The sequence below is a fragment of the Streptomyces yerevanensis genome (genome assembly GCF_000716805.1).
Classification (GTDB): domain Bacteria; phylum Actinomycetota; class Actinomycetes; order Streptomycetales; family Streptomycetaceae; genus Streptomyces; species Streptomyces flaveus.
Genome location: NZ_JNWJ01000017.1, coordinates 57,672 through 111,884 on the forward strand (window position 1 = coordinate 57,672; position 54,213 = coordinate 111,884).

57 protein-coding genes (2 of these 57 running past the window's edge) are annotated in these 54,213 nt (G+C 71.8%); 22 read left to right on the plus strand and 35 right to left on the minus strand.

The window, feature by feature from the left end; translation table 11 throughout:
• Together OP79_RS19605 and OP79_RS19610 are read left to right on the plus strand one after the other, a co-directional pair.
• Nucleotides 1-1,039: the end of a family 78 glycoside hydrolase catalytic domain gene (locus OP79_RS19605; RefSeq protein WP_051744753.1), read on the plus strand. It extends 1,649 nt beyond the left edge of the window; 1,039 of the gene's 2,688 nt are visible here — the last part of the coding sequence; the start codon falls outside the window, past its left edge; it ends in the stop codon at nt 1,037-1,039.
• A 72-nt stretch (nt 1,040-1,111) separates the two neighbouring features.
• On the plus strand, nt 1,112-1,918 hold the full coding sequence (locus OP79_RS19610) for an SDR family NAD(P)-dependent oxidoreductase (RefSeq protein WP_033321552.1): 807 nt from the start codon (nt 1,112-1,114) through the stop codon (nt 1,916-1,918).
• Between the two features lie 9 nt (nt 1,919-1,927).
• Here the strand turns inward: OP79_RS19610 and OP79_RS19615 are convergent, their stop codons facing one another.
• Nucleotides 1,928-2,488: a TetR/AcrR family transcriptional regulator gene (locus OP79_RS19615; RefSeq protein ID WP_033321553.1), complete on the minus strand. Its 561-nt coding sequence runs from the start codon at nt 2,486-2,488 to the stop codon at nt 1,928-1,930.
• Nucleotides 2,489-2,614: 126 nt separating this feature from the next.
• Between OP79_RS19615 and OP79_RS19620 the strand changes: the two genes are divergently transcribed.
• Complete coding sequence (locus tag OP79_RS19620; protein ID WP_033321554.1) at nt 2,615-3,880, plus strand: MFS transporter; 1,266 nt, start codon at nt 2,615-2,617, stop codon at nt 3,878-3,880.
• Nucleotides 3,881-3,931: 51 nt separating this feature from the next.
• Here OP79_RS19620 and OP79_RS19625 read toward each other — a convergent pair whose 3' ends face one another.
• Genes OP79_RS19625 through OP79_RS19650 form a run of 6 tightly spaced genes read right to left on the minus strand, consistent with a single transcriptional unit; the run spans nt 3,932 to nt 9,567 of the window.
• Nucleotides 3,932-5,233 (minus strand): amidohydrolase family protein, encoded by a 1,302-nt coding sequence (locus OP79_RS19625; RefSeq protein ID WP_033321555.1) that lies wholly within the window; start codon nt 5,231-5,233, stop codon nt 3,932-3,934.
• A gap of 42 nt (nt 5,234-5,275) precedes the next feature.
• On the minus strand, nt 5,276-5,590 hold the full coding sequence (locus OP79_RS19630) for a hypothetical protein (protein WP_033321556.1): 315 nt from the start codon (nt 5,588-5,590) through the stop codon (nt 5,276-5,278).
• Entirely contained in the window at nt 5,562-6,026 is a 465-nt protein-coding gene (locus OP79_RS19635; protein WP_051744754.1) for a hypothetical protein, read from the minus strand. Before OP79_RS19635 ends, OP79_RS19630 begins: the two co-directional genes overlap by 29 nt.
• The gene (locus tag OP79_RS19640; RefSeq protein WP_033321557.1) at nt 6,023-6,757 is read right to left on the minus strand and encodes an ABC transporter ATP-binding protein; all 735 of its coding nucleotides are present in this window, start codon (nt 6,755-6,757) and stop codon (nt 6,023-6,025) included. The genes OP79_RS19635 and OP79_RS19640 overlap by 4 nt, the downstream gene beginning before the upstream one ends.
• Before the next feature lie 4 nt (nt 6,758-6,761).
• Complete coding sequence (locus OP79_RS19645; protein WP_033321558.1) at nt 6,762-7,472, minus strand: ABC transporter ATP-binding protein; 711 nt, start codon at nt 7,470-7,472, stop codon at nt 6,762-6,764.
• Nucleotides 7,453-9,567 carry a branched-chain amino acid ABC transporter permease gene (locus OP79_RS19650; RefSeq protein WP_033321559.1) on the minus strand — a complete coding sequence of 705 codons (2,115 nt, stop codon included), beginning with the start codon at nt 9,565-9,567 and terminating at the stop codon, nt 7,453-7,455. The genes OP79_RS19645 and OP79_RS19650 overlap by 20 nt, the downstream gene beginning before the upstream one ends.
• Nucleotides 9,568-9,677: 110 nt before the next feature.
• On the opposite strand from OP79_RS19650, the gene OP79_RS19655 reads away from it, so the two are divergent.
• The 5 genes from OP79_RS19655 to OP79_RS19675 are packed head-to-tail and all read left to right on the plus strand — an operon-like array spanning nt 9,678 to nt 13,392.
• Nucleotides 9,678-10,139, plus strand: coding sequence for a pyridoxamine 5'-phosphate oxidase family protein (locus tag OP79_RS19655; RefSeq protein WP_033321560.1), 462 nt, complete (start codon nt 9,678-9,680; stop codon nt 10,137-10,139).
• Between the two features lie 45 nt (nt 10,140-10,184).
• A complete protein-coding gene (locus tag OP79_RS19660; RefSeq protein ID WP_033321561.1) occupies nt 10,185-10,628 on the plus strand; it encodes a nuclear transport factor 2 family protein in 444 nt (147 codons plus the stop codon).
• 17 nt (nt 10,629-10,645) lie between these two features.
• Nucleotides 10,646-11,764, plus strand: a complete 1,119-nt coding sequence (locus OP79_RS19665; RefSeq protein ID WP_033321562.1) for an acyl-CoA dehydrogenase family protein — start codon at nt 10,646-10,648, stop codon at nt 11,762-11,764.
• Between the two features lie 4 nt (nt 11,765-11,768).
• Nucleotides 11,769-12,557 carry an acyl-CoA dehydrogenase family protein gene (locus OP79_RS19670; RefSeq protein WP_033321563.1) on the plus strand — a complete coding sequence of 263 codons (789 nt, stop codon included), beginning with the start codon at nt 11,769-11,771 and terminating at the stop codon, nt 12,555-12,557.
• A 37-nt stretch (nt 12,558-12,594) separates the two neighbouring features.
• On the plus strand, nt 12,595-13,392 hold the full coding sequence (locus tag OP79_RS19675) for an acyl-CoA thioesterase (RefSeq protein ID WP_033321644.1): 798 nt from the start codon (nt 12,595-12,597) through the stop codon (nt 13,390-13,392).
• A gap of 487 nt (nt 13,393-13,879) precedes the next feature.
• Here the strand turns inward: OP79_RS19675 and OP79_RS19680 are convergent, their stop codons facing one another.
• A complete protein-coding gene (locus OP79_RS19680; protein ID WP_033321564.1) occupies nt 13,880-15,025 on the minus strand; it encodes a thiolase family protein in 1,146 nt (381 codons plus the stop codon).
• On the minus strand, nt 15,018-16,472 hold the full coding sequence (locus OP79_RS19685; protein WP_033321565.1) for a class I adenylate-forming enzyme family protein: 1,455 nt from the start codon (nt 16,470-16,472) through the stop codon (nt 15,018-15,020). Before OP79_RS19685 ends, OP79_RS19680 begins: the two co-directional genes overlap by 8 nt.
• Nucleotides 16,473-16,525: 53 nt before the next feature.
• On the opposite strand from OP79_RS19685, the gene OP79_RS19690 reads away from it, so the two are divergent.
• Complete coding sequence (locus OP79_RS19690; protein ID WP_033321566.1) at nt 16,526-17,296, plus strand: SDR family oxidoreductase; 771 nt, start codon at nt 16,526-16,528, stop codon at nt 17,294-17,296.
• Nucleotides 17,297-17,339: 43 nt separating this feature from the next.
• On the opposite strand, the gene OP79_RS19695 is transcribed toward OP79_RS19690, so the two are convergent.
• The 4 genes from OP79_RS19695 to OP79_RS19710 form a co-directional block, all read right to left on the minus strand.
• Complete coding sequence (locus OP79_RS19695) at nt 17,340-18,188, minus strand: SDR family NAD(P)-dependent oxidoreductase (RefSeq protein ID WP_051744755.1); 849 nt, start codon at nt 18,186-18,188, stop codon at nt 17,340-17,342.
• Nucleotides 18,189-18,203: 15 nt separating this feature from the next.
• Nucleotides 18,204-19,238 (minus strand): phosphotransferase family protein, encoded by a 1,035-nt coding sequence (locus OP79_RS19700; RefSeq protein ID WP_051744756.1) that lies wholly within the window; start codon nt 19,236-19,238, stop codon nt 18,204-18,206.
• A complete protein-coding gene (locus tag OP79_RS19705) occupies nt 19,235-20,563 on the minus strand; it encodes an acyl-CoA dehydrogenase family protein (RefSeq protein WP_033321567.1) in 1,329 nt (442 codons plus the stop codon). Before OP79_RS19705 ends, OP79_RS19700 begins: the two co-directional genes overlap by 4 nt.
• A 98-nt stretch (nt 20,564-20,661) precedes the next feature.
• On the minus strand, nt 20,662-21,300 hold the full coding sequence (locus tag OP79_RS19710) for a TetR/AcrR family transcriptional regulator (protein ID WP_051744757.1): 639 nt from the start codon (nt 21,298-21,300) through the stop codon (nt 20,662-20,664).
• 43 nt (nt 21,301-21,343) lie between these two features.
• Between OP79_RS19710 and OP79_RS19715 the strand changes: the two genes are divergently transcribed.
• Genes OP79_RS19715 through OP79_RS19730 form a run of 4 tightly spaced genes read left to right on the plus strand, consistent with a single transcriptional unit; the run spans nt 21,344 to nt 24,212 of the window.
• Nucleotides 21,344-22,159 (plus strand): SDR family NAD(P)-dependent oxidoreductase, encoded by an 816-nt coding sequence (locus OP79_RS19715; protein WP_245685385.1) that lies wholly within the window; start codon nt 21,344-21,346, stop codon nt 22,157-22,159.
• A gap of 15 nt (nt 22,160-22,174) precedes the next feature.
• Complete coding sequence (locus OP79_RS19720) at nt 22,175-22,714, plus strand: hypothetical protein (protein WP_033321569.1); 540 nt, start codon at nt 22,175-22,177, stop codon at nt 22,712-22,714.
• Nucleotides 22,711-23,301: a nuclear transport factor 2 family protein gene (locus OP79_RS19725; protein ID WP_033321570.1), complete on the plus strand. Its 591-nt coding sequence runs from the start codon at nt 22,711-22,713 to the stop codon at nt 23,299-23,301. The genes OP79_RS19720 and OP79_RS19725 overlap by 4 nt, the downstream gene beginning before the upstream one ends.
• Complete coding sequence (locus OP79_RS19730) at nt 23,286-24,212, plus strand: TIGR03564 family F420-dependent LLM class oxidoreductase (RefSeq protein WP_033321571.1); 927 nt, start codon at nt 23,286-23,288, stop codon at nt 24,210-24,212. Before OP79_RS19725 ends, OP79_RS19730 begins: the two co-directional genes overlap by 16 nt.
• Nucleotides 24,213-24,285: 73 nt before the next feature.
• Here OP79_RS19730 and OP79_RS19735 read toward each other — a convergent pair whose 3' ends face one another.
• The 9 genes from OP79_RS19735 to OP79_RS19775 are packed head-to-tail and all read right to left on the minus strand — an operon-like array spanning nt 24,286 to nt 33,384.
• The gene (locus OP79_RS19735; protein ID WP_033321572.1) at nt 24,286-25,317 is read right to left on the minus strand and encodes an NAD(P)H-dependent amine dehydrogenase family protein; all 1,032 of its coding nucleotides are present in this window, start codon (nt 25,315-25,317) and stop codon (nt 24,286-24,288) included.
• Complete coding sequence (locus OP79_RS19740; RefSeq protein WP_245685386.1) at nt 25,314-26,432, minus strand: CaiB/BaiF CoA transferase family protein; 1,119 nt, start codon at nt 26,430-26,432, stop codon at nt 25,314-25,316. The genes OP79_RS19735 and OP79_RS19740 overlap by 4 nt, the downstream gene beginning before the upstream one ends.
• Nucleotides 26,429-27,385, minus strand: a complete 957-nt coding sequence (locus OP79_RS19745; RefSeq protein WP_033321573.1) for a TIGR03564 family F420-dependent LLM class oxidoreductase — start codon at nt 27,383-27,385, stop codon at nt 26,429-26,431. Before OP79_RS19745 ends, OP79_RS19740 begins: the two co-directional genes overlap by 4 nt.
• Nucleotides 27,386-27,398: 13 nt before the next feature.
• A complete protein-coding gene (locus tag OP79_RS19750; protein WP_033321574.1) occupies nt 27,399-27,800 on the minus strand; it encodes a cobalamin B12-binding domain-containing protein in 402 nt (133 codons plus the stop codon).
• Nucleotides 27,800-29,386 (minus strand): methylmalonyl-CoA mutase family protein, encoded by a 1,587-nt coding sequence (locus tag OP79_RS19755; RefSeq protein WP_033321575.1) that lies wholly within the window; start codon nt 29,384-29,386, stop codon nt 27,800-27,802. The genes OP79_RS19750 and OP79_RS19755 overlap by 1 nt, the downstream gene beginning before the upstream one ends.
• Nucleotides 29,383-30,846 (minus strand): FadD3 family acyl-CoA ligase, encoded by a 1,464-nt coding sequence (locus OP79_RS19760; protein ID WP_033321576.1) that lies wholly within the window; start codon nt 30,844-30,846, stop codon nt 29,383-29,385. Before OP79_RS19760 ends, OP79_RS19755 begins: the two co-directional genes overlap by 4 nt.
• Nucleotides 30,843-32,024: an amidohydrolase family protein gene (locus OP79_RS19765; protein ID WP_033321577.1), complete on the minus strand. Its 1,182-nt coding sequence runs from the start codon at nt 32,022-32,024 to the stop codon at nt 30,843-30,845. Before OP79_RS19765 ends, OP79_RS19760 begins: the two co-directional genes overlap by 4 nt.
• 38 nt (nt 32,025-32,062) lie before the next feature.
• Complete coding sequence (locus OP79_RS19770) at nt 32,063-32,962, minus strand: NAD(P)-dependent oxidoreductase (protein ID WP_211270830.1); 900 nt, start codon at nt 32,960-32,962, stop codon at nt 32,063-32,065.
• Nucleotides 32,963-32,964: 2 nt separating this feature from the next.
• On the minus strand, nt 32,965-33,384 hold the full coding sequence (locus tag OP79_RS19775; RefSeq protein ID WP_063741952.1) for a carboxymuconolactone decarboxylase family protein: 420 nt from the start codon (nt 33,382-33,384) through the stop codon (nt 32,965-32,967).
• Between the two features lie 105 nt (nt 33,385-33,489).
• Here OP79_RS19775 and OP79_RS19780 point away from each other — a divergent pair, with 105 nt between their 5' ends.
• A complete protein-coding gene (locus tag OP79_RS19780) occupies nt 33,490-34,308 on the plus strand; it encodes an NAD(P)-dependent oxidoreductase (RefSeq protein WP_033321578.1) in 819 nt (272 codons plus the stop codon).
• Here OP79_RS19780 and OP79_RS19785 read toward each other — a convergent pair.
• Nucleotides 34,286-35,452, minus strand: a complete 1,167-nt coding sequence (locus OP79_RS19785; RefSeq protein WP_033321651.1) for an acyl-CoA dehydrogenase family protein — start codon at nt 35,450-35,452, stop codon at nt 34,286-34,288. The two genes, OP79_RS19780 and OP79_RS19785, sit on opposite strands and share 23 nt — an antisense overlap.
• Nucleotides 35,453-35,502: 50 nt before the next feature.
• Here OP79_RS19785 and OP79_RS19790 point away from each other — a divergent pair, with 50 nt between their 5' ends.
• The gene (locus OP79_RS19790; protein ID WP_033321579.1) at nt 35,503-36,381 is read left to right on the plus strand and encodes an HTD2 family dehydratase; all 879 of its coding nucleotides are present in this window, start codon (nt 35,503-35,505) and stop codon (nt 36,379-36,381) included.
• Here the strand turns inward: OP79_RS19790 and OP79_RS19795 are convergent.
• Nucleotides 36,367-37,941: an AMP-binding protein gene (locus OP79_RS19795; protein WP_033321580.1), complete on the minus strand. Its 1,575-nt coding sequence runs from the start codon at nt 37,939-37,941 to the stop codon at nt 36,367-36,369. The two genes, OP79_RS19790 and OP79_RS19795, sit on opposite strands and share 15 nt — an antisense overlap.
• 66 nt (nt 37,942-38,007) lie before the next feature.
• Here OP79_RS19795 and OP79_RS19800 point away from each other — a divergent pair, with 66 nt between their 5' ends.
• Genes OP79_RS19800 through OP79_RS50460 form a run of 3 tightly spaced genes read left to right on the plus strand, consistent with a single transcriptional unit; the run spans nt 38,008 to nt 40,481 of the window.
• Entirely contained in the window at nt 38,008-39,006 is a 999-nt protein-coding gene (locus OP79_RS19800) for a ferredoxin--NADP reductase (RefSeq protein WP_033321581.1), read from the plus strand.
• Nucleotides 39,007-39,016: 10 nt separating this feature from the next.
• On the plus strand, nt 39,017-39,748 hold the full coding sequence (locus OP79_RS19805) for an enoyl-CoA hydratase/isomerase family protein (protein ID WP_033321582.1): 732 nt from the start codon (nt 39,017-39,019) through the stop codon (nt 39,746-39,748).
• Nucleotides 39,738-40,481, plus strand: coding sequence for an alpha/beta hydrolase fold domain-containing protein (locus OP79_RS50460; protein WP_051744758.1), 744 nt, complete (start codon nt 39,738-39,740; stop codon nt 40,479-40,481). Before OP79_RS19805 ends, OP79_RS50460 begins: the two co-directional genes overlap by 11 nt.
• Nucleotides 40,482-40,505: 24 nt before the next feature.
• Here the strand turns inward: OP79_RS50460 and OP79_RS19815 are convergent, their stop codons facing one another.
• The 10 genes from OP79_RS19815 to OP79_RS19860 all read right to left on the minus strand — a co-directional run bounded on the left by OP79_RS19815 (nt 40,506) and on the right by OP79_RS19860 (nt 50,707).
• Nucleotides 40,506-41,120: a TetR/AcrR family transcriptional regulator gene (locus OP79_RS19815; protein WP_051744759.1), complete on the minus strand. Its 615-nt coding sequence runs from the start codon at nt 41,118-41,120 to the stop codon at nt 40,506-40,508.
• Nucleotides 41,121-41,208: 88 nt separating this feature from the next.
• A complete protein-coding gene (locus OP79_RS19820; RefSeq protein ID WP_033321583.1) occupies nt 41,209-41,706 on the minus strand; it encodes a DoxX family protein in 498 nt (165 codons plus the stop codon).
• A complete protein-coding gene (locus tag OP79_RS19825) occupies nt 41,699-42,634 on the minus strand; it encodes an alpha/beta hydrolase (RefSeq protein WP_078491896.1) in 936 nt (311 codons plus the stop codon). Before OP79_RS19825 ends, OP79_RS19820 begins: the two co-directional genes overlap by 8 nt.
• Complete coding sequence (locus tag OP79_RS19830; RefSeq protein ID WP_245685387.1) at nt 42,631-44,274, minus strand: thiolase C-terminal domain-containing protein; 1,644 nt, start codon at nt 44,272-44,274, stop codon at nt 42,631-42,633. The genes OP79_RS19825 and OP79_RS19830 overlap by 4 nt, the downstream gene beginning before the upstream one ends.
• Nucleotides 44,267-45,649 carry a cytochrome P450 gene (locus OP79_RS19835; protein ID WP_033321585.1) on the minus strand — a complete coding sequence of 461 codons (1,383 nt, stop codon included), beginning with the start codon at nt 45,647-45,649 and terminating at the stop codon, nt 44,267-44,269. The genes OP79_RS19830 and OP79_RS19835 overlap by 8 nt, the downstream gene beginning before the upstream one ends.
• A 33-nt stretch (nt 45,650-45,682) precedes the next feature.
• Nucleotides 45,683-45,883, minus strand: coding sequence for a ferredoxin (locus OP79_RS19840; RefSeq protein WP_245685388.1), 201 nt, complete (start codon nt 45,881-45,883; stop codon nt 45,683-45,685).
• Between the two features lie 10 nt (nt 45,884-45,893).
• A complete protein-coding gene (locus OP79_RS19845) occupies nt 45,894-47,279 on the minus strand; it encodes an ABC transporter substrate-binding protein (RefSeq protein ID WP_033321586.1) in 1,386 nt (461 codons plus the stop codon).
• Nucleotides 47,280-47,301: 22 nt separating this feature from the next.
• Nucleotides 47,302-48,510, minus strand: coding sequence for a CaiB/BaiF CoA transferase family protein (locus tag OP79_RS19850; protein ID WP_033321587.1), 1,209 nt, complete (start codon nt 48,508-48,510; stop codon nt 47,302-47,304).
• Nucleotides 48,507-49,979, minus strand: a complete 1,473-nt coding sequence (locus tag OP79_RS19855) for an aldehyde dehydrogenase family protein (protein ID WP_211270831.1) — start codon at nt 49,977-49,979, stop codon at nt 48,507-48,509. The genes OP79_RS19850 and OP79_RS19855 overlap by 4 nt, the downstream gene beginning before the upstream one ends.
• Nucleotides 49,976-50,707: an SDR family oxidoreductase gene (locus OP79_RS19860; protein WP_033321589.1), complete on the minus strand. Its 732-nt coding sequence runs from the start codon at nt 50,705-50,707 to the stop codon at nt 49,976-49,978. The genes OP79_RS19855 and OP79_RS19860 overlap by 4 nt, the downstream gene beginning before the upstream one ends.
• 150 nt (nt 50,708-50,857) lie before the next feature.
• Between OP79_RS19860 and OP79_RS19865 the strand changes: the two genes are divergently transcribed.
• From OP79_RS19865 to OP79_RS19880, 4 genes are read left to right on the plus strand one after another with little or no spacing between them, the layout of a single operon-like run.
• Nucleotides 50,858-51,667 (plus strand): TauD/TfdA dioxygenase family protein, encoded by an 810-nt coding sequence (locus OP79_RS19865; protein WP_033321590.1) that lies wholly within the window; start codon nt 50,858-50,860, stop codon nt 51,665-51,667.
• Entirely contained in the window at nt 51,664-52,395 is a 732-nt protein-coding gene (locus OP79_RS19870) for an SDR family NAD(P)-dependent oxidoreductase (RefSeq protein WP_033321591.1), read from the plus strand. Before OP79_RS19865 ends, OP79_RS19870 begins: the two co-directional genes overlap by 4 nt.
• Complete coding sequence (locus OP79_RS19875) at nt 52,392-52,952, plus strand: carboxymuconolactone decarboxylase family protein (protein WP_051744761.1); 561 nt, start codon at nt 52,392-52,394, stop codon at nt 52,950-52,952. The genes OP79_RS19870 and OP79_RS19875 overlap by 4 nt, the downstream gene beginning before the upstream one ends.
• Nucleotides 52,953-52,983: 31 nt before the next feature.
• Entirely contained in the window at nt 52,984-53,391 is a 408-nt protein-coding gene (locus tag OP79_RS19880) for a MarR family winged helix-turn-helix transcriptional regulator (RefSeq protein ID WP_051744769.1), read from the plus strand.
• A gap of 34 nt (nt 53,392-53,425) precedes the next feature.
• Here the strand turns inward: OP79_RS19880 and OP79_RS19885 are convergent, their stop codons facing one another.
• Nucleotides 53,426-54,213 carry the 3' portion of an enoyl-CoA hydratase gene (locus tag OP79_RS19885; RefSeq protein ID WP_078491898.1) on the minus strand. Its footprint extends 7 nt past the window's final position, so 788 of the gene's 795 nt are visible here — the last part of the coding sequence; its start codon lies beyond the right edge, outside the window; the stop codon is at nt 53,426-53,428.

Here is a 54,213-nt window from a genome sequence, read left to right on the forward strand (position 1 = left end):
GCTCGCTGAGAACTGGGACGCGATGGTCCGCTGGGTGGAGTTCGCGCTGGGGGCCGCGCTCTCGAGGCGGCACCCGTCACGCGTCGAGCGCTCACAGACCGCACGGCCGCACGAGGCGTATCTGTGGGACGGCACCTTCCACTGGGGGGAATGGAGCGAGCCGAAGAAGCGCGCGGCGGACGGATCGCTCATCGACCCCGTGGGGAGCGATCCCGTGGCGTGGTTCATGACCGACAAGGGGGAGGTCGGCACCGCGTACCTGTACCGCTCGGTGAGCACCCTCGCCAGGATCGCCGACGTACTCGGCAAGGACGACGACGCACACCGGTACCGCGGGCTCGCGGAACGCATCCGCGACGCGTGGCAGACCGAGTTCCTGGACGGCGAGGGGCGTACCACCGCGGGGACGCAGGCCGGCTATGTGCGGGCCCTCGCCTTCGACCTGGTGCCTCCCCGGCTGCGGAACGCGGCGGCGGCGCATCTGGTGACGCTCATCCGTGAGGCGGGCGATCACCTCACCACAGGCTTCCTGTCCACGGCCGACCTGCTCCCCGTACTGGCCGACACCGGTCATACCGACGTCGCCTACGCCGTCCTGACCCGGCGTACGGAACCGTCCTGGCTCGCCATGCTGGACCGGGGCGCAACGACGATCTGGGAGGACTGGGACGGCATCGACGCCGACGGCAACGCCACCGCATCGCTGAATCACTACAGCAAGGGCGCCGTCGTCCGGTTCCTGCACACCCACACGCTCGGTCTGCGCCAGACACCGGGATCCGTGGCGTGGAACTCGTTCGTCGTCGCACCCGTCCCGGGCCCCGGCATCACATGGGCGTCCGGATCGTTCGAGAGCCCTCAAGGCACCATCGCCGTGAACTGGGCGCTCGACGACGGCACGTTCCGGATCGACGTCGACGTACCCCCCGGATCGACGGCGACCGTCGTCCTCCCGGACGGCACGGCCATCCCCGCCGGCCCCGGACCTGTGCACGCCGAGTGCCCCGTCCCTTCACCACGGGCGCTGCCCGTTCCATGACCGCCTTCTCGCCTCAGGCCGCGTTCTCCCCGACCCGCACGCACATGAACCCGACACCGAAGGAAGTGCCCCATGCCCATGCCTGATGTCTCCGCCCGTTCCATCACCGAGCTCACCAACCTCGACGACCGCAGCGTCGTGGTGACCGGTGGCGGGCGCGGTCTCGGCAGAGCGATCGCCGCCCGACTGGCCGAGGCGGGCGCCCGCGTGCTCGTCGGGGACGTGGACGCCGAGCTGGCGAAGGCCGCGGCCACCGAGCTCGCCGACCGGTACGGCGCCGACGTCGTGGGCATCGAGATGGACGTGACGGACTCGGACAGCGTGCGCGGCTCGGCGGACTTCGCCGTGGAGCGGTGGGCCCGGCTGGACGCGTGGGTCAACAACGCGGGGGTCTTCCCCAGCGTCCCGATCGCAGAGATGGACGACTCGACGTGGGACACGGTGTTCGCGGTGAACGCCCGAGGCGTCCTCGCGGGCACCCGCGAGGCCTCCCGGGTCATGAGCGCCGGCGGGCACGGCGGCGTGATCGTCAACATCTGCTCCACCGCGGGCTTCCAGGGCAGCGCTCCGGGACTTGCCGCCTACGTCGGATCGAAGCACGCGGTACGCGGCATCACCCGGCAGAGCGCCATGGAGCTGGCCCCGCACGGAATCCGCGTGCTCGGGGTGGCACCCAGCTACGTCCCGACCGAGGGGAATCAGCTGGCCGCCGCCGACGTGCCCGTCCAGGGGGACAGTGTGCCGCTCATGATGACCAGCCCGATCGGCCGCATCGGGACGCCCGACGACATCGCCCGCGTGGTGTTCTTCTGCGTCAGCGACCTGTCGATGTTCATGACCGGCAGCACCCTCCTGGCCGACGGGGGCACCACCGCCTGAGCGCGGCCACTACCGCCCTTCTCCCGCGGGCAGGGATTCCACAGCCCGTGCAACCGCACGCCGCAGTTCGTCCAGACCGAAGTCGGGTCCGAGGACCATCCGCCGCAGCTGGGGCATGGCGATGCTCCAGCTTGCGAGGGCGAGAGTGAAGAAGACGCGCGTACGGGCGTCGTCGTTCGGGTCACCGGCCTGCGCGGCGGTCACCTTGTCCCCGTAGTGCAGGGTGCGCTCCTCCTCCGCGGGAACGGGACCGTCACCGGCTTCCAGGGCCTCCCACATCACCAGACGCAGCGCCTCCGGGTGAGCCCGGTGGTACTCGAAGAGACGCTCGGCGTAGGCGGGCAGGTCCGCGGAGGGCGGGACGGCCTCGGCCAGCTCGGCCAGCCTGTGTTCCAGTACGACGGCGAACAGCTTGTTCTTGTCGCCGAAGTAGTCATAGATGGCCCGCTTGTTGGCCTTCGCCTCGGTGGCGATGCGATCGACGCGGGCTCCGGCGACGCCGTGCGCCGCGAACTCCGCGGTGGCGGCCGCGATGATGCGCTCTTTGGTCGCCGCGGAGTCGTATGCCATACGCCCATGGTAACGAACTGGTTCGTTTGACCGTCGCGAACTCGACGTGCAACTCTGAGCCCGAAAGCGAACCAACTGGTTCGATCGAAGTTGTACGCCGCGCGTCGACAGGAGTTCTCGGTCGTCATGTCCCGGAACACATCACTCGTATCTCCCGCGTCGGCGGGCCTGGGGCGCAGGCTGCCCCTCCTCATGGCGCTGGCCTGCGGCGTCACCGTGGCCAACGCCTACTTTCCGCAGGCAATCACCCCACTGATCGCCCAGAGCTTCAGCGTCTCCCCGGCCACGGCTGCGACCCTGGCGACGGTGACCCAACTCGGTTACGCAGCCGGGATCTTCCTGCTCGTCCCTCTCGGAGACCGCCTGCCGCGCCGACCGCTGATCACCGTGCTGCTCGCCGTGACCAGCCTGGCCCTCCTGGCCGCCGGGCTCGCCCCGGCCACCGGCATGCTGCTCGCCGCGGGCACCCTGGTCGGCCTGGCCACCGTGGTTCCGCAGATCCTCCTGCCCATGGCGGCCGGGCTGGTCGAGCCCGAGCGACGCGGCAGCGTGATCGGCACGCTCCAGGCCGGGCTCATCGGCGGAATTCTGCTGGCCCGCGCCTTCGGCGGCGTACTGGGCGAGCACCTGGGATGGCGCGCCCCGTACCTGATCGCCGCCGCGCTGACCGCGCTGCTCGCCGTCGCACTCGGTCTCGTCCTGCCCACGGCCACCCCGGCCGCCCGCGACCGGTACGCCACGCTGCTCGCCGACACCCTGCGCCTGTTGCGCACGGAGAACGAGCTGCGCCGGTCCGTGCTCTTCCAGGTCACCGTCTTCGGTGGCTTCAGCGCGGCCTGGACCGCGGTCGCCCTGCTGATCACCGGCCCGCGCTACGACATGGGCACCCAGGCCGTGGGTGTGCTGGCCCTGGTCGGTGCGGGCAGCATGTTCTTCGCGCCCGCGGCCGGGCGCTGGGTCGATCGGTACGGCGCCGACCGCGTCAACCTGTGGTGTATCGCGGGCGCGCTCGCCGCGGCGGCCGTTCTGACCGCCGGCTCGCTGGGCGGCCCTGCCGGGATGGTGGGACTGGCCGCCGGGCTGCTGCTGATCGACGTAGCGGTGCAGTGCGGACAGGTCGCCAACCAGGCCCGTATCTTCGCCCTGCGCCCCGAGGTGCACAGCCGCCTCAACACGGGCTACATGACCTGCTCCTTCCTGGGCGCCAGCGCCGGGTCCTGGCTCGGTGCCCGCGCCTACACCCACCTCGGCTGGACAGGTGTGTGCGCGCTCATCGCGCTGGCCGTGGCTCTGTCACTCGCCACGTATCTCATGGGTGGCCGCAAGCCGCCCGCCGACCAGGGTGCGCCCGCGCCGACGGCCGAGCCCCAGCCGACGACCGGCTCGCGGTGACCGCCACCGCGACACCCAGGTCTCCGTGCGGACATCACCCGTCGTCGGTCTCTAGTCGGATGCGGCAGCGGTCACCGCGGCCTCGGCCCGCTTGCGGAAGGCGTTGAGTTTGTCCGCCGGGGCGACCACCTGGTGGCTGCGTGCCTTGACGGACACGTCGTGTCCTTCGGCCGCCTTGCGCAGCGCGCCGACCGTGGCCTGCTCGCGCGGGATGTGCTGGAACGGCTCGAACCGGTACCAGCGCATGGCGTTCTCGTGCGTCATCTTGTTGATCTCGTCGTCGGGCACGTCGTTGGCCCGCAGCACTCTGTCGAGCTCCTCGGGGGCGTTCGGCCACATGGAGTCGCTGTGCGGGTAGTCGGCCTCCCAGCACATGTTGTCGATGCCGATGTCGTGACGGAGCCTCACCCCGATCGGGTCGCTGATGAAGCAGGTGAGGAAGTGCTCGCGGAACTTCTCCGACGGCAGCTTCCCCCCGAAGTCCTGGAGCGTCCAGGTGGCGTGCATCTCGTAGGTGCGGTCGATGCGCTCCAGGAAGTACGGGATCCAGCCGGTGCCACCCTCGGACAGGGCGATCTTCAGGTCGGGGAACTCCTTCAGCACCCGCGACCAGATGAGGTCGGCGGCGGCCTGGACGAGGTTGATGGGCTGGAGCGTGATCATCACGTCCGGCGGGGAGTCCTTGGCGGGGATGGACAGCCGGCCCGAGGAGCCGATGTGCAGGTTCATGACGGTGCCGCAGTCGCTGAGCGCCCGCCACAGCGGGTCCCAGTAGTCGCTGTGGAAGCTCGGGTAGCCGAGGACGGCCGGGTTCTCGGGGAAGGTGAGGGAGTGGCAGCCTTTCTCCGCGACGCGGCGCACCTCCTGCGCGCAGAGCTCGGCGTCCCAGATGGCGGGGAGCGCCATGGGGATGAAGCGGCCCGGGTGCTTTCCGCACCAGTCGTCGATGTGCCAGTCGTTGTACGCGCGCACCAGCGCGAGGGAGAAGTCCGGGTCCTCGGTGGCGAACAGGCGGGCCGAGAAGCCCGGGAAGGAGGGGAAGTTCATCGAGCCGAGGACGCCGCCGGCGTTCATGTCGGCGACGCGTTCGTCGACGTCGTAGCAGCCGGGGCGGATCTCGTCGAGGCCCTGGGGTTCCAGGCCGTACTCCTCCTTCGGCCGTCCGGCGACCGCGTTCAGGGCGACGTTGGGCAGGACGGCGTCCCGGAAGGTCCACACATCGCTGCCGTCGTCGCGATGCACGAGCCGCGGGGCGTCGTCGCGGTAGCGGGCGGGCAGGTGCATCACGAACAGGTCGGGGGGTTCGATGATGTGGTCGTCGACGCTGATGAGGATCATGTCGTCGCGCTGCATTGAGCTTCCTCTCGCGTGGTCGTACGGGGTGACCGGTGGCGGTCAGTCGGAGGCGGGCAGGGGCTTCGCCGCCTTGATGGTCAACGGGGCTCCTCCGGACGTCAGTTGTCCGGCGCCGGGCGAGGTGCACAGCAGCTCGAGAGTGTCGTCGGCGTCGACGTAGCGCTTGCCGAGGACCGTGCCCGGGGACGCGTCCGAGGTGACGGGCGGGGGTGGGGCGCCCTCGGCCGGAACCATGGGCTTGCCCCCGCATTCGACGGACGTGTCTTTGCCGGCCGGGGCGCGGATCACGACGACGCGGGTGGTGCACACGGTGGAGGCGAGCTGGTCACCGGGACGCGGGGCTGGTGGCGCCATGGTTCGGTTCTCCTTCGGCGGTGGCGAGGACGGCGGACGGGTCCGCGGGCGCCGCGGGGCCGGGTGCCGCGGCGAGGCGATCGCCCAGCGTGGACAGGTCGTACGCCTGCCGGGCGAGCCAGAACCGCAGGAAGCCGGTGAGTGAGTAGCGCAGGTAGAGCGCGCCGCCCACCACCGCGCAGACCACGCCGGTGATCCCGATGGCGAGCGCGTCGCGCTGGGCGAGGGGGTTGTCGGAGGCGTGCGCGAGTGGATAGGTGAGGGCGCCCAGGCACAGGCCCGCCAGCATCAACACGGCTCCCGTGCGCAGCCACAGGGTGTTGCGGGCGGTGGCGGGGTCGGGGATCTTCAGGGCGGCCAGGTCGCGGGCGAAGCGGCCGGCGCGGTCACTGCGCGCGGGCGCCTCGGCGTGGACGGTGTCGGGCGGCGGCGTCATGCGGCGCTCCCCAGGTAGTAGGAGGACAGTTCGGCGTGCAGGGAGCTGTCGGAGTGGCCCTGCCACTGGACCCGGCCGCGGGCGAGCACGGCCGCGTGGTCGGCGATCTTCAGTACGGCGGCGGCGAACTGCTCGACGACGAGCACCGCGATGCCCTGTCGGGCCAGCTGGGCGACTTCCTCGTACAGTTCGGCGACGACCACCGGGGCCAGTCCCATGGAGAGCTCGTCCAGGAGCAGGACGGCGGGATCGGTGGCCAGGCCCCGGGCGAGGGCGAGCATCTGCTGCTGGCCGCCGGACAGGGTGCCGGCCGGCCGGTGGGCGCAGCGGGCGAGCACGGGGAAGCGGGCGTAGGCGATCTCCTCGATCTCCTGCCGGTCGCGGCCGGTGAACGTCATCATGCGGAGGTGGTCGCGCACGGACAGGTTCGGGAAGATGCCGCGGCCTTCGGGGACGAGGCAGACCCCGGCCCGCGCCAGGTCCCGCGCCTCGGCGCCGGTGGTGTCGCGGCCGCCGAGGTGCATGGTGCCGGCGCTGGGCCGGTGAGCGCCGGCGATGACGTTCAAGGTGGTGGTCTTGCCGGCGCCGTTGGGGCCGAGCAGTGCCACGACCTGCCCGGCGGCGACGGTGAGGTCGACGCCGTGCAGCACGGTGATGCGGTCGTATGCGGCTTTGATGCCGCGCAGTTCAAGCAGCGGGGCCGCGCTGTCGGCAGCCGTAGCACCAGTCATGGGTTCAGGACTCCCCGAGATAGGCCGCGAGTACGGTCCGGTCCTGCTGGATCTCCTCGGGCGGTCCGACGGCGACGACCTTGCCGAGGTCGAGGACGTGCACCTGGTCGCACACGCTCATCACCAGGCTCATGTCGTGTTCGACGAGGACCACGGCGCAGCCGTCGGCCGCGATGTCGCGCAGCAGGGCGGCGAAGCGGAGGGTTTCCTGCGCGTCCTGTCCGGCGGCGGGTTCGTCGAGCAGCAGGACGCCGGGCTTGCCGGCGAGCGCCCGGCCCACCTCCAGGAGGCGGGCGGCGCCGGTGGGCAGGGCGTCGGCGGTGGTGCCGGCGTCGGCGGTGAGGCCGATGCGTTCGAGGAGGTCGTCGGCGATGCGGTGGGCCTCGCGCCGCCGGGAGCCGAGTTCGGCGGCCACCAGCAGGTTGTCGCGGACGCTCAGCCGGCCGAAGAGTTCCAGGCGCTGGAAGGTGCGGGCCATGCCGCGGCGGGCCCGCTGGGCCGGGGTGTCGCGGGTGATGTCGCGCCCGTCGAGCACGACGGTGCCGGTGCGAGGCCTGCGCAACCCGGACACGACATCGAACAGGGTGGACTTTCCCGCCCCGTTGGGCCCGATGAGCCCGGTGATCCGCCCGGCCCCGGCTGCGAAACCGGCGCCGTCGAGCGCCCGGATGCCGCCGAAAGTGACGGTCACGTCGTCAGCCCGCAGCGATGCCACGCGCGATCACCTCCCGGTCCTCGGCCCGCCAGGGCCGCCGTATCCCCCACCACTCGACGGGGTCGGGAGCGGGCCGCGGTCCGTCCTGGCGAGCGGTGGCCCGGATCCGCAGGGCGACGGCGACCAGCACCGCGGCGACGAGGAATATCGCCCCGCCGATCAGCCCGGTCCCGTACAGCAGCCACAGCAGCCCGAGAGCGCCGCAGGCTACGGGCAGCAGCACGCGGTCGCGCGCCAGCGGCGCCCACTCCTCGCGCAGTCCCGGCACGACGCCGGCGGGGTTGTGCGCGAGGCCCATGCCGGCGAGGGCGATGCCCAGGGTGGAGACGTCGTGGGCCCACGTGCCGAGGTGTCCTAGGAGGTGGGGCGGGGCGATGTAGGCGAAGCCGGTGAACAGGCCGGTGCCGACCGCGCCGAGGCCGCCGATCACCGCGACCAGGAAGACCGGCAGGTTGGCGAGGAGGTTGAACTGCTCGGCGGTGACGGTGCGCTGCTGCATGCCGTAGAGCGCGCCGCCGAGCCCGGCGATCGCCGCGGACAGGGCGAACACCGCCACCTTCGCGGCGAGCGGCCGGCCGCCGAGCGTCGCGTACGCGGCCTCGCTGTCGCGCAGCGCGATGAGCCCCCGGCCGAACCTCCCGCGCCGAAGCCACCCCACCGCGAGGGAGGAGGCGGCCATGACCACAGCGGACAGCACGAGCAGTTCGGCCGGGGAGTCGAGCCGCCATCCGAACAGATTCGGTCCCTGCACTTCCACGGACCCCTGGTCGAACAGCGCGATCCGCACCCCGAGCACCTCGAAGGACGGCAGGGTGAACACCCACCGGTCCAGGACGACGGCGAACGCCGCGGTGCCGAGGGCGAGATAGATCCCGGACAGCCGCAGCGCCGGTACGGCGATGGCCGCGCCGACGGCCGCCGCGACGAGGACCGCGGCGGGCAGCGCCCACAGCTGCCCGGCGCCGCCCAGGTGCGCCCACACCACGGCTCCGATGCCCGCGATGCTCAGCTGGCACAGCGAGATCTGCCCGGCGTAGCCGGCCAGCGGCACGTAGGACAGGGCGACGATGCCGAGCGAGAAGGCGGGCCCGTAGGAGATGAGGCCCTCCTCGTCGAGCACCGTGGCCAGGAGGACCGCGAGCAGCACCACGCACCCCGCGAAGACGAGGCTGCCGCGCGGCGTGGGCAGCGGCACGCGGACCAGGCGCCGTTCGCGGCCGCGCAGCCGGCGGTGCGGGAAGACGAGGAGGGCGAGGAAGAGCAGCAGCGCGGGGGCAGCCAGGCGCAGGCCCGGGAGATAGTCGTTCTGCGGCAGATAGCCCGTCAGATAGCTCTCGAGCCAGCCGACGACGAGTGCGCCGAGGAAGGTCAGAGGCAGGCTGCGCAGCCTGCCGAAGACCGCGGCCGTGTATGCGCTGACGATGAGGAGGGAGAGTTGCTGGGCGTCGAGGGCGATGTTCGGGGCGATCAGGATGCCGCCGACGGCGGCGAGCTGGGTGGCGAGGATCCAGGCGAGCCGGGCGGCTCGCTGCGGCGAGGCGCCGGTGAGCCGGGCGAGCGCGCGGTCGTCGACGCAGGCGCGCATCTCGGTGCCGGCGCGGGTGTGGTTCAGCAGCAGCCACAGCCCGGCGGCGATGAGGGCGGCCACGCCGAGGGTGAGCGCCTGGTGCCAGGTGACGGGGGCCGGGCCGAGGTGGAAGGCCGGCTGGTCGGCGAAGAACGGGCGCAGCGGGCGGGGGGTGTTCGGGTCCCAGATCCAGCGGGCCAGGGCGATGCACCCGGTGAGCAGGGCGACGGTCATGACGAGCCGCTCGGCCTCGCCCAGCGACTGCACCGGCCGCATCAGGACTCGTTCCACGAACAGGGCGAAGGCGGGGGCGAGGACGAGCAGCACGACGGCGAGGGCGAGCGGCACCGGCCAGCCCCAGCCGAAGGCGAGCTGCCAGTAGGCGAAGGCGGCCATCATCCCGGCGGCGCCGTGCGCGAAGTTGAAGACGCCGGCGGTGGTGTAGGTGAGGACGAGGCCGCTGCCGATGATCGCGTAGATCGCGGCCGTGGCCAGTCCGACGACCCCAAAGGTGAGGAACTGTTCCATCAGGCGTCCGTTCTCCCGGCCGTCCGTGTGCGGGTGCGCTGGACGGCCCCCACGGCTGGAAATTAGCTTCTCTCAATCAGAGAATCAACCATCCGGACACGGGAGACCATATGCCTGCACAGCGCCGCGGGGCCGCCATCGCCATGACGCGGCCCGAACTCGACGCCTTCCTCCAGGCGGGGCCGGTCTGCCGGCTGGGCACGATCGGCCCTGGTGGGCAGCCGCATGTGAGCGCCCTGTGGTTCGTCTGGGACGGCACGCACATCTGGCTGAACTCGCTGCTGCACAGCCAGCGGTGGACCGATCTCGGACGCGATCCGAGGGCGAGTGCGATCGTGGATGACGGCGGCCTGGATTTCACCCGGCTCCGCGGGGTCGAGCTGCGCGGCCGTGTCGAGGTGGTCGGCGAGACGCCGCGCAGGGGTGAACCGAACGACGAACTACGCACGCCCGAGCGGCTGTTCGCCGACAAGTACGCGGGGAGCGTCTTCCGGCACGACGGTCGGCACGCCTGGCTGCGGCTGACGCCGGAGAAGGTGACCAGCTGGGACTTCTCCAAGCTGCGCCGGTGACCGCCGCCTTGACGCCGACCCACTGAGATGAAAACGTCATACGCTATGAGCGAGAATTCAATTCTCCCCCACGCTTGCGAGGACCTGGCCGACATCCAGCAGCTGCTGGCCCGCTACGCCGTCGCCATGACCCGCGGCGACATCGACCGCGTGCTCGCCGTCTTCACGCCGGACGGCAGCTACAGCGCCTTCGGCGACACCTACCCGCTCGACGACTTCCCTGAGCTGACCGCCGCCGCACCCAAGGGGCTCTTCCTCACCGGCACGCCCGCCGTCGACTTCGCCGAGGACCGGCGCACGGCCACCGGCATCCAGCCACTGTGCTTCGTGGAGGACGCCACGCACGCCATGCGCATCGGCTACTACAACGACACCTACGTGCGCACCCCCGACGGCTGGCGGCTGCGCACCCGCGCCATGACCTTCATCCGCCGCAGCGGCGCCCACGACTCGGGCATCCCGCACGCCTTCGAGCGCTCCCGGCCGTGACTGTGTTTTCCCGGGGGATGACCCCCGGACCCCCAGCCGACACCTACCGCAGCGGGCTGCGCGCCTGGCTGGACGAGCACGACCTGTCCCCCGGCGCGGGCTACGACGGCTCGCTCGACGCGCAGGTCGCCCAGCTCGACCGGGTGCGCCGCGAGCTGTGGGACGCGGGATGGATGCGCTACGGCTGGCCGGAGGCGGTCGGCGGACGCGGCGGGCCGAGCGTGCTGCGGGCCGTGCTCGGCGAGGAGGTGGCCGCGCGCGAACTGGCCGAGCCCGGCCTGTACTCGATGGTCGAGGTCCTCGTGCCCACCCTGCTGTCGTACGCGCCCCCCGCCCTGGCCGCCGCCATGGTCCCGCGGCTGCTGAGCGGACAGGAGCAGTGGTGTCAGGGCTTCTCCGAGCCCGGCTCCGGCAGCGACCTGGCCTCCCTCACCACCCGGGCGGTGCGCGACGGCGACACCTGGGTGATCAACGGGCAGAAGGTGTGGACGAGCCTGGCGCAGTACGCGGCGCGGTGTGTCCTGCTGGCGCGTACCGGTCCCGACCCGGGCCATGCCGGGATCAGCGCCTTCTTCCTCGACATGGACACTCCTGGGATCACGGTCCGCCCGCTGCGCACGATGCATGGCGTCGACGAGTTCGCCGAGGTGTTCCTGGACGACGTGCGCATTCCGGCCGACCGGATCCTCGGCCGACCGGGCGACGGCTGGCGGCTGGCCATGGACCTGCTGCCGCACGAGCGCTCCACCTGCTTCTGGCACCGCGTGGCGCACCTGTACACCCGCCTGGACCGGCTGCTCGACGACGCCGCCGCGCCCGGCGACGAGGCAGCGGCCCTCGGCGAGGCGTATCTCGCGTTGCATACGGTGCGCTGCCGCTCGCTCACGACGCAGCACCGGCTCGCCGACGGCGCCCGGCTGGGCCCGGAGACCTCGGTGGACAAGATCCTGCTCGCCACGGCGGAGCAGCAACTTCTCGACACCGTCCGGGATGTGCTGCCGGGCGCCGTCGAACTGCACGACTCCGCCTGGCGCACCGAATACCTCTACTCGCGGGCCGCCACCATCTACGGCGGCACGGCCGAGGTGCAGCGCAACATCGTCGCGCGGCGCCTGCTCGGGCTGGGAAAGGAGTAGGGCCGTGGACGCCGAGGAACGCGAACTGCTCGAGGAGACCCTGCGCAAGACGATGACCGCCACGCCCTCCGGCGGCGGACTCGACGCGGCACTGACCGAACTCGGGTGGCCCGACATGCTGGCCGAGGAACCGTCCGCCGCAATCCGCGCCGTCTTCCGCCTGCTCGGCGAGACGGGCGCGCACGCGCCGCTGGTCAACGACGTGCTGCTGTACGAGATGGGCCGCCCGCTCGGCGGCGCGCTCCCCATGCCATACGCCGGCGGGAAGTGGGTCGAGTGGAGCCGCGAGGCCACCGCCGTCGGCACCGCCGTCGACCCCAGACTTCCGCTCCTGAGCGTCGCCGAGGGCGCCCCGGTCCCGCTGACGCTCGGCCGGCAGGCGCTGGCCTGGTGGCTGCTGGGCACGGGCCACGCCATGCTGGCGCTCGCCCGCCGGCACGTCCTGGACCGGCACCAGTTCGGCCGCCCGCTCGCCTCCTTCCAGGCCCTCCGCCACCGCCTCGCCGAGACCCTGGTCGCCCTGGAGGGCGCCGAGGCGACGCTGGTGCACGCCGACGGCGACCTCAGCTCACTGCTCGCCAAGGCCGCCGCCGGCCGGGCCGCGCTCACCGCCGCCCGCCACTGCCAGCAGGCGCTCGGCGGTCTCGGCTTCACCGCCGAGCACCCGCTGCACCGGCACGTCAAACGCACGCTCGTCCTCGACGGCCTGCTCGGCAGCACCCGCGAACTCACCCGCGAGGCGGGCCGGGTGCTGGCCACCCGGGGCGCGGCGCCCCGCCTCGTAGACCTGTGATCCCCGTCCCGCCGGACATCCGATGGGAGCCGACAACATGACAGACCGCTGGACCGACCTCCTGGACTGCCTGGTCCTCAAGCCCGTCGGGGACCAGGCGTACGAGGGACGCTCGCAGCAGCTTCCGTACCACCGGCTCTACGGCGGGCAGTTACTGGCGCAGTTCGTGCAGGCGGCCTGCCTCACCGCCCCCGGCAAGGCGGTCAAGTCACTGCACACGGTCTTCGTACGCGAGGGGAGCAGCGAAGAGCCGGTCAGGTATACCACCGACTGCCCCCACCAAGGCCGCAGTTTCGCGACCGTCCGCCTGGAGGCGGCGCAAGGGCACCGCACGGTGGCGGTCGCGACGGCGAGCATGCACACGTGGGAGGACGGTCCGGACCGCCAGACCGCCGCTCCCCTGCCGGACCTTCCCGGGCCCGAGCACGCCCTGTCGCTTGACCTTCTGCCCTTCCAGGCGCGTTCGCACGCCGACCTCGACGCGCCCGCCGTGGGCCCGCCGACGCTGGATCTGTGGCTGCGCACCCCGCCCGTCGCACCGGAGCTGGGGCCGGCGCTTCTCGCGTACGCCACGGACCTGACCCTCATCGGCACGGCGCTGCGCCCGGTGGACGGCCTGTCCCAGCGGGACGCGGGGGGCGCCTTCGCCTCCGCGGTCACCTCGCACACCGTGTGGTTCCACCGTCCGCTGCGCACGGACGACTGGCTGCTGCTGCGCCAGCGAAGCCCACTCGCCGCCCACGGCCGCGCGTACGGTCTGGGCGACGTGCTGAGCCGGCAGGGAGCGCTGGCGGCCGCGTTCGCCCAGGAAGCACTGCTGCGCTTCCGGGACTGAGTGGTCCCCGTACCCACAGCACGACCCATCACTGCGGCGCGAGATGGCGACCCTGCGCTCGCGCCGTCCCGTACGCCGCGAGGCGCCGCGCCGAGCTCCCGCTGAGCGACCGGCTGCCCACACTGGATCCGCCCGTTCGCATCGATGGCAAGCTTCAGCGTCCGAGCGCGGGAACCACGGATGCGAGGAAGTCGCGTACCGTGCTCTGCTGGTTCTCGCGGAGGACCGCCAGCTGACCCCGGAGCGCGTCCAGCGGATCCGTTTCCGGTGTACGGGCGTTCAGTTCCGTCAGTCCACTGCGCGCACACGCGCTGCACGCCGGCACCGGCATCCCGCTGTCACGGGGCGACAAGGCCGTGCGCTGACGCTGCGCGAACTGTCGCTCCTCGAGACCGTGGTCATCGAGTACGGCGAGCCACGGTAACGATGGACTCCGACGTGATCAACGATTTCGTCGCGCGGCACGGGGCACGAGCCGGGCGGCGGCTCAGTTCACCTCCACCACTGTCGCCGCTCCCATCCCGCCGCCGGCGCACATCGCCGCCACGCCCACGCCGCCACCGCGGCGGTGTAGTTCGTGGACCAAGGTCACCAGCATCCGCGCGCCGCTGGCGGCCACCGGGTGGCCGAGGGAGCAGCCGCTGCCGCTGACGTTCACCTTCTCCTCGTTCAGGCCCAGTTCCTTGATCGCCGCCAGCGGTACGGACGCGAACGCCTCGTTGATCTCGAACAGGGCCACGTCCGCCATCGAAAGCCCGGCCCGCGCCAGCGCCTTGGGGATGGCGGTGACCGGCGCCAGGCCCATGAGCGCCGGGTCCACGCCGACCGATGCCCAGGAGCGCACCGTGGCCAGGGCCGGAAGCCCGAGCCGGTCACTCGCGACGACCAGCATCGCCGCCGCGTCGTTGACGCCGGAGGCGTTGCCTGCGGTGATGCTGAAACCCTCGATCTCCGGGTGCAGCGGCCGCAGCGCTGCCAGCTTCTCCAGGCTGGTGCCGCGGCGCGGATGCTCGTCGGCTGCGAACGTCCCGTGCGGGGTGTCGATCGGCACCGTCTCTTCCTTGAACCGGCCCTCGTCCAGCGCCTGGATCGCCTTCTGGTGCGAGCGCAGCGCCCAGGCATCCAGCTCCGCCCGGCTGAGCCCGGCCTTGACGGCGGTGTTCCAGCCGACGCTGATCGACATGTCGAGGTTCGGCGCGTTCGGCCGGTCCGGGTGCGTGGGCGGCGTCCACGGCTCGCACCACTCGCCGTCGACGCGGTAGGCGCTCTTCGGGGCGGTGGAGAAGGACTGCACGCCGCCTGCGATCACCAGCCGTTCCATGCCGGCCATGATGCTCGCCGCCGCGGTCTGGACGGCCGAAAGGCCGGCGGCGCAGTGCCGGTTGACCGCGAGGCCCGGCACTTCGGCCAGGCCGAGGCGGACGGCCGTGTGCCGGGCAATGACGCCACCGCCGTAGTGGCCCTCGGCGAGGATCAGGTCGTCGATGTCCTGCGGGTCCAGGCCGTCGACGGCGGCACGTACGACGTGCTCGGCCAGTTCGTACGCGGTGGTGTCGCGCAAGGTGCCCTTCATCGATGTGCCGATGGGCGTACGCAGCGCGGCGGTGATGACGGCTTTCGGCGCTTCAGGCATGGGTCGGATCCCCTTCTGACGCGGCGTGGTCGGCGAGTTCGGTGACGAGGGTGCGGCGCAGCAGCTTGCCCGTGGTGGTGCGCGGCAGTTCGGCACGCACCACCACCGTGTCGGGGGTCTTCGACGAGCGCAGCCGCTCCCTGGCGTACGCCCGGATCTCGTCCGGGTCCGCGGTGCCGACCAGGACGGCGACGATCCGCTGCCCCCACTCCGCATCGGGGACGCCGACGACTGCGGCCTCTTCGACGTCCGGGTGGCGCATGAGGACGTCCTCGATCTCGGCAGGAGCGATGTTCTCGCCGCCGCGGATGATGGTGTCGTCCGCGCGCCCCTCGATGAAGAGGTAGCCGTCCGCGTCCATGCGGCCCTGGTCCCGGGTGGCGAACCAGCCGTCGTCCGCTCCGCGCTCGGCTCCGCCGTACTCGCCGGAGATCTGCTCGCCGCGTACGAAGACCAGTCCACTGGAGCCCGCAGGCACGGCGGCCCCCGAATCGTCACGGATCTCCACCTCCACGCCGGGCAGCGGCTGCCCGACCGAGCCGAGGCGGGCCCGCACGGCGTCATTCGTCGAGCCCATCGCCTCCCGGTGGTCGTCCGGGCCGAGAACAGCGATAGAGGAGGACGTCTCGGTGAGCCCGTAGGCACCCGCGAACCCCGTGTCGGGGAACTGGCGCAAGGCCCGCTCGATGACATGGCGCGGCGTGCGGGCGCCGCCGTAGGCCAGGCTGCGCAGCGCGGGGGCGTCGGCCGGGCCCGCGCCGACCGCTTCGGTGATACGGGCCAGCATCGTCGGCACCACCATGGCGTGGGTGATCCGCTCCTGGCGTACGGTCCGAAGCCAGCGGCCGGCGTCGAAAGCGGGCTCGTACACGACGCGCCGCCCCGAGTAGAGATTGCTGAGCAGGTTCATCAACCCCGCGATGTGGTACGGCGGAAGCGCGACAAGCGCCGCGTCGGCAGGATCCGCCGCGCCGAACTCCTGCGTGGCGAGGACGTACGCCATCAGGTGGCGGTGGCGCAGCAGCGCGGCCTTCGGGGCGGCGGTGGTGCCGCTGGTGTAGAGGATGACCGCCACTGCGTCCCGGCTGTCCGGCGATGTGGGGGCCGGTGCGTCGCCCGGCGGCGCCTGAAGCAGCGCGTCGAGCTCGTCCGGGCGCAGCACCTCGGCGCCGGGGTGGCGGGTCGCCAGCGCGGCCAGCTGGTCTTCGCCGAGCCGGTAGTTCAGCGGAACGAACGGGACGCCGGCCAGTGCCGCGCCGAACAGGGCTACGGGATAGGCGAGATGGTTCGCGCCCGTATACAGGACCGCGGGGCGGTCGCGGAAGCGGTCGGCGGCGTGCCGGGACAGGCGCAGCAGCTCCGCCGCGTCGAGCCTGCGGCCCGCGCACGCGACGGACGGAGGCTGCGCGGAAGCGGCCGCCATTTCAAGAATCACGGCTATATTCATGAGAACATTATTCTCTCTCAGGTAGATCTCGACTTACAAGGAGGAGGAAGGGTGTGCTGATACAGGGAAGTTCGGCACTGGTGGTCGGCGGTACGGGCGGCCTCGGCGAGGCGACGGTGCGCCGGCTGCACGCCGCCGGTGCCCGGGTCGTCGTGGCGGACGTGGCCGACGACAAGGGCAAGGCCCTCGAGGGCGAGCTGGATGGCGTGCGCTATGTCCGTACCGACGCGGCCGACGAGGAGTCGGTGCGGGCGGCCGTCGACGAGGCGGCAGGTGCGGGGGTGTTCCGGATCTGCGTGGACTGCCACGGCGGTCCGGCCGGCGGCGGCCGGCTGGTCGGCAAGGACGGCACGCCGCTGTCGCTGGACGCCTTCCGGACGACGGTCGAGCACTATCTGACCGCCGTGTTCAATGTGATGCGGCTCGCCGCCGCCGCCATGGCCCGCACCGAGCCGTACGGGGAGGACGAAGGGCGGGGCGTCGTGGTGACGACGTCGTCGATCGCCGCCTACGAAGGCCAGATCGGGCAGCTCCCCTACGCCGCGGCGAAGGGCGGGGTGGCCGCGATGACCCTGGTCGCGGCGCGCGATCTGGCGCCGGTCGGCATCCGTGTGGTGTCGGTCGCCCCCGGCACGGTCCTCACGCCCGCCTACGGCAAGGCGGCCGACCAGCTCTCTGCGTACTGGGGCCCGCAGGTACCGCATCCGCGCCGGATGGGGCGTCCCGAGGAGTTCGCGGCCCTGGTGCAGCACCTGTGCGAGAACGACTACCTCAACGGCGAGGTCGTCCGGTTGGACGGCGCGTTGAGGTTCCCGCCGAAGTAGCAACGAGCCCACCCCGGCGGCCGTCGCCCCACCTGAGCGCGGGTCAGGCGGATCCCGCCGGGTGCACCCCCGGTGGGGCCCCCTCCCCCGCCGCGATGTCGGCCAACAGGCCCTCGACGCGGGTCCGGGCGCGGCGGGCGACGCCGGCGCCCGGGGCGGTGTACACCCGGCCCGCCGCCACTGCGGCCAGCGCCGCCTCCGCGACTTCGCGCCGAGTGAGGATACCGTCCCGACCGGCCGCCGCACTGCGCATCGAGTCGGCGCCCGGCGGGAGCCGGATCGCGCCGAGGGCGGCCGAGTTCTCGCCGAGCGGCGTGTCCACAAGACCGGGGCACAGCACGGTCGCGCCGAGCGTCGGCGACACCTGCTTCAGTTCCGCGTCGAGGGTCTCGGTCAGGCCGACGACCGCGTGCATGGTGCCGGCGTAGGGCGTGCGGCCGGGCAGCGGGGCGAGGCCGCCTGCGGAGGCGGTGTTGAGGAAGTGCCCGGCGCCCTGCGCGATGAGCAGCGGCGCGAACGCGCGCACACCGTGGACGACGCCGCGCAGCTTGACGCCGATCATCCGCTCCCAGGTGCGGTCGTCCTGTTCCCACATCGGCGCGGCCGGGCACACGACCCCGGCGTTGTTGCACACCAGGTCCACCCGTCCGTACACGGCGACGGCGTGGTCGGCGAGGCGGTGTACCGACGCCGCGTCGCTGACGTCGGTGACTGCGGCGGTGACCTCGGCACCGGCCGCGCGCAGCGACTCCTGCGCCTCCGCGAGCCCGTCCTCACGGATGTCCGCGACGACCAGCCGGACCCCACGGGCCGCGAGCGCCTCGGCGAGGCCGTAGCCGATGCCGCTGGCACCGCCGGTGATGACCGCGACCTGTCCCTTGTCGATACGCAATGCCAACCCCTCCGCTCAGTCCCGGGCCATCTCCACGCGCGCCTTCGCCCACAGCCACTGCGCGTAGCCGTGCATCGCCTGGCCCGTCTCCCGGTCCCGGCGGCCCTCCACGGCGGCGTACCAGCTGCCCTCCAGCAGCGCGGCCAGCCGGAAGCAGGCCAGCACCTCGAACCAGCGGAAGGCGGAGATGTCGCGGCCGGTGGACTCGGCGTAGTACGCGATGAGTTCGGCGCGCGACGGCATGCCGTCCCAGGGCTTCAGGTATGGCTCGCCGCCGGGCGGGTCGCCGTCCTCGCGCCAGGCGGTGAGGATCCAGGCGAGGTCGAGCAGCGGGTCGCCCAGGGAGGCCATCTCCCAGTCGATGATCGCGGCCAGTCGCGGGGCGTCGTGGGACAGCATCACGTTGGCGAACTGCAGGTCGCCGTGGACGATGCCGGTGCGGCCCTGCTTCGGGGTATGGGCCGACAGCCATGCGGCCACCGCGTCGACGTGCGGGGACTCGGCCTCCCGGTAGGCGGCGCTGCCGCGGTAGCCGTGCAGCATGCGCAGGTAGCGCTCCGGCTGGCGCTCCACCCAGCCCTCGGGGCGGCCGAGTTCGCCCGCCCCGACCGCGTACGGATCTACCGTGGCGAGCTTCGCCGCCCCGTCCACCAGGGCGAACGCGGCGCGGCGGCGCCAGTCGGGGTCCTCGGCGTAGCGGCCGGGAAAGCGGCCCTGTGGGGTGAAGCCGTCGATCTTCTCCAGGATGGAGAAGGGCCCGCCGAGCGGGGAGTCGTCGTCGCCGCTGTGGGCGTACTGGCGCGGATGCGGTACGTCGGTGCCCGCGAGGGCCGCGAGCGCGCCGCTCTCGCGGCGGAAGGCGTCGGCGGCGCGCTCCTTGAGGTGGCGGCCGGGCATGCGCAGCACGAGTTCGGTGCCGTCGGCGCGACGCAGCAGGGAGAGAATGTTCTGCCCGCCGCCCGTGAGCGGAGGCAGCCCGACGACTGGTCCGTCACCGGGGAGGCCGGCAAGGCCCGGCCAGTCGTTGAGGAGTGCCAGGGTGTCGGTCACCGGGTCGTCGCCTCCTCCGACCGGACCAGGTCCGCGTACTTCTCGCGGGCGGCGGCGAGCCGGGCCGGCAGGTGTGCGGAGCCGAACAGCCGGTCGTCGGGGGGTTCCACGTCCTTCAGCAGCAGCCGGGCGACGACGTCCTTGTGCGCCTCCGTGGGGCCGTCCGCGACGCCGAGCACGGGGCCGGCCTGCCACATGCGGGTCAGCGGGAGCTCGTTGGAGACGCCGAGCGCGCCGTGCAGGTGCATGGCGCGGTAGGCGATGTCGACGAGGATCGTGGGCGTGGCGGCCTTCACGGCGGAGATGTGCAGCCGGGCCGCGCGCGCGTCCTCCTTGGTGCCGGTACGGGCGGCGTTGTCGGCGTGCCAGGCAGCGTGCAGCACCTGGAGGCGGAACTGCTCCAACTGGATCCAGCTGTCCGCGAGCGCGTGCCGTACCGCCTGCTGGTCGGCGAGCGGGCGGCCGCGGGTGCGCCGGCCGGCGATGCGCTCGGCCATCATCTCCAGCGCCCGCCGGCACTGCCCGACCGTCCGCATCGCGTGGTGCAGGCGTCCGCCGCCGAGGCGGGTCTGGGCGATGGCGAAGCCGGTACCCGGCTCGCCGAGGAGGTTCTCGGCGGGCACCCGGCAGCCGGTGAAGCGCAGATAGGCGTGCGCGCCCTCGCCGAGCGGCTCACCGGCGAGGCCGGTGGCGCGCACCATCTCCATGCCGGGGGTGCCGGCCGGGATGATGAACATCGAGGAGCCCTGGTACACCGGGACGTCCGGATCGGTGATCACCATGGCGATGACGAAGGCGGCGTGCGGGTAGTTGGAGGCGAACCACTTCTCGCCGTCGATCACCCAGTCGTCGCCGTCGCGGACCGCCCGGCAGGTGAAGCCACCGGGGTCGGCGCCGCCGGTCGGCTCGGTCATGGCGAAGGTGGAGACGATGTGGCCGTCCAGCAGCGGCTGCAGGTGCTCCTTGCGCTGCTCCTCGGTGCCGTAGTGGGCGAGGATCTCGGCGTTGCCGGAGTCGGGGGCCTGGGTGCCGAAGACCATCGGGGCCCAGCCGGAGCGGCCCAGGATCTCGTTGAGCAGGGCGAGTTGAAGCTGCCCCATGCCCATGCCGCCGAGCTCGGGCGGCAGATGCGCGGCCCACAGCCCCTGGTCGCGCACCCGCTGCTGGAGCGGGCGGACGCCTTCGGTGTAGACGCGGCTGGTGCGGTCGTACGGGTCCGCGTTGCCCGGGAAGAGCACGTCGAGCGGCTCGACTTCGTCGCGTACGAAGGCGTCGGCCCAGTCGAGGCGGGCCTGGAAGGCGGCGTCGGTGCTGAAGTCCCACATGGGGCGTCCCTTCCGGAGAAGTCAGAACGGTATTCGCAAGCTAGCAGAATGACATTCTCCCGTCCAGGAATCGCTGTTGGCGCAAGCTACCGGGCGGCTCAGACCCGGGCGCCGGCCACCAGGAAGCGCATCAGCTGCTCGATATCCGCCTCATCCGGCGTACGGCCGGCCAGCAGCCAGTGCTGCAGCGCCGCGATCGCCGCGCCGGCGACCGTCCGCCCGGCACGCTCCGGGTCCGCGGCCCCCAACTCGCGGGCGGGGGCAGCGAACAGCGTCCCCAGGTCGTCCACCAGCACGACCATCACATGCCCCGCGTCCGGCACCGGCGCCACCCCCGCCGACAGCACGGCGCGGATGCGTGCGGCCAGGCCGGGGTCGGTCGCCTGCCGCACCACTGCCGCGACACCGGTGCGCAGCCGCTCCTCGGGGGCGGCGTCGGCGGCACGCTGCAAGCGTCGGCGGACCCGGGCGGCGAGTTCTCTGGCGCCCCGCTCGACGATCGCCTCGACCAGGGCGTCCTTGCCGTCGAAGTACCGGTAGAAGGCGTCATTGGACAGGCCCGCGGAGGCCACGATGTCCGCGACCCGGGGCGAGCGGCGGCCACCCTCGGCCATCAACCGCAACCCGGCGTCGAGCAGGGCGTCCACCTCGGCGCGGGCTCCCTCCTCGGCGGCCGCCATCCGGCGGCGCACGGCGCGCTCGGCGAGCGTGGGGGGATTGGGGTCGGTCGCAGTCACAACATCCACCTCCTGTGCAAGAGTTCCGTTCTCTATAAAGAGAATGCTAATCTCGCACGCACTGCCGGACCTGTCGATCGGGGCAACGCACATGGGATACGCGGACGGCCTGTTCGACCTCAGCGGGCGCGTGGTGCTGGTCACCGGCGGCAGCCGCGGACTCGGCCGCGAGATGGCCTTCGGCGCGGCTCGCTGCGGTGCGGACGTCGTCATCGCCTCGCGGACGTACGAGGCGTGCGCCGCCACCGCCCGCGAGATCGAGAAGGAGACCGGCCGCGCCGCCCTGCCGTATGCCGTGCACGTGGGCCGCTGGGAGCAGCTGCCGGAGCTGGTGGACGCGGTGCACGAGCGCTTCGGCCGGCTGGACGTGCTGGTCAACAACGCCGGGATGTCACCGGTGTACGAGGATCTGGGCGAGGTGACGGAGAAGATGTTCGACGCCGTCGTCGCCCTCAACCTCAAAGGGCCCTTCCGGCTGTCGGTGCTGGTCGGACAGCGGATGGCCGAGGCGGGCGGCGGGTCGATCGTCAACGTCAGCTCCACCGGCTCCATACGCCCCCGCGCACCGATCGTGCCGTACGCGGCGGCGAAGGCAGGGCTCAACGCGATGACCGAGGGCCTGGCGCACGCGTTCGGTCCGACGGTCCGCGTCAACACCCTGATGTGCGGCCCGTTCGCCACCTGGGCCACCCGGCACTGGCAGGACGACCCCGAGGCCCTGGCGGCCGGCGTGCGCGGCCACGCGCTGCGGCGCATCGGCGATCCGCGCGAGGTCGTCGGGGCCGCCCTGTACCTGATGTCCGACGCCGCCTCGTACACCACCGGCGCGACCCTGCGGGTCGACGGCGGCATGCCCTGAGACGGAGGACGTGTGATGGGTCGATGGTCACGACGGCAGTTCGTCGGGACGGCGGCGGGCGCCATGGGCATGGTGCAGCAGGCGCTGCGCGACGTCAGCGCATGGGTGGAGAGGGGCGTGGCGCCCGCCAGGTCGACTCGGTATGCCGTGTCCGGCGGGCAGGTCGCGGTCGTCGGCGAAGCCGGGGTCCAGCGCGGCATCCAGCCGGTGGTCGACCTCGCTGTCGCGGGCGGCGACCGGATCGAAGTGGCGGCAGGGCGTGCGGTCGGCTTCCGGGCGCACATCACGGCGCCACCCGGGGCGGGCCGCATCGTGGCCGCAGAGTGGGGCTTCGCCGGCAGCGGCGACTTCACCGCCCACTCTGTCGGACCTGCCCGCCCAGCCGCCGAGGTCCGGGCCACGCAGACCTGTCGGGAGCCCAGGACGTACTTCCCGGTGCTGCGGGTCACCGCGCAGCGTGCGGGTGACAGCAGTTCCGAATTCGGGAGGGTGCAAAACCTGGGCCGGGTGTGGGTGGTCGTCCGCGCCGACTCGACCGGAAGGGATGACGCATGACCGCTCCCGACGACAATGCTCTGCGCCAGGACGTGCGGTATCTCAAGGACCGCATCGAGATCCTCGACTGCATCGCCCGGCATGCCCGGGGCTGCGACCGCCACGACACGGACCTCGTCACCAGCGCCTACCACCCGGACGGCACCGACGAGCACGGATCGACGATCAACTCGGGGCCCGCCTATGCCGGCTGGGCCAACCAGGTCCACGCCGCCACCTCCCGCGTCCACACCCACAACATCACCACCCACTCCTGCGACATCGACGGCGACACCGCGCACTGCGAGAGCTACGTGATCGTCATCCTCCTCGGCACCGACGACCGCACGGCGCAGTTCATCAGCGGCCGCTATCTCGACCGGCTGGAGCGTCGCGACGGCCATTGGCGGATCGCGGTGCGCCGCTCGACGGTCGAGGTGATGTTCACCGCCGATGCTTCCGTCCTGCGGTCGACGGCCTTCCGCGACCAGGGATATCTCAAGGGAACTCGCGACTTGGACGACCTTTCGTACGCCCGGCCCCTGCTGCCGGACGCACCCGCACCCACCCGCTGGAACACAGGAGGCGGCACATGCGCATCGGCCTGACCGGCGGCGCGGCGACGCCGGACAAGCTGGTCCGGCAGGCGCAGCGCGCCGAGGCGGACGGCTTCACCTCGCTCTGGTACGCCTCGACCGTGCTGGGCGATCCACTGACGCCCATGGCACACGCCGGCCGCGCGACGTCGACGATCGAGCTGGGCACGGCGGTGCTGCAGACCTACCCGTGCCATCCGCTGCTGCAGGCCAACCGGGCCGCCTCCGCCGCCGCCACGATGGGCCGCCCCGGCCTCACCCTCGGCATCGGGCCGTCGCACGAGGCCCTGATCCGCGGCGTGTACGGCCTGTCGTACGACCGCCCCGGCCAGAGCACGGAGGAATACGTCCGCATCCTCACCGCCCTGCTGCGCGGCGAAGACGTCGACTTCGAGGGCGAGGAGTGGACGACGCGCAGCGCGGGCGGCCGGATGACGGCCGTCGGCCAACCCGTGCCCGTCCTGCTGTCGGCCCTGTCGCCCCGCATGCTGCGCGTCGCCGGCCAGTACGCCGACGGCACCGTGCTGTGGATGGCGCCCGCGCGGGCGGTCGGAGAACACATCGCGCCGCGCCTGACCGCCGCCACCGAGGCGGTAGGGCGCCCGGCCCCGCGGATCGTCGCGGGGCTGCCGGTGGTGGTGCACGACGACACGGCCGAGGCGCGGGCGGCGGTCGCGGCGACCTCAGGAACGTACGCGGGCATGCCCAGCTACCAGCGCATCCTGGACATCGGCGGCGCCGATTCTCCTGCGGACGCGGCGATCGTGGGCAACGAGGAATCGGTGGGCAAGCAACTGAAGTCGCTGCTGGACGCGGGCGCGACGGACATCTGGGCGGCGATCGTCCCGGCGGGGCCGGATCCGGCGGCATCGGTGCGCCGCACCCGCGACCTGTTGCGGGAGGCCGCGGCGAGTCCTCACTGACTTCCCGTCGTCCCGGCCGGGCCGGGCGCAGCCCAGGCGGACGACCCCACGGCAGCAGCCGAACCTGCGGCCACTAGGACTCCGGCAGGGCGCTGACCAGATGCGGGAGATCGAGCGTCGAATGGATGCCCGGCGGGGCGGCGACCACCGCCGGGATCGCGTTGACCGCACGATTGGCGGTGTATCCCGGGGAGATGTCGGCCATCCGCTCCAGTGGGATGGGGAAGCGCAGGTCGATGTCGAGTGGGGCGTCGCCGTCCACCGCGATGTGCCAGCCGGTGGGGCGCAGCTCCCAGGCAGGGTTCAGGTCCGAGGTGCAATACCAGGTGGCGGTGAAGCTCAGCACCGGGCGGCCGTCGTGCATGGCGGCCACGGTGGTGCGCTGTGCGGCGACGCCGCCGGCCTCGATGACACCCGCGGCGATTCGGGTGTTCTTGCGCGCGGTCGCCACGTCGCCAGTGGCCTCCACCGCGTCGATACGGAGCCCGAGCGCGTCGCCCAGCAGCCGCAGCGACGGGCCGAAGCTCTCCCGCATATGGGCCAGTCGGCGCGGGTCGGGTCCGGCGGCGGCGCGGCCGAAACCCATGAGGTCGAAGAGCATCTCCGGTGAGGGGCGCTGCGACAGATCGGCGTACTCCGAGATGGCCAGGCGGTCGAGGCGGCGCTGGATCGAGGCGAGCGTCAGCGGCAGCGCCTCGGTGATGAAGCCGGGGCTGCTGCCGGTCGCGTGGACGGCGGTGCCGCCCCGGGTGCAGGCCGCTGCGATGCGGGCGTGTACGTCCGGGTCCATGCTCGGCGGGTGGTGGAGGGCGCCGCAGGTGGTGACGACGTTGGCGCCCGATTCGAGGAGGGTGCACAGCTCATCGACGTCGAGGACGCGGGGCATGTGCAGGATGCAGTCGGCGCCCAGGGCGAGGATCTGCTTGGGGTCCGTGGTCGCGTGGATGCCGGTCGGGGGCAGGCCGCAGAGGGTGCCCGCGTCCGCGTCGGCCTTGTCCTCGCCCGTGACATGGACGCCGGCCAGGTCCAGCTGCGGGTGTTCGATGACGGCGCGCAGGGCTCGGGCGCCAATGGTGCCGGTGGCCCACTGGACGACGCGGATCATGTGGCCTCCTCGTGTTCGCCGAGACGTGGCGGGTCTGCGTACGACGGCGTGTGGCCGGCTACCCGGATCGGGCTCCCGATCAGGCGGAATCGGCCCGCCTGGACGATCACGGAGGGGTCCGCGGCCAAGGCCTCCGGCAGGGTGCGTACCGCCGCGGCGGCGACCCCGAGCGGACGGAGTCTGGCCTCCCAGCCGAGCGCGGTGTCCGCCGACAGCGCCTTGGTGACGGCGGCCACCACCTCCTCGCGGCGGGCCGAGCGCTCGGCCATGGTTGCGAAGGCCGGTTGGTCCACGTCGGCCTCGGTGGCGAAGGCGCGCCAGAAGGTGTCGTGGGTGATGAACAGCGCCAGGTGGCCGTCGGCCGTGGGGAAGAGCTGTGCCGGTACGTAATACGAGTGCGCGCCGCCCGCCCGGCGCTGCGGGGCCGTGCTCTCGTTGAGCCAGGCGGAGGCGCGGTAGTTGAGCTGGGAGAGCATGACGTCCCGCAAGGTCACCTCGACCTGGCCGCCGCGTCCGGAGTGCACCTGCGCGAGGAGGCCGAGAGCGGCGGTCAGGCCCGCGGAGTTGTCGGCGGCCGAGTAGCCGGGGAGTTGGGGCGGCCCTTCGGGGTCGCCGGTCAGGGCGGCGACGCCGGTGGCGGCCTGGATGGCGTAGTCGAAGGCGGGCTCGTCGGCGCCGTCGAGGCCGTAGCCGGTGACGGCCACGCAGACCAGGCGGTCGTTGACCGGGGCGAGGGCCTCGTAGGTGAGGCCGAGGCGGCGGATGGCGGAGGGTTTGAGGTTCACCAGCAGGGCGTGGGCGTCGCGGGCCATGTCGTGCAGGCGGGCCTGGCCGACAGGGGTGGTCAGGTCGAGACGGACGGAGCGCTTGCCCCGGTTGAGGCTGGCGAAGTACGCGTCGGAGACCTGGCGGGAGAGGTCGCCGCCCGGCGGTTCGACCTTGGTGACCTCGGCGCCGAGGTCGGCGAGCAGCATGGTCGCGTACGGGCCTGCGAGGATGTGGCCGACCTCCAGGACGCGCAGCCCGGCCAGCGGGCCGGTCCGGCCACGGGCGTCCCCGACGCCGGAGGCCGAACCGCACCGCACCGGATCCCCGTCCCGGACCGGATCCCTCACCGGAACTCCCGCGCGATCGCCGCCACCGCGTCCCGTGTCCGCAGTTTGGACGCCACCAGCTGCTCCCGCCCCTCCCCGATCGGCAGCAGCCGCACCGACAGATCCGTCACGCCGGCATCAGCGAAGCGCTTGAAGCGGGCCGCGATCGCCTTTTCATCCCCCGCCGCGCACAGGTCGCCGACGTCGCGGGCGTCCCCGTACTCCAGCAGGCGCTGGTAGTTGGGCGATATCTCCGCCTCGCCCAGGATGCGGTTGGCCCGCTCGCGGGCCTCGTCGACGCGGGACGGCTCGCAGAGGCAGACCGGTATGCCGGCGACGATGCGCGGGGCCGGCCGTCCGGCCGCGGCAGCGGCCTTGGTGATACGTGGCGCGACGTGCTCGGCCACGGCCCGCTCGTCCGCCATCCACAGCACGGTGCCGTCGGCCCGCTCCCCCGCGATGCGCAGCATGACCGGACCGAGCGCGGCCACCAGGACGGGCAGCGGGGCGACGGGGGCGAGGCCCAGCGGATTGTGCACGGTGAAGCGCTCGTTGGTCACGTCCACCGAGCTCGCCCCGCTCACGCCCGTACCCAGGACCTCGAGGTAGTCGCGCAGATAGGCGGCGGGCTTCTCGTACGGCAGGCCCAGCATGTCGCGCACGATCCAGTGGTGCGAGGCGCCGACGCCCAGCGCGAGCCGGCCCTGGGCCGCGGCGTGCGCGGACAGCGCCTGCCGGGCGAGGGCGATCGGATGCTGGGCGTGTACGGGCACGACAGCCGTGCCGAGTTCGATGCGCGTGGTCACCGTGCCCATCAGGGCGATGGCGGTGAGCGCGTCGAAGTCCGTGGGCACCTGCGGCACCCACACGGTGTCGAAGCCGGCCTCCTCGGCCCAGCGCGCGTCGTCGAGCATCCGGGCGGCCTTACGCGCGCTGTCGCCCCGCTCCGGGCCGGTCATCACTCCGATACGCATACGGTTTCGGTCCTCACGATCGGTCGGGCGCGGCGGTCAGCCGGCGGATGTCGGTCACGATCTCGTCCAGGGGGGTGCCGGTCGGATACACGGCCGCCGCGCCCGCCTTGTGCAGGCGGCGGATGTCCGAGGCGGGAATCGCGCCGCCCACGACGACGGCGATGTCGCCGGCGCGGGCGGCGCGCAGTACCTCGACGGTGCGGGTCGTCAGGGCGATGTGCGCGCCGGAGAGGATGCTCAGCCCGATGAGGGCGACGTCCTCCTGCACGGCGGTGGCGACGATGTCGGGCACCCGCTGCCGGATGCCGGTGAAGACGACCTCGAAACCGGCGTCCCGCAGCGACCGCGCGACGATCTTCGCGCCACGGTCGTGGCCGTCGAGCCCGGGCTTGGCGATGAGTATGCGGGCGCCCATCAGAACACCACCGGCTGCCGGAACTCGCCCCACGCCGCCCGCAGCACGTCGGACATCTCGCCGACGGTGCAGTACGCGGCGGCGCAGTCCACCAGCGGCTGCACAAGGTTCACGTCCGGCGTGTCAGCAGCCCGCCGCAGTGCTTCCAGCGTGCGCCGCACGCCGGCGGCGCTGCGCTCGGCCTTGACCCGGGCGAGCCGCTTCAGCTGGCGCTCGCGTCCTGCGGCGTCGAGTTCGTACGTGGCGATGTCGGGGGCCGGCTCATCGGTGGTGAACCGGTTGACGCCGACCACCGGGCGGACGCCGGACTCGATGTCCTGGTGCGTGCGATACGCCTCGTCGGCGATGAGGCCCTGCAGGTAGCCGTCCTCGATGGCGTGGACCATGCCGCCGTGGTGCTCCAGGTCGTCCATGATCTCGATCACCTTCGCTTCGGTCGCGTCCGTAAGCGCCTCGACGAAGTACGAGCCACCGAGCGGATCGGCGACGGCGGCAACGCCCGTCTCCTCGGCCAGGATCTGCTGGGTGCGCAGCGCGAGCGTCGCGGACTCCTCGCTCGGCAGCGCGAATGGCTCGTCCCAGGCCGCGGTGAACATCGACTGGACGCCGCCGAGCACCGAGGCCAGGGCCTCATAGGCGACGCGCACGGTGTTGTTGCGGGCCTGCGGGGCGTACAGCGACGCGCCGCCGGCCACGCAGCCGAAGCGAAACATGCAGGCCTTGTCGGTCGTCGCACCGAAGCGGTCGCGGACGATGCTCGCCCACCGCCTGCGCCCGGCCCGGTACTTGGCGATCTCCTCGAAGAAATCGCCGTGCGTGTAGAAGAAGAAGGAGATCTGCGGGGCGAAGTCGTCGATGGTCATCCGCCCGCGTTCCAGGACCGTCTGGCAGTAGGTCACGCCGTCGGCCAGGGTGAACGCCATCTCCTGTACGGCGTTGGCCCCGGCGTCGCGGAAGTGGGCGCCGGCCACCGAGATGGCGTTGAAGCGGGGCACCTGCCCGGCGCAGAACTCGATGGTGTCCGCGATCAGCCGCAGCGACGGCTCCGGCGGCCAGATCCAGGTGCCGCGCGAGGCGTACTCCTTGAGAATGTCGTTCTGGATGGTGCCGGTGAGCTTCGCGCGCGGGATGCCGCGCTTTTCGGCGGCGGCCACGTACAGGGCGAGGAGGATCGCCGCCGTGCCGTTGATGGTGAAGCTCGTGCTGACCTCGTCGAGCGGGATCGCGTCGAAGAGGATCTCGACGTCGGCGAGGGTGTCCACGGCCACGCCGACCCGGCCCACTTCGTCCCCGTACTCCGGGTCGTCGGAGTCGTAGCCGCACTGGGTGGGCAGGTCGAGGGCCACGGACAGGCCGGTCGAGCCCTGGTCGAGCAGGTAGCGGTAGCGGCGGTTGGACTCCTCCGCCGTGCCGAAGCCCGAGTACTGGCGGCGGGTCCATTTCCGGCCCCGGTAGCCGGTCGGGAAATTGCCGCGGGTGAAGGGGTACGCACCGGGCGCGGGCGGCTGCCGGGTGACGTCGTCCGGCGTGTAGACGGACTTCAGCGGCAGGCCGGACGGGGTACGCACGTCGTCGGCATCGGTCATGACTGCGGTGCCACCTCCTCGGCGGCCAGCCGGTTCTTGAGCACCTTGCCGGTGGCCCCGAGCGGCAGCGCATCGCGGAACTCGACGTACCGGGGCACCTTGAACCCGGCCATCCGCTTCTTGCTCCAGGCGATCAGCTCGTCGGCGGTCACCTGCTGTCGTGCCACCACGAACGCCTTACCGACCTGCCCCATCCGCTCGTCCGGCACCCCGACGACGGCGGCCTGCGCCACGGCCGGATGCTCGAGCAGGAAGCCCTCGATCTCCGCCGGGTAGGCGTTGAAGCCGCCGACGATGAACATGTCCTTCTTCCGGCCGACGATCTTCAGCCGGCCCTCCTCGTCCAGTTCCCCCAGGTCGCCGGTGTGCAGCCACCCGTCGCGATCGACGGCCTCGGCGGTGGCGGCGGGGTCGTCGAGGTAGCCCTGCATCACGGCGTAGCCGCGGACGAGGACCTCGCCGTCCTCGGCGATGCGTACCTCGAAGCCTTCGCAGGGGCGGCCGACGGTGGTGGCGACGGCCTCGTACGGGTCGCCGGGGCGGGACGCGGTCACGGTGCCGGCCTCGGTGAGGCCGTAGCCGGTCATCAGGTGCTGGAAGGGGAGTTCGGTGGTGATCCGGCGGACCAGTTCGACGGGGATGTCGGCGGAGCCGGTGACGGCGACGCGCAGCGACGACAGGTCCCGGCCCGGCGGGGCCGCGAGCAGCGCGTGGTAGAGCGTGGGCGGCCCCGGCAGTACGGTGACGCGCTCGCGCTCCACGAGGTCGAGCACCGTGCCGGGGTCGAAGACGGCGACCGGCAGCATGGTCGCGCCGCGCAGGAAGGAGGCGACCAGTCCGGCTTTGTAGCCGAAGATGTGGAAGTACGGGTTGACCATCAGGTAGCGGTCGCCGCGGCGCAGCTGGGCCAGGTCGCACCACTCGTCGTACAGGCGCAGCGTCTGGCCGTGGGTGGTCATGACGCCCTTGGGCCGGCCCGTGGTCCCAGAGGTGAAGATGATGTCGGCGAGGTCGTCCTCGCCGACATCCCGCTCCAGCGGACTGCCGGCAGCGAGGAAACCGGACCGCACGTCGACGACCGGCACACCGTCCGGTGCCGTGAACTCGCGGCCGAGGAAGCCGTCCTCGACAAGCACCGCCTTGGCCCCGCTGCGGCGCACGATGTCGTGCGCCTCCGCGTCCTTGAACCGGGTGTTCACGGGGACCAGCACGCCTCCGGCAGCCAGCAGCCCGAACGCCGCGACGATCCACTCGACGGAATTGGGCGCCCACAGGGCCACTCGGTCGCCCTTGCGGATGCCGAGTTCCGAGGCGTAGGCGCCGGCTGCCACCCGTATGCGATCGGCCAGCTCACGGAAGGTGAGACGCACTCCCCCGTCGACGACCGCCTCCGCGTCACCGAACCGGTCGGCGGCGCTGAGCGCCAGCTCAGGGATGCTGCGCCACCTCGACCCGCTCACGAGGCCATCAGGCGGGCCAGGTTGCCGCCCATGACCTTGGCCTTGTCGGTGTCGTCGAGCTTGCCGAGAAAGTCGACGTACGTCACCGGGTCGGCGAGGCCCTCCGGGTGGGGGTAGTCGGAGCCGAAGAGGATCCGCTCGATGCCGATCAGGTCGCCGAGGGCGGCCATGTCCTCCTCCCAGAACGGGCTGATGTGGATGTGCCGCTTGAAGACGTCGACCGGATTCTCCTGGAACTCGTGCGGCATCTTCTTGTACACATCCGCGAGCCGGCCCAGCACCGGCTCCACCCACGCGGCTCCCTGCTCGATCACCGCGATCTTCAGCTCGGGGAAGCGGGAAAGCATGCCGTGGCAGATCATCGAGGACACCGCGTCCTCGATCGGCCGCCACTCGTTCACCTGCCGGAAGGCGTTCGGCTTGAACGGCAGGAACTCACGGGTGCTGCCCTCCCAGTCGTTCGCGTAGTTGGCGTAGCCGCTGTCGGAGGAATGGAAGGTCACGAGGGCGCCGGTCTCCTGCACCCGCTTCCAGAACGGGTCGAACTCGGGCAGGGCGAAGGAGCGGGTGACGCCGCCCACCCCTGGCACGGGCGCGGGTCGCACGAGGATCGCGCGGGCGCCGCGTTCCACCACCCAGTTCAGCTCGTCGATCGCCTTGTCCACGAACGGCAGCGTGATCACCGGCACCGTGAAGATGCGGTCCTTGTAGACGAAGCCCCAGGTCTCGTGCAGCCACTGGTTGAGGGCGTGGATGACCGCGTGGATGAGCTCCGGGTCGTCCTTCATCCGCTCCTCGATGAGGCTGGCGAGGGTCGGGAACATCAGCGAGCGCTGGATGCCGAGTTCGTCCAGCAGCTCAAGCCGCGGGCCCGGCTCGCGGAAGGCGGGGATGGCTCGCATCGGCTCGCCGAAGATCTCCCGGCGGGTCTTGCCGTCGGGGTTGCCGACCTTGAAGTACTCCTCCATGGCGCCGGGACGGGCGACGACGTCGAAGGTCGGGTTCGGGATGTACTCGCTGATCTGCCCCCGAATGGCGATCTTGGTGCGGCCGCGGACGTCGACGTACTCGATCGCCCCGTCGTACTCCTTCGGGAGGAACCTGGTCAGGGCCTCGCGGGTCTCGTAGAGGTGGTTGTCAGCGTCGAAGAGCGGAAAGGGCAGCGTGCGCGAGGGCATGAGATCCTCCTTTGCTGATTGAGAGAACCTTATTCTCGCTACTGTGGCGAGGCAAGGCTGCGGCCGCCCCCGTTCCCGATGCCGCCGTGCGCCTCGACGAAGGGATAGACGCGTGTGAAGTCGGCGCCGGGCTCTGCGTCCGCGAACCGCCGCCACAACGCACCGACCAGCGCGCCGACTTCGTCCGGGACGTCCAGCTCCGCAGCGGTCCGCAGGTACAGATCCACGTCCTTGGCCATCAGCGAGTTGGCGAACCCGGAGTCGTAGTGGCCGGTGAGGACGTGGCGGGGGAACTTGTCCTCGGTGGCGCCGCTGCGGCCACTGGAGGCATTGACGACGTCCAGCAGCAGCTCCGGGTCGAGGCCGGCGGCGCGTCCGAACGCGACAGCTTCGCTGGCGGCGGCGAGCGCGGCGGCGGAGAGGAAGTTGTTGGCCAGCTTGAGCGCCTGCGCCATGCCCTGCCGGTCGCCGACCCTGCGGCGCCGGTCGCTGAGATCGGCGAGCACGGGCTCGACCGCGGCGCAGATGCCGTCCGGGGCGGCGTACATGACGGTGAGCGTCCGGGCGCGAGCCCCGGCCACGCCGCCGGATACGGGAGCGTCGGTGTAGCCGATCCCCTCCGCCGCGAGGACTTCCGCGATACGGCGGGCCGCGGCGACGCCGACGGTGGAGGTGTCCACGACGTATCCGGCACGGCGTCCCGCCGTCTCCGCGACCTCCCGTGCGACCTTCTCGCTGATCTGCCCGTCGGGGAGCGAGAACACCACCGTCCGTGCCCTGCGGGCCACCTCGGCGACGTCCTTGGCGAACGCGGCACCCGCCGGTGCCCGCCCCGGGCCTGCCGCGTCGTGCGCGACGACGTGGTGGCCGCGCTGCACGAGGTTGACTGCGAGCGCACCGCCCATGTTGCCGAGCCCGATGAATCCGACCGTGGCCACGCTCAATCACCGCCCCTCGCGCCATCCGGCGCCCCGTGCCGCGCGGCATTCCGCGCCTCCTCGGTCTCGGCGAGACCACGACGCGCGGCGACACCCGCCGGCGCACCGCAGTAGGCGGCGATCTGGAACGACAGTTCGTCCAGCTCTTTCTGGGTGACCCCAGCGCGTGGCGCGGCGGCGGCGTGGGTACGGAACTCCTCCATGCGGCCGAGGGTGGCGGTCATGGCGAGGACCAGCAGGCTGCGGTCACGTGGGGTGAGCGCGCCTCCGCGGGCCCATACGCCCCAGACCATTTCAGTGATGTAGTCCTGGAACGCGCCGGCGACAGGCCGCGGATCGCCGGCGGCGGCATCGACATAAGCGTCGCCGAGCACAGCTCGGCGTACGGCCCAGGCGTCCTTGAGGGGATCAGCTTGGTCCACGGAGCTCCTCCTGCCGCGCGCATGTGTGATTCTCACAAAACGAGAATATGATTCTCGTCATGGTGAATCAACAGTACGGTTCGCGCTGACCGCAAGGAGATTGACGTGAAGCTGGGCTTCGTCGGTGCTGGACGGATGGGGCTGCCGATGGTCGGCCGTCTCGCCGCAGCAGGACACCAAGTGCGCGCCGTTGCCCGTACGCCGGAACGCCGCGCCGCCCTGACCGAGGCAGCCGCGCCGGCGGTCGGCCGCGCCGAGGACGCCGCCGAAGGGGTCGGCGCGGTCGTCGTGTGTGTCTTCACCGACCAGCAGCTGCGGGACGTCTGCCTGGGCGGCGAACTGCTCGACACGATGCCGGCAGGGGCCACCCTCGTCGTGCACACCACAGCAAGTCCGCGCACGGTCAGGGAGATCGCCGGGCGGGCCGCCACGCGCGGTGTCGACGTGCTCGACGCGCCGGTGAGCGGCGGGCCGCACGACATCGCGGCCGGCCGCCTGACGGTCTTCGCCGGCGGGGACAAGGCCGTCGTCGAGCGGCTGCGCCCCGTGCTCGCGGCCTACGCCGACCCGATCCTGCCGGTCGGGCCCGTAGGCGCCGGGCAGGGCGTGAAGCTCGTCAACAACGCGCTGTTCGCGGCGCAGCTCGGGCTCATCGCGGAGGCGGCTCGGCTGGGCGAGGAGCTCGGCGTGGACGAGTCGGTGCTGCTGGCGGCGCTCGGCGAGGGCAGCGCGGCGAGCCGGGCCCTGGCGGGCGCCGCGGCACGAGGATCGGCCCATCGCTTCATCACCGGTGTCAGGGAGTTCCTGGACAAGGACCTCGCGGTGGTGCGGCACCTGGCGGACGAGTCCGGCGCGCGGCTCGGCGCCCTTCAGCCCGCGCTGGCGGCGCTCGACGACGCCCTCACCCAAGTCCCCCGCGCTTGACCAGCTGGGCGGCGATCACGTTGCGCTGGATCTCGTTGGTCCCCTCCCCCACGATCATCAGCGGAGCATCCCGGAAGTAGCGCTCCACATCGAACTCCGTGGAGTAGCCGTACCCCCCGTGGATGCGCACCGCGTCGAGGGCGATCCGCATGGCCGTCTCCGAGGCGAACAGCTTCGCCATCCCGGCCTCCATGTCCACGCGGCGGCCCGCGTCGTATTCGCGTGCGGCATGCAGCGTGAGCTGCTGGGCCGCCGTGAGTGACGTCGCCATGTCGGCGAGGTAGTTGCCGATCGACTGATGCTGCCAGATCGGCTTGCCGAAGGACTCGCGCTGCTGCGCATAGGCGAGGGCATCCTCGAAGGCGGCGCGGCCCACGCCCAGGGCGCGGGCGGCCACTTGAAGGCGCCCGGTCTCCAGCCCTTTCATCATCTGGGCGAAGCCCCGGCCCTCGGCGCCGCCCAGCACCGCGTCCGCCGGCGCCCGGAGGCCGTCGAAGGACAGCTCGCAGCTCTCGACGCCTTTGTAGCCGAGCTTCGGCAGGTCACGGGACACGGTGAGGCCCGGGCCGTGCTCGACCAGCAGGATCGACATGCCCTTGTGGGTGGGGTCGGCCTCCGGGTCCGTCCTGCACAGCAGGGCGATCAGCTGCGAGCGGCGGGAGTTGGTGATCCAGGTCTTGGTCCCGTTCACCACGTAGCTGCCGTCCGCCTCCTTGCGCGCTACCGTGCGCATGGCCTGGAGGTCGGAGCCGCCGCCTGGCTCGGTCAGCGCCATGGTCGCGCGGATTTCACCGGTGGCCATCCGAGGCAGGTAGCGGCGCTTCTGCTTCTCGGTGCCGAAGTGCAGCAGCAGTTTGGCGACGACGGTGTGGCCCCCCATCGCGCCGGCCAGGCTCATCCAGCCGCGCGCCAGCTCCTCGGTGATCAGGACATAGCAAGGGGTGGATACGGGGGTACCGCCGTATTCCTCGGGGACCGCGAGCCCGAAGATGCCCAGTTCCTTCATCTGCTGGATCAGCGCTTCGGGGTAGGTGTCGGCGTGCTCCAGCTCCCTGACGACCGGCTTCACTTCCTTGTCGACGAAGTCTCGCACCGTCTTGACGACGAACTGCTCCTCAGGTGTCAGGGCATCCAGGGTGCTCATGCTCATACCAATCTCCCGCGTCGGCCACGCCTTTGTCATCATGAGCGCTCATGACGTCCTCCCCCACTCTCAGCTCCTACGTCGACACCTGGCACCCTGCGCCCGTCGTGGACGAGGACACGCTCCCTGCCGCGCCCGCCGCGGCTCTCTCCGCCGCACTGGACCTTCCCGCGCCTGCCGCGCAGCCCGGGGACCCGCTGCCGCCGCTGTGGCAGTGGCTGTACTTCCTCGAGTGGCCCCGGCAGAGCGAGCTCGGGCCCGACGGGCACCTCCGCGAGGCTCGTTTCCTGCCGCCCATCCCCCGGCGACGGCGGATGTTCGCGGGCGGCCGCCTGGACGTCGCTGAGCCGCTGCGCCTGGGCGAGCCGGCCGAGCGGATCAGCAGCCTGCACGCGGTCACCCCCAAGTACGGGCGCAGCGGCGAGCTGCTGTTCGTCACCGCGCGCCAGGAGTTCCGGCAGTCCGGCCGTGTCTGTCTCGTCGAGGAGCAGGACATCGTCTACCGCTCCGGGCGGGGCGCCGGTGAGCGGCACCCGGAGCACATCGACACGACGGCACGGCCCGAGGCCGCCGGCACGTGGTGCCTGGCTCTGCAGCCGGACGAGCGCCTCCTCTTCCGTATCAGCGCCCTCACCGCCAACGCCCACCGCATTCACTACGACGTCCCGTACTGCCGCGACGAGGAGGGCTACCCGGGCCTGGTGGTGCACGGTCCGCTGCTCGCGCTGCTGATGCTGGAACTCGTGCGCCGGTACGCGCCCGAGCGGCAGCTGCGCTCCCTGTCCTATCGGCTGCGGCGGCCCGTCTTCGCGGGCGAACACATCGCCGCTGCCGGGGCACCGACGGCGGACGGCGCCGAGCTGAGCCTCGCCACCGCGCGCGAGCGCCGCCACGCCACGGCCGAGGTGACGTTCTCACGCGCGGGGTGAGGCGATGTCCTGGCGGAGCACGAACTTCTTGACCTTGCCGCTGGCGGTGCGCGGAAAGTCCTCGACGGCATGGACTTCCTCCGGCCACTTCTGCCGGGCCAGGCCCGCCTTCGCGAAGTGGTCCCGCAGCTCCTCCAGGCCCGGCGGGCGCTGCCCGGGCAGCATCCGTACGACAGCGGCCGCGTGCTCGCCGAGGCGCGCGTCCTGGGCGGCGACCACGGCGGCCTCCGCGACGCCGGGCATGGTGAGGAGGATCTCCTCGACCTCAAGGGCGCCGATGTTCTCCCCGCCCCGGATGATGATGTCGGCCTTGCGGTCGGTGATGGTCAGGCAGCCGTCCTCGTCCACCGCGCCGATGTCGCCGGTGCGGTACCAGCCGTCGGCGTCGAAGGCCGCCTTGGTGAGTTCGGCGTCGGTGTAGCCGAGGCAGAGGTCGGGGCCGCGGGTGAGGATCTCGCCGTCGTCGGCGAGCCGCAGCTCGACGCCGTCCAGCGGCGGGCCGTCGGTGTGCAGGCGGATGCGGGCAGGACCGTCGCAGGGAGTCCAGGTGACGGACGGGTGCTCGGTGGAGCCGTACGAGCGGAACGGCGTGATCCCGAGCGCTTCCAGCCGGGTCGTCACGGCCGAGGGGACGGCGGAGCCGCCGAGCCCCGCGTACTTCAGGCGGCCGATGTGCTCCGGCGTGCAGTCGGGGTGGTCGAGCAGGCTGGTCATGTAGTACGTGGCTCCCCCGCCGACGACCAGCCCCTCGGTCAGGATCAAGTCGAGAGCCTGTGCCGGGTCCCAAGCGTCGCCGAGGTTGACGGGCGAGCCGTCCAGTACGGGGATGAGGAACGCGTTGATCATGCCGATGAAGTGGCCGACGGGCGCCACGGTGAACTGCCGTCCCCGGTCCGGCGGATAGGCCCCGGAGAGCTGGCGGGTCTCGCAGGCGAGAGTCTGGTGGCTGTGCACCACGCCCTTGGGATCGCGGGTCGTGCCGGAGGTGAAGGCGACGAGCGCGGGCGCGGCCGGGTCGGCGTCGAGCGTGCCGGGCAGTTGCTCGTCCGCGAGCAGTTCGTCGAAGTCCCGGCCCACGCCGCCTCCGACCACGCCGACCACCGGGACGTCGGCGCTGAGCGCCGGGTCGAACTTCAGGCGGCCGAACCCCTCGGCGGCGAAGAAGGCCCGCGGCCGGGTGGAACGCAGGATGTAGCCGACCTCCTTCGGCCCGTAGAAGTGCACGATCGGGACCACGACCGCGCCGAGGAACGCCGACGCCCAGAACACAGCCGCCGCTTCCATCCAGTTGGGCAACTGGAAGGCGATCACGTCGCCGGGGCCGACGCCGCGGCGCCGCAGCCCGGCCGCGAGCCGCCGGGCGGTGCGCTCGACATCGGCGAAGGTGCCGTTCCAGGGGCGCACCCGCGAGTGCACGCGGAACTCGACGTCAGGGGTTGACCGCAAGCCGCGGGTCAGCAGGTCGCCGAGCGATTCGCGGGTCCACCAGCCTTCCTCCTCGTAACGCCGGACCAAGTCGGGCGAGATCGTCCTGAGCGCGGTGGCCGGGATCGCATCCATGGAATGAACCGCCTCCTCATTACATGAGAATTGCACTCTCTCATGTAGAGAAGGTAAGTTCCATACATGGCACGCGACCACGGTTTCCATCCTGTGCGTATCACGCGGATCGTCGAAGAGACCCCGGACGTGCGCACCTTCGCGCTCGATACGTGGTTTCCGTACCAGGCAGGACAGTTCGTGACCGTGCGGGCGTGCGGAACGCTGCGCAGCTACTCGATGTCCAGCTCACCGGACGTGGACGACGAGCTGTGCGTGACCGTCAAGCGGGTCCCAGGAGGGGTCGTATCCTCCTGGATGCACGAGGAGTTGCGGGCCGGGGACACGCTGGAGGTCACCTCGCCCAGCGGCTCGTTCTGCCTGCGCGAGAACGCCACCCCGGTGGTCGCCTTCGCCGGTGGCAGCGGGATCACGCCGGTCTTCTCACTGGTCAAGAGCGCGCTGGCGACGACCGGGCGCGAGGTGCGGGTGTTGACCGCCAATCAGGACGCCGACTCGGTCATCTTCCGCGACGCGCTGGACAACCTGGCGCACCGCCATCCGGACCGCTTCCGCCTCCACCACCATCTCGACGACCGGCAGGGGTTGGTGAGCGCGGACGAGATACGGGCCGTGGCGGCCGGGGCGCTCGACGGCGACTTCTACGTCTGCGGCCCCGAGCCGTACATGGCTCTCGTGCGCGGGGAGCTCGCCGGCCTCGGCATACCCGACGAACGGCTGCTCGTCGAGCGGTTCACCCCCGTCGGGGCACCGCCCGCGCCGGCGCCGGAGACCGATCGGGTGCGGCAGGAGGGCACCGTCACCATCAGGCTGCGCGGCGATCAGCGCACCGTTCCCCAGCGAGCCGGCGAGACGCTGATCCAGACCGCCCGGCGCGCCGGATTCGCTCCGCCCTTCTCCTGCGAGGCGGGCGACTGCGCGACCTGCATGGCGCGGATCACCGAGGGCGAGGCGAAGATGCGCGTCAACAACGCCCTCGACGAGGACGAGGTCGCCGAAGGCTGGGTGCTGACCTGCCAGGGCGAGCCCATCACGCCACAGGTCTGTGTGGTCTACGACGACTGAAAGGCCGGACATGGTCGACCTCGAACTCGACGACGGGCTCGCCGTCATCACCATCGACCGCCCGCACGTGCGCAACGCCATCGGGCCGGACACGATGGCGGGCCTGGAGAAGGCACTCGACACCGTCACCGACGCGGCGGACACGGTCCACGCGCTGGTCGTGACGGGCACGGGCGACAAGGCCTTCGTCTCCGGCGGTGATCTCAAGCAGCTCGCGGAAATCCGCACCGAGGAGGGCGCGCTGGAGATGGCCCTGCGGATGCGGGCCATCTGCGACCGGATCGCCGCCTTCCCGGGCCCGGTCGTCGCCGCGCTGAACGGGCACGCCTTCGGCGGCGGCGCAGAGTTCGCGCTGGCCGCCGACATCCGCGTCGCCGCCGACGACATCCGGATCGCCTTCAACCAGGTCATGTTGTCGATCATGCCTGCCTGGGGCGGCGCCGAGCGGCTCGCCGCCCTCGTCGGCCCTGGGCGTGCGCTGCTGCTGGCGGGCACCGGCGAGGCCCTCGGCGCGTACGAGGCCGAGCGGGCGGGCCTGGTGGACCGGGTGCTGGCGCGGGCAGAGTTCGCCGACGGATGGCGGGAGCTGGCGCGCCGGCTTGCCTGCCGTCCGTCGCGGGAGATCAAACAGGCAATGCGACCCGGCTGCCCGCCGCGGGAGGCCGCGCGGGCCTTCGCCCGCCTCTGGGTCGCCGATGAGCACTGGCAGGCGGCGGAGAGGATGATGGCACATGGCAAGTGACCTTCGCGTGGCGGAAGGGCCGTTCGGGCCCGAGGTGCATCCGCTGGGCCGGGCGGTGGACCACATGGTGCTGTACGTCCACGGGGACCCACGGCTCGGCGGCACTCCGCACGACGCGCTCCCCATGGCCCGGGAGCTGTCCCGGGCGACGGGCTGCACCGTGGTCTGCGCACGCTATCGGGCCGACTTCCCCGCAGCCCTGGACGACGTGTGCACGGCGTATGCGTACGCACGCGAGCGCGGCCCCGTCGCCCTGGCCGGGAAGCGGCTGGGGGGCGGACTGGCCGCCGGGCTGCTGCTGCGGCTGCGCGACGAGGGCTTGGACCTGCCCGTGTGCGCGGCTCTGCTGACGCCGCTGCTGGACCTGACCCTCGCCGCGCCGAGCCTGCTGCTCAACGCGGCAGCAGACCGTACGACGGACGTCGATGTGCTGCACCGGCGCGCCGCGTCGTATGCGGGCCGAGCCGCCCGCGACGAGCCGCTGCTGAGCCCACTGCACGGCAATCTGCACGGCCTGCCGCCTCTGCAACTGCAGGCCGCCGGCACCGATGTGCTGCTCGACGACGCGCTGGGGTTCGCGGCCCGCGCGGCTCGTTCCGGAGTCACGGTGGACCTGCGAGTGCACGAGGACGCGTCCGCGCTGGGTCTGGCCCAGACCGGCGCGACCGCGGCCTTCCTGCGCGCGCACACGAGCGCGCGCCGCGTACCACTGCCGTCCGACAGCGCGCGCTGACCTCTGGCCGTCCGCACCGCCCGGTCATCCAGCGGTACGGGCCTGTCCGCCCCGCTCACCGGCAGCGGGTGCCTCGGTCGACCCGAGCAGTAGCGCCCTGATCGAGTCACGGACGAGCACAGGATAGGTCTCCTCCTCGTCCGCCTGCACCAGCCACTGCTGCTGGAGCCCCGCCACCAGCGCCAGCAGCGCGGCGGCGCCCGCGCGCGCGGTCAGCCCGCTGGGCAGCCGGGGGCCGTAGCAGGCGGTCAGCTCGCAGGTGATCATCTCGTTGAGCTCGCGGCTGCGCGCACGCGCGAACCCGCGGGCGGGTTCCTGTCCGATGGCGGCTTCGGCCATGACGACGCTGTGCACCTGCGCAAGCGAGGGGATGCCCAGGTCGAACTCGAGGGCCTCGGCGAAGCGGCGGGCCATGTCCGGTGGCTCGTCGTCATGGTCCACATGCTGCCGGGTGAGCGCCTCGCGGAAATGGAGCAGAGCGAAGTACAGCCGCTTCTTGCTCGGGTAGTAGTGCAGCACGCCCTGCCGGGTCAGTCCCGCCCGCTCCGCCACCGCGTCGATCGACGTACCCCGGTAGCCGCGCTCGACGAACACGTCCACCGCCGCCCGCAGTATCTGCTCGTGCCGCACCGAATCCATGGCTTCACCCTCTCGTCCCGCAGGTGACCGTGAACCCTGTCACCTTACGGACGCGCCGGATCGCGCGGGAGAGGCCGGCCCCTCTTCATCAGCGGCGCCGCGGCCGCCAGAACGCGCCCAGCAGTCCGGCCGTGCCGGCCACGGCCAGGCCGGCCGCGAGGCCCGCGCCCGCCCAGCCCGTCACCTCGATGCCGACGGCGGTGTCCACGGCGTAGTCGCCGGGGCCCCAGGCGGCCAGGGCCAGGGAGATGACGGCGAGGACCAGGACGTATTCGTAGCCGTCCTTGAAGACGAAGAAGCTGTTGCGCCGGTGCGCGAGCAGCCCGGCGACCAGCATCACCGACACGACGGCGGCGCAGGCGAGCGGCGTGCACAGGCCGAGCAGCAGCAGCGTGCCGGCGCCCACCTCGGTGCCGACGCTGAGCCATGCCTGCAGCCGCGGCCGACGCAGGTCGAGCCCGCCGAACCACCTCGCGGTGCCGTCGATGCCGCCACCGCCGCGCCAGTGGTTCAGGCCGTGCACGATCATGACGGTCCCGAGGACCAGCCGGACCGCCAGCAGGGCCGTGGCGTCCGCGTCACTCATCGCCGCCTCCGAGTCCGGGTACGCCCTCGATGCTCTGCACGCATTCCTCCACGAACGACAGCACGTTGAGGTGGTAGGCGAGGGCGGTGCGGCCCACGCTCGTGTTGTGCCCGGCGCCCGCCTGCTCCTCGGCGATCACGCGCGGGGCGGCGCTGAAGGGGCGGCTCAGGTCAGCCAGCGCCTGCGGCCCCGTGGCCCACACCCGCTCGTGCTCGGCGATCGTGATGTGCACGGGCACGCGGACGCGGGCGGCATGGCTGCTGAAGATCTCCCGCCACTCGCGCCGCCGCCCTTCATAGGCCGGTGACGGCGCGCCGATGTGGCGGCCGCCGTGCACATCGGGCGGGTAGGCGTCCGGGGGATTCCACAGGGCGCGCCGCAGTCCGGTCCTGCCGCCGGGCGAGTCGCGGCCCCAGGCGTCGAGGGCGCCGAGTACGCCGGGGTGGTGCTCAAGACCCGTTCCGGCGATTTCCAGTCCGAGCAGGTCGGGGCCGCGCGCGTCGTCCGCGGCCATCCGCAGGGCCAGTTCGCACCCCGCCGAATGCCCCCACACGAAGACGCCCGCGCCCCTTTCACGCCCGGCGAGCAGCGCGTCCACGGCGCGCCAGGCGACTTCGGTGCGGTGCTCGGCCGACTCCAGTTCGCTCTGGTGCGGCGCCGAGGTGCCGTATCCGGGGCGGTCCAGTGCGAGAGTGGTGAAGCCGAGCGCGGCGGCGGTGCGCAGCAGGGACAGGCGCGGGTGGCCGGGGTGGTCGAAGTACACGGAGTGGGTGGCGCCGCCGTGCAGGGCGACAACGACCGCCCGGGGGTCGGGTGCCTCGGCGACCCGGGCGGACAGCGGCATGCCGAGAACGCGTACGACGCGCTCGGCGACGGTCACGGGTGGCCCGGCGGAGTCCTCGGTGAGCGGATCCGTGGGGGCCGTCATGCGTCGTTCCGCAGCATCAGCACGCCACTCGGGGTGAGTCCGCCGCTGCTGACCACCGCGCAGCGGGCGCCGGCGACCTGGCGGGCCCCGGCCTCGCCGCGCAGTTGCAGCACGGCCTCCTGGAGCAGACCCATGCCGTGCGTACGGCCGTGGGAGAGCTGTCCACCGTGGGTGTTCAGAGGCAGCACGCCGTCGCGGGCGATGTTCTTGCCGCCGTCGAGGAAGTCCTTGGCCTCGCCGATGCCGCAGAAGCCGAGGGCCTCGATCCACGACAGGCAGTTCATGGTGAAGCCGTCGTAGAGCAGGGCCACGTCCACATCGGCCGGGCGCAGGTCGGTGCGGGTCCACAGGTGGGCGGCCTGGCCGAGGACTTGGGGCTCGTGAGTGAGGGTGGACTGGTCCCACTCGGGCCGCTCCAGGATCTGGGTGCCGACGGCCTCCACGCGCACCGGCGGCTTCGCCAGGTCGGGTGCCGTCTCGGCGGCCGAGACCACGACGGCGACCGAGGCGTCGCAGGGGACGTCGCAGTCGTAGAGCCCGAAGGGAGTGGTGATGGGGCGGGCGCCCAGGTAGTCGTCCATCGTCAGCGGGTCGCGGTAGACCGCGTCGGGGTGCAGGGCGGCGTTGGCGCGCTGGTTGAGGGCGATCCGGCCGAGGGTCTCGCGGGTGGTGCCGTAGCGGTGGAAGTGGCGCTGGGCGTTCATGGCGAGGGTGTGAGACGGGGACACGCAGCCGAAGGGCTTGAGCCAGCCGTCCACGCTCGGCGGCGGTGCTGATATCCGGCCTCGTTTGAGCAGTTCGCCGTACGTCGACTCCCACACCGTGCGGAAGCACAGCACATGGCGCGCGTGGCCGCCGGCCACGGCGAGCATCGCCGCGATCACCGAGCCGCCGGGGCCGAAGGTCTCGCCGCCGCCGTTGTGCCACACCGGGTGCAGGCCGAGCGCGGCCTCCAGCGCGCTGACACCGCCCTCGGCGAAGCCGCCGAACGGGCCGGCGCCCGGGTAGGTGGCGAGGCCGTCGATGTCGTCGAAGGTCAGGCCGGCGTCGGCGACGGCGCGTTCGCACGCCTCGACGGTCAGCTCCAGCGGGGGGCGCATCAGCCGGCGGCCGATGCGGGAGGCGCCGGCGCCGCTGATGACCGCCTTGTCCTCGAACTTGGGGCCGGCCCGCCGGGTACGGGGCCGGGGCGGCGCGTCCGCCGGCAGCGGCCGGTAAGGCGCGTCGGGAACCGGCCGGAACAGCGGCAGCCACGCCTCGCCCGCCTGCTGGAAGGTGACCTCCATCGGCATGCCGAGCTCGAGCTCCGCCGGTTCCGCCCCGACGACATTCGTGGTGAGCCGGACCCGGGGATCCTCCTCGATGGCCACCTGCCCGATCACGTACGGCAGGGTGAGCCCGGGGAACGGGAAGCGCTGATTGACGGTGAAGCCGATCAGCGTGGCCCGGCCGGACACCTCACGGACGGCGAAGTCCCGGCCCCGGCAGTGGCGGCACACCGGCTGCGGCGGGTGGATGAGTGCGCTGCAGGCCTCGCACTCCGCAAAGCGCAGCCGCCCATCCCCGCCGGACGTCCAGAAGAACTCCGTCTCCGGCGCCATCTGCGGGGCCGGTCGGTCCTCCGGTGCGGACTCATTCACGGTCGGCGTTCTCTCCGTCAAGCTTCGCGGCGGCCTTGCGCTCGGTGATCGGCTTCGCCCAGCCGTGCTCGTCGCAGCCGCGCTGGAGCATGTCCAGGGTCGCGTCGAGGCCGGGGCCCAGCGGCCGGCCCGGCGTGAACGTGGCGGGGAGCTTCCGCATCCCCTGGATCACGCCGATGGTGTCGTAGTGGATCGTGCCTTCGGGATCGCAGACGTAGTCGGGGATGCGGTCGAGGACGTGCAGCAGCATCCGTTTGAAGACGTTGCGGGCCACGTTGGAGCCGATGCAGCGGTGGATGCCCAGGCCGAAGCTGGCGTGCCGGTTCCCGGTACGCGCCAGGTCGATGCGATCCGGGTCGGGGAAGACCTGCGGATCGCGGTTGGCCATCGCCCAGGACAGCCAGATGCGGTCGCCCTCCTTGAGCTCGGCACCCGCAAGGGCGCAGTCCTCGGCCACCGTGCGGCCGTCTCCGGGCGCGGGCGTGAAGTAGCGCAGGAACTCCTCGGTGGCGGAGTCCAGCAGCGGGCCCCGCTCGGCGCTGAGCCGGGCCCGGTCGTCCGGGTGCTCGGACAGCCACTCCAGGGCGTGCGCGGTGAGGGCGGTCGTGGTGTCGAAGCCGCCCCCGATGAGCAGCCCGAGCGCGCCGAGCAGCTCCTCGTCCGGGGCCGGCTCGCCGTCGATCCGCAGCCGGATCAGGGCGTCGACCAGCCCGGGGCGCGGCTGCGCGCGCACGGTGTGGAGGGTGGTCGCGAGGTCCCGCATCATCGCGATGTGCGCCTCGACCACCCGCTTCATGTCGGGCGAGTCCGGCGGGGTGTAAACGCCCGCGTGCGCGGGCTCGTTGTACAGCTCCCACTTCGTCAGCGGAATGCCCATCATCGCGAGGGTGAGCACGGCCGGCACGATGTTCGCGAGGTCGTCGACGAAGTCGATGCGCCCCTGCTCGATCCGTTCGTCGAGGCAGGCGCGGGTCACCTCGTCGACGAACGGGATCCAGCGGGCGACGGCGGCGGGTGACAGATACGGGTTGAGCGCGTCGCGGTAGGCGCGCTGCTCGGGTGGGTCCATCTCCAGAAAGCCGCCGCGGATGCCGCGGCCGCGGTCCGGTGCGGGGATGTTGATGCCCTGATAGCCGCGGCGCTCGCCGTGCACGTCGTGGTCGTTGGACAGCACGTCGGCGGCACGGGCGAGGGTCGCCACCTCCCGGTTTCCGCTGGCCACCCAGTGCCCCCCGTACGTGTCGCTGAAGGCCATCGGGCACCGGCCGTGCAGATCGTGCGTGATCTCCTCGAACCGGTCGCGGTATTCGGGCGCGTGGCGGTCGAAGTGGATCCTGGGCCGCAGCCGGCCGTCGTCGGTCTGCTCGCTGCTCATCGCTCTCTCCCTGTCCCTGCCTGTGCCTGCAGTTCAGATGACGCTGATGGCCCGCTCGGGGCAGGAGCGGACGGCATCGATCACCCGGTCCTGCTGCTCTTCGGGCACCTCCTCGGCCACCGGCGACGAATGGCCGTCGATGTCACTCAGCTCGAACACCTCGGGGGCGCGCATCGCACACAGGGTGTGACCCTGGCAGCGCTCGGGATCGACGCGTACTTTCACCGCGGTCACGCTCCTTACGTCACTTGAGGTCGGACAGGGACTTGCCTACGTCGGCGAGCCGGGCCGGTTCGGTGTAGCTCCGCTTGAACTTCACCACGGGTGCGTCGCAGCGATACGGGCCGCTGTCCTGCTCGAAGGAGGCCGGCTTCCAGCCCTTCGGCGTCGCCTCGACAACCGAATAGCACTTGCCGGGCACGTTCTGCTTGCTCACGTCGAACGGGGCCTGGATGCCCCCGGCGGTCCAGTCGGTGACCTTCAGCGCGTTGTCGTACACGCAACGGCGGGTCAGCTCGTCGCAGTCACGGGCGGCGGTGGCGAACAGCAGCCAGGCGGAGAAGGCGCGCAGCGCGGGATACGTGAGGGGCTTGCCCGGCGCGTACTTCGCGAACAGGGCCTCGACCTTCTCGACCGCGGGATTCTCCTTGCTCGCATCCAGCGGGTGCGTGGCGAACAGTTCGGTGTAGTTGTGCTGGGTGCCGAGCGCCGATCCCGCCAGCTGGATGAAGTTCTGGGAGTAGGCGTTGCTGTTGGCGTCGATCCAGTCGGGCGCATAACCGAGACTGGTGAGCGCCTGCTCCAGCTTGGCGAGGCTGGCGAAGTCGCCGTGGAAGACCAGGCCCTTGACCTTCTCCTTCTTCAAGGCCTGCGCGTACGGCGTCCAGTCGGAGACGCCGGTGGCCGGGTAGAGGTCGGAGTAGCTGACCTTTCCCCCGAGCGTCGCGATCGACTCCTTGTACTGCGCGGCCAGGACCTTGGTCACCGGGCTGTCGCCCGAGATGATGCCGACGTGCTGCGCGGAACCGGGGAACTTCTCCTTGAGCAGCCACTGGTAGAACCCCGCGTACTGGAAATGCCCGGAGAACGGGCCCGCGGACATCACCTGCAGGTCGGAGCCGACGGCGGGGGCAAAGCTGGACTGCGCCGGGAAGGCGGGAAGCAGGCAGCGCAGCCGGTCCTTGGTGCCGAGCCCGTCCATCGAGGCACCACCGCCGACCAGCATGAAGTCCTCCTTGCATGCCTGCTGCATGCGCTGGCGGACCTCCAGGAATTTCGCGTCGCGGATGACGGGCACGAGCTTGCGTCCGTTGATGCCGCCGTTGTCGTTGCACCAGGAGGTGAACGCCTTCGCTGCGTCGACCATTTCGGAGTTCTTGGTGAAGCCCTGGTCGGTGAAGACCCCGAGCTCGACCCTGTCGCCGGTGACGCCCTGCTGGCTCACCGCCTTGGCATCGCCCTTGCCACAGACGTTCTTCAGCGTCCCGAAGTCCGGGCCGTCGACGGCGGGAGCGCTCGACTCGGCGCCGCTGGTCTCCTCGGGCTCGCCGCTGCCCGAGTCCGAGCGGGTGGAACAGCCGGCGAGCAGCACCGCGAGCACGGTGACCACTCCGATCAGCAACCTGCGCATTGGTCCTCCTGGACTCAACGGGTCACGTGACCGCACCCTGGGCCTTGAAGGCGAGGATGCGGTCCCAGTCGTAGCCGAGCTCGGTGAGGACCTGCTCGGTCTGGGCGGCGAATTCCGGGGCGGCTTCCAGGTGTGCGGGCTCGGTGTCGAACTGCACCGGGCTGGCTGCGAGTTCGAGCTCTCCGGCCCGGGTGATGTAGCCGTTGGCGCGCACCTGCGCGTCCGCGGCGGCCTGCAGGGTGTCCTGGACGGGGGCCCAGGGTCCGGCGAGGGTGGCGAACCGTTCGCTCCACTCGGCGAGCGGGCGCCGGCCGATGGTCTCGGTGAGGATCTTCACGGCTTCCGCCGTGTTCGCCGCGATGTCCTCGGCGGTGGCAAAGCGCGAGTCGTCGGCGAGTTCGGGGCGGTCGATGTGCCGGCAGACGTCCGGCCAGAACTTCGCGGGCTGCAGCATGACGAACGAGATGTAGCGGTCGTCCGCGGTGCGGTAGAGGCCGGAGAGCGGGTTGGCGGGCGAGCCGTGCGCGCCGGGCTGCGGCGCCTCCCAGGTCTTCTCGAGGCGCAGCGATACGGCCATGGCGTGGCCCATCGCCCACACGCCGCTGCCCAGCAGCGACACGTCGACGACCGGCGCCTCGCCGGTGCGTTCGCGGCGCAGCAGCGCGGCCGCGATGCCGCCGGCGAGGTTGGTGCCGGAGATGGTGTCGCCGTACGCGGGCGCGGGCGGCATGATCATGCCGTCGGCGCCGGGCGGGGTGATGCTGGCGGCGGTCCCGGCCCGGGCCCAGAAGGCGGTCATGTCGTAGCCGCCCTTGTCGGCCTCGGGTCCCAGGACGCCGAGGGCGCTCCCCCGCGCGTAGACGATCTTCGGGTTCACCGCGCGGATGTCGTCGACGTCGATGCCTAGACGGGCCCGGGAGGCCGGCATGAAGCTGGTGAGGAACACGTCGGCGCTGCGCACCAGTTCGTGCAGCACCTCCAGGCCCTCCGGCTTGGACATGTCGAGGCCGATGCTGCGCTTGCCTCGGTTGGCGTGGGCGACGTTCGGGTTGGGATCGCCCTCGACCCGCAGGGTGCCGGTCTGGCGCAGGCCGCGCTGCGGGTCGCCGGTGACTGCGTGCTCGACCTTGACCACGTCGGCGCCCCAGTCGGCGAGCACCGCGCCCGCCGAGGGCACGAACCCGTACATGGCCACTTCCAGGACGCGGATGCCTTCGAGGGGCCCGCTCATGCCTTGCCCACCACCGTCGCGAACGCCTTGGTCTCCAGGAATTCCTCGAAGCCGGCGCGGCCGGACTCGCGGCCGATGCCGGACTGCTTGTAGCCGCCGAAGGGCACGTCGGGTGCGAAGTAGTTGCCGCCGTTGATGGAGAAGGTGCCGGTGCGGATGCGGCGGGCGACCCGGATCGCCCGCTGCTCGTCGGCGCTGTGCACGGCGCCGGAGAGCCCGTACACGGAGTTGTTGGCGATGCGTACGGCATGGTCCTCGTCGTCGTACGGGATGACGGCGAGGACCGGGCCGAACACCTCGTCCTGGGCGATCTCGCTGTCCTCATCGACGCCGGCGAGGAGGGTGGGGGCGTAGAAGAAGCCCGGGTCGATCGGCTTGCCGCCCGCGACCAGTGTCGCGCCGGCCTCGACGGCCCGGCGCACCATCCCGTCGACCTTCTCGCGCTGACGCGCCGAGATCAGCGGCCCCATCGCGGTCTTGGGGTCCGCCGGGTCCCCGACCCGTACCCGCTCCATGCCCGCGGCGACGAGGTTCACGATGGCGTCGTGGTGTGCGCGCGGCACCAGCAGCCGTGAGGTGAGGGCGCAGCCCTGGCCGGAGTGGGAGCAGATGGTGAAGGCGGCGAACATGGCCGCCTTGGCGAAGTCGGCGTCGTCGAGGACGATCATCGCGGACTTGCCGCCGAGCTCCAGGAACACCTTCTTCACGGTGTCGCCGGCAGCGGCCATGATGCGCCGTCCGGTCGCCGTGGACCCGGTGAAGGTGACCATGTCGATGTCGCGGTGCGTGGTCAGGACCTTGCCGGTCTCGACGCCGGAGGAGCTGATGATGTTGACGACCCCTGGGGGGATGTCCGTGTGCCCGGCGATGAGGTCGGCGAGGGCGAGGGTGGTCAGCGGGGTCTCGGGGGCGGCCTTGAGGACGACGGTGCAGCCGGCGGCGAGCGCCGGGGCCAGCTTGGCGAGGGCCAGCTGGTTGGGGAAGTTGTACGGCAGGATCGCGGCGACGACGCCGGCCGGCTCCTTCTCCGCCCAGCGGTGGTGGCGCTGCCCGCGCTGCTCGCTCTCGCCGAGGTCTTCGGTGAAGGTGTACGTCTCGGCGAGGCGGGCGTAGTAGGTCAGCAGGCCGAGCGGCTCGTCGAGTTGCGGGCCGTGCGTGAGCATCCGGGGCGCGCCGGCCTCGGCGATGGTCAGGTCCCGCAGCTGCTCGCGGTGCTCGTCGAGGGCGGCGTGCAGCTGGCGCAGGCAGCGCACGCGCAGCTCGGTGTCGGTGGCCCAGGCGGTGGTGTCGAAGGCGCGGCGGGCGGCGGCAATGGCGGTCTCGGCGTCGGCGGCGGTCGCGTCGGGGGCGTGGCCGAGGACTTCGCCGGTCGCGGGGTTCAGAGTGGGGTAGGTGGCCTTCGTCGTCGTCAGTTCGCCGTCGATGAGCAGGCGGCCGGTGAACGGGGTCGTGGCGGGCGATGCGTTCACAGCCGCACCACCGATCCGCCGTCCACGGCCACGATCTGCCCGGTGACCCAGCTCGCTTCGTCGGACAGCAGGAAGAGCAGGGCTCCGGCCTGGTCGGCCGGGGTGCCCATGCGCTTGAGGGCGAAGGTGCGCAGCATGGCGTCGCGATGCTCGGCAGGGATGATGTGCCGGGTCGCCTCGGTGTCGGTGGGGCCCGGTGCGATGGCGTTGACGCGGATGCCGCGGTCGCCGAGTTCGGCGGCGAGGGAGACGGTGAGGTGGTTGATGCCGGCCTTCGCCATGCCGTAGAAGCCGGTGGCCGACCAGGCGGCGGTGGAGGACTGGTTGACGATGGCGGCGCCCTCTTGCAGGTGCGGCAGCGCGGCGCGGGTCACGTAGAGGGCGCCGAGCAGGTTCACCTTCAGGAAGCGGTCCAGGTAGTCGTAGTCGACTGTGGTGAGCCCTTCGCGGCGCATGTCGTGGAAGATCGCGGCGTTGTTGACCAGGCAGTCGATCCGCCCGAACTCGCCCATCACCGTGTCCACGAGGGTCTGCGCGGAAGCCGGGTCGGAGACGTCCGTGCGGACGTACAGGGCACCGTCGAGCTCTTTGGCGACGCGTTGCCCCTGGGTCTCGTTCAGCTCGGCGACCACCACCCGCGCGCCTTCGGCGGCGAGGGCGCGGGCGTAGCCCTCACCGATCCCCTGCCCGGCGCCCGTGACGATGGCGACCTTGTCCTGGAATCGCATCCGGCCTCCTCGGTTCTGCACCTCGACTGCGACGGAAACTACATTCTCTCTTTGAGCGAATCAACCATCCGAACAGGAGAATCTGATGCTGCACCCTTCCCGTGCCGACATGCAGAGAATATTGTTCTCGTAACTTGGAAGGGGAGTTTCATGCCGGAGACCCATGCCCTGAACCCGTCCCTGGGAGTGGAGTTCACCCACGTGACGGACCCGCTGGACGAGAAGCTCGTCGCCCGCTGCGCCGAAGCCCTCAAGTGGCGCGGCGTGCTGCTCATCCGCGGGCTGAACCTCGACGACGAGCAACAGATCGCCCTCAGCTCCAAGCTGGGCGAGGTGGTCAGCGTCCGTGGCAAGAGGATCTTCCCGATCTCCCTGGACCCGTCGAAGAACCCCTCGGCCGAGTACCTGCGAGGGACCTTCCACTGGCACTTGGACGGCACGACGGACGACGACATCCCGGTGAAGGCAACGACCCTCACGGCCCGCCATGTCGCCATGACGGGCGGGGGCACGGAGTTCGCGAACACCTATGCCGCGTACGAGAACCTGCCGGAGCAGGACCGCAAGCGCTACGAGAGCCTGCGCGTCGTGCACAGCTTCGCCGCCGCCCAGTTGCGGGCGAAGCCCGACCCGAGCGAGAAGGAGCTGGCGCGCTGGCGCAGCCTGCCCGAGCGGGAGATGTCCCTGGTGTGGCGGCGCCGCGACGGCCGCCGCTCGCTCGTCATCGGCACCACCGCCGACCGCATCGTCGGCATGGCACCCGGCGAGGGCCGCGCGCTGCTGGACGAGCTGCAGGAGTGGTGCACCCAGGAGCGGTTCCGCTACACCCACGACTGGCAGGTCGGCGACTTCGTGGCCTGGGACAACACCGCCATCCTGCACCGCGCGCTGCCGTACGACCGCTCCTCCGAACGGCTGCTGCACCGCACCACCGTCGTCGGCGACGAGGCTTTCGGATGAGCGGCGCGGCGACGCCGCCGCGGACCGCGGTCGTGACCGGCGGCGCGTCCGGCATCGGGCACGCAGTCGCCTGCCGGCTGGCGGCGGACGGGCATCGCGTCGCGACCGTGGACCTCGCGCCCGCCGACCTCGACGGCGTGCTCCCGGTGACCGCCGACGTGACGGACCGCGGACAGGTCGACAAGGCGATGGACACCGTACGTGAGCGACTCGGGCCCATCTCGATCCTGGTCAACGGGGCCGGCGTGGACGGCTTCAAGCGCTTCGCCGAGCTGTCCTTCGAGGCCTGGCTGCGGGTCGTGAACGTCAACCTCCACGGGGTCTTCCACTGCATCCAGGCCACGCTGCCCGACATGACCGCGGCCGGCTGGGGCCGCATCGTCAACATCTCCTCGTCCAGCACGCACTCCGGGCAGCCGTTCATGGCGCACTACGTGGCCGCCAAGTCGGCGGTCAACGGCCTGACCAAGTCCCTCGCCCTCGAACTCGGCCCGGCCGGCATCACGGTGAACGCGGTGCCACCGGGCTTCGTCGACACCCCCATGCTCCGCAAGGCGGAGTCCCGGCGGCTGCTCGGCGGGACGGTCGAGGACCACATCGCGCGCACCCCGGTGCGCCGGGTCGGCCGCCCCGAGGACATCGCGGCGGCGTGCGCCTTCCTGGCCTCCGAGGAGGCCGGGTACATCACGGGACAGATTCTCGGAGTGAACGGAGGCCGCAACACATGACGCGACTCGACCCCGTGCCGTATGCCGAATGGAACCAGGACGCCATCTTCCCCATGACGGGCGGCCGCACCGTCCCGCACGCCAACTCGATCAGCTTCCTGCTCAACCATCCCGAGCTGACGAAGGCCTTCCTCACCCTCAGCACCCACCTCGCGGCCAAGAGCACGCTGCCGGCGAAACTCCGCGAGCTGGCGATCCTGCGGATCGCCTGGCGGCGGCGCTGCCGGTACGAGTGGGCGCAGCACGTGGCGGGGGCACGCCGGAAGGGCGCGACGGAGGATGAGATCGCGGCGGTACGGGCCGGAGCGGACACGCTGCTCAACCGCGCGGTCGACGAACTCGACCGGGACTCGCGCCTGTCCGACGCCACGTACGCCGCGCTGGCCGAGCAGGAGGGCCTGGACGACCGGCAGATGATGGACCTGGTGTTCACGGTGGGCGGATACGGCACCCTTGCCATGGCCTTCAACACCTTCGAGGTGGAACTCGAGGACGGCCTGGACGACGAGGGATTCGACGAGGCGGCCAACGGGAGTGCGCGTGAGCAGTGCGGCTGACCGGGCCACGGACCAAGTGGAGTACGAGCAGATGCTCCTCGGCCGCCATCTGCACCTGCACAAGCGAAAAGGGCGCCGCAAGGACAGCCTCCTGGACCGCAGCGCGTACATCCTGCTCAGCCGCATCCGCGTCGAGGGACCCCTGTCCATCGGCCGGCTCTGTGACGCTTTCGACCTGGACGCCTCCACGCTGAACCGGCAGACGGCGGCCGCCGTTCGCGCGGGCCTTCTCGAGCACATCCCCGATCCCGAAGGCGGCATGGCGCGCAAGTTCCGGATCACGGCAGAGGGTGAGCGGCTTCTCGACGCGGAGCGCAGGGGCATCGTGGCGAGCCTGGACCGCATCATGGCCGGCTGGGACGACGCGGACATCGCCGCCTTCGCCCACTGTCTGCAGCGCTTCAGTGCGGACCTCGAGCGCCTGGACGGGCGGCCGTAGCCGCGCCCGGAGCGGATCCGTCCGGCGCCGGCGCTCACCCCTCCTGCTTGAGCTGCTTCTTCATCTCGTCGAGGCGGGTGAGGATCGGGTAGCCGTCGACACTCAGCGCGTTTCCGTGGCCGGTCTGGTGGATGTCGAAGACCGACTGCAGGGCGGCGTAGAAGCCCTGCACGTCGAGGCTCTGATTGACGGCGCGCTTGGCCTGCCGCAGGCCGAAGGGGGGCATCTTCGCGATCCGCCCCGCCAGCTCCAGGGCCGCGTCGTCGAGCTCATCGAGGGGGACGACCCGGTTGACCATGCCGACCTGCTCGGCTTCACCGGCCGTGAGGGGACGTCCGGTGAAGAGGATCTCCTTGGCCTTGCGCGGGCCGAGCTCCCAGGTGTGGCCGTGGTATTCGACGCCGCCGATGCCCATGTGCACGACCGGGTCGGAGAATTCGGCGTTGTCCGCGGCCACGATGAGATCGCACGGCCAGCACAGCATCAGCCCCGCGGCGATGCACTTGCCCTGCACGGCGGCGATCGACGGCTTGGGCACGTTGCGCCAGCGCAGCGAGTAGTCGAGATAGCGGCGCGCCTCGGTGTTGTAGATCCACTCCAGGGTCAGCTCGCCGGGTCCGGGCCAGCGGTCCTTCAGGTCGTGCCCGGAGGAGAAGTGCCGACCGTTGGCGCGCAGCACGATCACCCGGACGTCGTCGTCCTGCGCGGCCCGGGTCCAGGCGACGTCGAGGTCGTCGAGCAGGGCCATGGTCTGGGCGTTCGCGACCTCGGGCCGGTTGAGCGTGATGGCGGCGATGCCGTCCTTCGCCTCGTACAGGATCT

What these genes read in the sequence shown, in the direction of transcription:
- OP79_RS19795 (WP_033321580.1), bottom strand. Translation starts at nt 37,941, where the DNA reads ATGGATGCGATCCCGGCCACCGCGCTCAGGACGATCTCGCCCGACTTG.
- OP79_RS19705 (WP_033321567.1), bottom strand. Translation starts at nt 20,563, where the DNA reads ATGTGGGACTTCAGCACCGACGCCGCCTTCCAGGCCCGCCTCGACTGG.
- OP79_RS19820 (WP_033321583.1), bottom strand. Translation starts at nt 41,706, where the DNA reads ATGAGTGACGCGGACGCCACGGCCCTGCTGGCGGTCCGGCTGGTCCTC.
- OP79_RS19755 (WP_033321575.1), bottom strand. Translation starts at nt 29,386, where the DNA reads ATGACCGATGCCGACGACGTGCGTACCCCGTCCGGCCTGCCGCTGAAG.
- OP79_RS19745 (WP_033321573.1), bottom strand. Translation starts at nt 27,385, where the DNA reads ATGCGTATCGGAGTGATGACCGGCCCGGAGCGGGGCGACAGCGCGCGT.
- OP79_RS19630 (WP_033321556.1), bottom strand. Translation starts at nt 5,590, where the DNA reads ATGGCGCCACCAGCCCCGCGTCCCGGTGACCAGCTCGCCTCCACCGTG.
- OP79_RS19735 (WP_033321572.1), bottom strand. Translation starts at nt 25,317, where the DNA reads ATGATCCGCGTCGTCCAGTGGGCCACCGGCACCATTGGCGCCCGAGCC.
- OP79_RS19865 (WP_033321590.1), top strand. Translation starts at nt 50,858, where the DNA reads ATGCCGGAGACCCATGCCCTGAACCCGTCCCTGGGAGTGGAGTTCACC.
- OP79_RS19610 (WP_033321552.1), top strand. Translation starts at nt 1,112, where the DNA reads ATGCCCATGCCTGATGTCTCCGCCCGTTCCATCACCGAGCTCACCAAC.
- OP79_RS19655 (WP_033321560.1), top strand. Translation starts at nt 9,678, where the DNA reads ATGCCTGCACAGCGCCGCGGGGCCGCCATCGCCATGACGCGGCCCGAA.
- OP79_RS19660 (WP_033321561.1), top strand. Translation starts at nt 10,185, where the DNA reads ATGAGCGAGAATTCAATTCTCCCCCACGCTTGCGAGGACCTGGCCGAC.
- OP79_RS19730 (WP_033321571.1), top strand. Translation starts at nt 23,286, where the DNA reads ATGCGCATCGGCCTGACCGGCGGCGCGGCGACGCCGGACAAGCTGGTC.
- OP79_RS19640 (WP_033321557.1), bottom strand. Translation starts at nt 6,757, where the DNA reads ATGACTGGTGCTACGGCTGCCGACAGCGCGGCCCCGCTGCTTGAACTG.
- OP79_RS19750 (WP_033321574.1), bottom strand. Translation starts at nt 27,800, where the DNA reads ATGGGCGCCCGCATACTCATCGCCAAGCCCGGGCTCGACGGCCACGAC.
- OP79_RS19715 (WP_245685385.1), top strand. Translation starts at nt 21,344, where the DNA reads ATGCTAATCTCGCACGCACTGCCGGACCTGTCGATCGGGGCAACGCAC.
- OP79_RS19765 (WP_033321577.1), bottom strand. Translation starts at nt 32,024, where the DNA reads ATGCCCTCGCGCACGCTGCCCTTTCCGCTCTTCGACGCTGACAACCAC.
- OP79_RS19880 (WP_051744769.1), top strand. Translation starts at nt 52,984, where the DNA reads ATGCTCCTCGGCCGCCATCTGCACCTGCACAAGCGAAAAGGGCGCCGC.
- OP79_RS19650 (WP_033321559.1), bottom strand. Translation starts at nt 9,567, where the DNA reads ATGGAACAGTTCCTCACCTTTGGGGTCGTCGGACTGGCCACGGCCGCG.
- OP79_RS19825 (WP_078491896.1), bottom strand. Translation starts at nt 42,634, where the DNA reads ATGACGGCCCCCACGGATCCGCTCACCGAGGACTCCGCCGGGCCACCC.
- OP79_RS19615 (WP_033321553.1), bottom strand. Translation starts at nt 2,488, where the DNA reads ATGGCATACGACTCCGCGGCGACCAAAGAGCGCATCATCGCGGCCGCC.
- OP79_RS19680 (WP_033321564.1), bottom strand. Translation starts at nt 15,025, where the DNA reads ATGCCTGAAGCGCCGAAAGCCGTCATCACCGCCGCGCTGCGTACGCCC.
- OP79_RS19790 (WP_033321579.1), top strand. Translation starts at nt 35,503, where the DNA reads ATGACGTCCTCCCCCACTCTCAGCTCCTACGTCGACACCTGGCACCCT.
- OP79_RS50460 (WP_051744758.1), top strand. Translation starts at nt 39,738, where the DNA reads ATGGCAAGTGACCTTCGCGTGGCGGAAGGGCCGTTCGGGCCCGAGGTG.
- OP79_RS19685 (WP_033321565.1), bottom strand. Translation starts at nt 16,472, where the DNA reads ATGAATATAGCCGTGATTCTTGAAATGGCGGCCGCTTCCGCGCAGCCT.
- OP79_RS19635 (WP_051744754.1), bottom strand. Translation starts at nt 6,026, where the DNA reads ATGACGCCGCCGCCCGACACCGTCCACGCCGAGGCGCCCGCGCGCAGT.
- OP79_RS19725 (WP_033321570.1), top strand. Translation starts at nt 22,711, where the DNA reads ATGACCGCTCCCGACGACAATGCTCTGCGCCAGGACGTGCGGTATCTC.
- OP79_RS19665 (WP_033321562.1), top strand. Translation starts at nt 10,646, where the DNA reads ATGACCCCCGGACCCCCAGCCGACACCTACCGCAGCGGGCTGCGCGCC.
- OP79_RS19850 (WP_033321587.1), bottom strand. Translation starts at nt 48,510, where the DNA reads ATGAGCGGGCCCCTCGAAGGCATCCGCGTCCTGGAAGTGGCCATGTAC.
- OP79_RS19875 (WP_051744761.1), top strand. Translation starts at nt 52,392, where the DNA reads ATGACGCGACTCGACCCCGTGCCGTATGCCGAATGGAACCAGGACGCC.
- OP79_RS19800 (WP_033321581.1), top strand. Translation starts at nt 38,008, where the DNA reads ATGGCACGCGACCACGGTTTCCATCCTGTGCGTATCACGCGGATCGTC.
- OP79_RS19720 (WP_033321569.1), top strand. Translation starts at nt 22,175, where the DNA reads ATGGGTCGATGGTCACGACGGCAGTTCGTCGGGACGGCGGCGGGCGCC.
- OP79_RS19805 (WP_033321582.1), top strand. Translation starts at nt 39,017, where the DNA reads ATGGTCGACCTCGAACTCGACGACGGGCTCGCCGTCATCACCATCGAC.
- OP79_RS19870 (WP_033321591.1), top strand. Translation starts at nt 51,664, where the DNA reads ATGAGCGGCGCGGCGACGCCGCCGCGGACCGCGGTCGTGACCGGCGGC.
- OP79_RS19835 (WP_033321585.1), bottom strand. Translation starts at nt 45,649, where the DNA reads ATGAGCAGCGAGCAGACCGACGACGGCCGGCTGCGGCCCAGGATCCAC.
- OP79_RS19785 (WP_033321651.1), bottom strand. Translation starts at nt 35,452, where the DNA reads ATGAGCACCCTGGATGCCCTGACACCTGAGGAGCAGTTCGTCGTCAAG.
- OP79_RS19675 (WP_033321644.1), top strand. Translation starts at nt 12,595, where the DNA reads ATGACAGACCGCTGGACCGACCTCCTGGACTGCCTGGTCCTCAAGCCC.
- OP79_RS19845 (WP_033321586.1), bottom strand. Translation starts at nt 47,279, where the DNA reads ATGCGCAGGTTGCTGATCGGAGTGGTCACCGTGCTCGCGGTGCTGCTC.
- OP79_RS19620 (WP_033321554.1), top strand. Translation starts at nt 2,615, where the DNA reads ATGTCCCGGAACACATCACTCGTATCTCCCGCGTCGGCGGGCCTGGGG.
- OP79_RS19815 (WP_051744759.1), bottom strand. Translation starts at nt 41,120, where the DNA reads ATGGATTCGGTGCGGCACGAGCAGATACTGCGGGCGGCGGTGGACGTG.
- OP79_RS19860 (WP_033321589.1), bottom strand. Translation starts at nt 50,707, where the DNA reads ATGCGATTCCAGGACAAGGTCGCCATCGTCACGGGCGCCGGGCAGGGG.
- OP79_RS19625 (WP_033321555.1), bottom strand. Translation starts at nt 5,233, where the DNA reads ATGCAGCGCGACGACATGATCCTCATCAGCGTCGACGACCACATCATC.